The following is a 56,181-nucleotide window of genomic DNA, read 5'->3' as shown; positions in this document are numbered from 1 at the left end:
GGCCCGGGCCACCACGCTGGGCAGCAGCACCACGCCCTGGCCCGCCGCCACCAGCGCCGCGAGGAAGTCCGCCTGGCCGCTGCGCCCACCTTCCCTGGGAGTGAACCCCAGCTGCTGGCAGGCCTGGAGCAGGCGGTCGTTGAGCACGAAGCTGCGCTGGTAAAGCAGGAACGGGGTATCGGCCAGTTCCTCCAGGCGCACCTTGGCATTCATCGCCAGCGGATGATCGGCGGGCAGCAGGGCATCCAGCGGTTCATCGCAGAACGGCTGGTAGGCGAAGGCCGGATCCTTGGGAGTCAGGCTGCCGCCCAGTTCCAGCTCGCCGCTGCGCACCGCCTGCTCGACGTTCAAGCTGCCGCCCTCGAGCAAATGCACCTGGATATTCGGATAGCGCCGCCGGTACTCGGCGAAGCGGCTGGCGAACAGCGTGTCGCTGCCCAGCATTGGCAGGCCCAGGCGCAGCTCGCCCCGGGTCATGTGGCTCAAGTCGTCCAGTTCGCTGAGCAGCTCGTTGCGCAGGCGCAGCATGCCCTCGGCCCGTTGCAGCACCACGTTGCCAGCGGCGGTCAGGTGGATGTGCGAACCCTGGCGCTCCAGCAACGGCGTGCCCAGGCTCTGTTCCAGCTGGGCGACCTGCTTGCTCACCGCCGACTGGCTGATATGCAGGGTCTTGGCGGCCTGGGTGAAGCCGCCCTGGTGGATCACTTCGACGAAGCTGCGCAGTTGCTTGAAATCCATGGTGGTAATTCCAGTTTGGAATGGCTTCCAGTCTAACAATTCGCTTCGGTGATGAAGGGGCTTTTCATAAAATAGGACCCCGAGAGGACCGAACCACCATGAACATTCCCACCTTGAAACGCTTAGGCCGCCTGCTTTGCGAGCTGGCGGTGCTGCTGGCCATCTATTTTCTCGGCTGCCAACTGGCTACCTGGCTGCCCTGGCCGATTCCCGGCGGTGTCATCGGCCTGGCCATGTTGTTGCTGGCCTTCGCCCTGGGCTGGGTCAAGCCGGCAGCCCTGCAACTGGGCGCTGGCCTCTTGATGGCCGAGATGCTGCTGTTCTTCATCCCGGCACTGATGAGCCTGCTGGACTACGGCGGCCTGCTGCGCCAGGACGGCTGGCGGATCCTGCTGGTGATCGGCGTCAGCACCCTGCTGGTGATGCTGGTGACCGCGCTGACCGTGGAACTGGTGTGCCGCTGGAGGATGCGCCATGAAGCTTGAGGCGATGCCGATGTTCTGGCTGGCACTGACCCTCGGCGCCTATCTGTTCAGCCGCTGGATCTACCGGCGCACCGGGCGCTACCTGTTGTCGCCGCTGATCCTGGTGCCGGCGCTGCTGCTGGCGGTCGCGGTGCCGTTGCACACCGCCTACGCCGAATATGCCGCCAATACCCACTGGCTGATGCTTGTGCTGGGCCCGGTGACCGTGGCCTTCGCCATTCCCATCTGGCAGCAGCGCCAGTTGCTGATGCGCCATTGGTCGGCACTGCTACTGGGCATGCTGGCCGGTAGCGCGGCCTCCATCGGCAGCTCCTTCGGCCTGGCCCGGCTCTTGGCCCTGGACAGCTCGGTGACCCTGTCGCTGGTGCCACGCTCGATCACCACTCCGTTCGCCATGCCCCTGGCCCACGACCTTGGGGGCGTGCCCGAGCTGACGGCGGTATTCGTGATGTTCACCGGCGTTTTCGGTGCCATGCTCGGCGGCGTGCTATTGCGTTGGCTGCCCCTGCGCAGCGCCCTGGCCCGGGGTGCGCTGTTCGGGGTCGGCGCCCATGGCGCCGGGGTCAGCCGGGCCCACGAAGTCGGCGGCGAGGAAGGCTCGGTAGCGGGGCTGGTGATGGTGCTCACCGGGCTGTTGAACTTGTTCGCCGCGCCTTTGCTGGCGTCGTTGCTTTGACGTGAAGGCCCGGCGGCGCGGCTCGGCCGCCGGCTGACCCGCTCGGCCATCAAGCTGGCTGCCAAGGCGACTCCGTGGTGCGCCAGGGGTGTCTAGACTCCGAGGGTCCTCCTTCCAATAAAAGCCAACATGAGGTCCCAGCCGTGAGCCTAGCCCCCGTTCAATCCACTGCGAGTGTCAAGGACCAGGTCAGCGCCCAGGAGTGGCAAACCCGCCTGGACCTGGCCGCCTGTTATCGCCTGGTGGCGATGCATGGCTGGGATGACCTGATCTTCACCCACATCTCGGCCAAGGTGCCGGGCACCGACGAGTTCCTGATCAACCCGTTCGGCATGATGTTCCATGAGATCACCGCGTCCAGCCTGGTGAAGGTCGACCAGGCCGGCAACAAGCTGATGGACAGCCCCTACGAGATCAACCCGGCGGGCTACACCATCCACAGCGCGGTCCATGCGGTGCGCCACGATGTGCTTTGCGTGTTGCATACCCACACCGCGGCGGGCGTGGCGGTGTCGGCGCAGCAGCAGGGCGTGTTGCCCATCAGCCAGCAGTCGCTGTTCGTCCTTGCCAGCCTCGGCTACCACCCCTACGAGGGCGTGGCCCTGAACCCCGAGGAGAAGGCCCGGCTGCAGGCCGACCTGGGCGACAACAATTTCCTGATGTTGCACAACCACGGCCTGCTGACCTGTGGTGCGAGCATCGCCGACACTTTCCTGATGATGTTCATCTTCCAGCGTGCCTGTGAAATCCAGGTGCTGGCGCAGAACGGCGGTGCCGAGCTGATCGCCATTCCCGCGCCGGTGCTCAGTGGAGCCAAGGCGATGATCGCCGGGGTCACCCGCAGCGCCCAGGGCATGGGCGGGGTGTTGGCCTGGCCGGCCCTGCTGCGCAAGCTCGAGCAACTCGACCCGGGGTACAAAGCCTGATGCCTCTCGCCGAGATTCCCCTGAGTGTCTGGCGCACCCATGGGCAGGACTTGCAGTTTCGCGGCCAGGCCGTTCGCTACTGGGTGGCCGGGCAGGGCGAGCCGCTGTTGCTGATCCATGGCTTTCCCACCGCCAGCTGGGACTGGCACTACCTATGGCAACCCCTGGCGCGGCGCTACCAGGTGATCGCCTGCGACATGCTCGGTTTCGGTGATTCGGCCAAGCCCCTGGATCACGACTACAGCCTGCTGGAACAGGCGGACCTGCAGCAGGCGCTGTTGGCGCACCTGGGGATCGCGGGGCCGCTGCACGTGCTGGCCCATGACTATGGCGACAGCGTCGCCCAGGAACTGCTGGCCCGGCATTACGAGGAGCGCATCGAGATCGCCAGTTGCGTGTTCCTCAATGGCGGCCTGTTCCCGGAAACCCATCGTCCGGTGCTGAGCCAGAAACTGCTGCTCAGCCCATTGGGCTGGATGCTCGGGCGCGTGTTCAGTCGCGAGGGCCTGGCCAGGAACCTGCAGCAGGTGTTCGGTCCGCAGAGCCAGCCCAGCGAAACGGTGCTGGACGACTTCTGGAGCCTGGTGCAGAGCAACCGGGGGCCGCGCATCCTGCACAAGTTGATCGGCTACATCCCGCAGCGGCGCCAGCAGCGCGAGCGCTGGGTCGCGGCCATGCAGCACGGCGAGGTGCCGCTGCGGGTGATCGATGGCGCCCAGGACCCGATCTCCGGGGCGCACATGGTCGAGCGCTATCGCCAACTGATCCCGCAGCCGGACACCGTGCTGCTGCCGGGCATCGGTCATTACCCGCAGATCGAGGCGCCGCGGGCGGTGCTCAAGCACTACCTGGCCTTTCGCGATGCACTACAGGCTCCGGTCAGCCGCGCCGTAGGCTCCTGAACCCTGCGGGGCGCAGCCTCGCTGCGGCCCCGGCTCGACTATCCCGCTGTCTTATCGCGCACCATTCAGCTGCGGCCCTGTTCGTTGTAGGCCCCGGCCGGCTGCCCGACACTCGGGTTCTTGTCCATTGGCCCTGCTGGAGTTCGGTATGAGTGAGTCTGTGCGCTTGGAAGACAAAGTGGTGATCATCACCGGGGCCGGTGGTGGCCTGGGGCGCGCCCACGCCTTGTTGTTCGCCCGCCACGGCGCCAAGGTGCTGGTCAATGACCTGGGTGGTTCGGCCCAGGGCGAGGGCGCCAGTGCCTCGGCGGCCGATCGGGTGGTCGCGCAGATCCGTGAGGCGGGCGGCATCGCCGAAGCCAACCACGACTCGGTGACCGACGGCGAGAAGATCGTGCAGAACGCCCTGGATGTCTTCGGCCGGGTCGACGTGGTGGTCAACAACGCCGGAATCCTGCGGGACAAGACCTTCCACAAGATGGACGACATCGACTGGGACCTGGTGTACCAGGTGCACGTCGAGGGGGCCTACAAGGTCACCCGCGCCGCCTGGCCGCACCTGCGCGAGCAGGCTTATGGGCGGGTGATCTTCACCGCCTCCACTTCGGGCATCTACGGCAACTTCGGCCAGTCCAACTACGGCATGGCCAAGCTGGGGCTATATGGCCTGACCCGGACCCTGGCGCTGGAAGGACGCAAGAGCAATATCCTGGTCAACGCCATTGCCCCCACCGGCGGTACGCGGATGACCGAGGGCCTGATCCCGCCCCAGGTGTTCGAGCAGCTCAAGCCGGAACTGGTCAGCCCGCTGGTGGTGTACCTGGGCAGCGAGCAGTGCCAGGAAACCTCCGGCTTGTTCGAGGTCGGTGGCGGCTGGATCGGCAAGGTGCGCTGGGAGCGCAGCCTGGGCGCCGGCTTCGATCCGCGCCAGGGTTTCTCGCCGGAGGATGTCGCGGCCCATTGGCGAGAGATCTGCGATTTCGACGGCGCGGTCCATCCCAAGGACAACCTCGAGGCCCTCAAGGAGATGATGCAGAACCTGCAAAAGTACGCGATCTGATTGCGTCCGGCCGCCGCTTCGAACGCTTTCTCCCGGGCCATGTCCGAGCCCTGGAGCGGCGGCCGCAACCACCCTTCACGGGCGTCCTGCCCGGTCATTTTCCCAGGCATAAAAAAGGCCGCTGCAAGAGCAGCGGCCGAAGTAAGACGTTAGATCAAGGAGCTACAAAATCAACGTCAGTGAACCTGGGTGGGCGGCTTGAATCGAGTCGCTTCAAGCCTGCCGGAATCGGTTGCCGAGAAGCCCTGCACAGCACTTGTCTCGGTGGTGGAGCCAGGCTGTTTGCCGTGACTGCGAAAGAAGAATAAGCCCTGGCCGACCCCGGAAAAATAGCGATTCAGGACAAGGACTATTACAGCCAGAGCAATAGTCGGCGCGAATGGCTGCACCGTATCGATGTTCCTGATGAGCCTCTATCCAGGCCATGGATGCACCCTTGGTTGGCCCGACCGGCAAGGGCACTCACTCTTTGGAACGACACGGCGAATACCTCCTTGGTGCGCTTATCGTCCCCGCTATCCCGGCAGTAGGGTGGGGCCTCCTGTCACTCACCGGGGAAGACGCATGACAAGAATAACAATGCGCGCCATCTTCAAACCGCAGGCCCTGGTCGCTGCGCTAGCGCTGGGTTGCAGCGTCCAGGCGCAGGCGGTGTCGTTCACCATCGGGGAAATCGAAGGGCAGTTCGATTCGTCGTTGTCCGTGGGCGCCAGCTGGGGAATGCGCAACGCCGACCGGGACTTCGTCGGCACCGCCAACGGCGGTACCGCGCAGTCATCCACCGGCGATGATGGCCGGCTGAACTTCAAGAAGGGCGAGACCTTCTCGAAGATCTTCAAGGGCCTGCACGACCTGGAGCTCAAGTACCGCGATAGTGGGTTGTTCGTGCGTGGCAAATACTGGTACGACTTCGAACTCAAGGACGAGGGGCGCGAGTTCAAGCCCATCAGCGACCACAATCGCAAGGAAGGCGCCAAGTCCTCGGGGGCGCAGATCCTCGATGCCTTCGTCTATCACAACTATTCCATCGCCGATCTGCCGGGCACCGTGCGGGCCGGCAAGCAGGTCGTCAGCTGGGGCGAAAGCACTTTCATCGGCAACTCCATCAACAGCATCAACCCGGTGGATGTCTCGGCCTTTCGCCGTCCCGGCGCCGAAATCAAGGAAGGCCTGGTGCCGGTGAACATGCTGTTCGCCTCCCAGGGCCTGACCAACCAGCTGACGCTGGAGGGCTTCTACCAGCTGGAGTGGGACCAGACCGTGGTGGACAACTGCGGCACGTTCTTCGGCAGCGACGTGGTGGCGGACGGCTGCACCACCGGCTACACCGTCGGTAACCCGGCGATCGCGCCCCTGCGCCCAGTGGCGGCGGCCTTTGGCCAAGGCTTCCAGGTGACCCGCGAAGGCGTGGTCCTGCCTCGGGGCGGTGACCGCGACGCGCGGGACTCCGGGCAGTGGGGCGCGGCCTTGCGCTGGCTCGGGGACGACACCGAGTATGGCCTGTACTTCATGAACTACCACTCGCGCAGTCCCGTGGTCAGTACCACCACGGCCAACATCAGTGCGGCGACCCTGGGCGCCATCGCTGGCGCCGCCAACGGCATCGCCCCTGGCTCCGGCAGCGGTCTGGTGCAGAGTGTGATGCTCGGTCGTGGCCAGTATTACCTGGAGTACCCCGAGGACATTCGCCTGTATGGCGCCAGCTTTTCCACCACCCTGCCCACCGGCACCGCCTGGACCGGCGAGATCAGCTACCGGCCCAACGCACCGGTGCAACTCAACACCAACGACCTGACCCTGGCCCTGCTCAACCCCATTACCGGGGGCGCGGCGTCGCCGATCAGAACGGCCCTGGGTGCCGACAACACCGGTTACCGGCGCAAGGAAATCACCCAGGTCCAGAGCACCATGACGCAATTTTTCGACCAGGTGCTGGGGGCGGACCGCCTGACCCTGGTGGGTGAGGCGGCGATCGTCCGGGTCGGTGGCCTGGAGGACAAGGGCAAGCTGCGCTACGGCCGCGACTCGGCTTATGGCCAATACGGTTATGGCGGGGACACCGCAGGCTTCGTCACGGCCACTTCCTGGGGCTATCGCGCCCGGGCCATTCTCGACTACAGCAACGTGCTCGCCGGGATCAACTTCAAGCCCAACCTGTCCTGGTCCCATGACGTCAACGGTTATGGTCCCAACGGCTTGTTCAACCAGGGAGCCAAGGCCCTGAGCGTTGGCGTCGATGCCGACTACCGCAACACCTACACCGCCAGCCTCAGCTACACCGACTTCTTTGGCGGACGCTACAACACCCTCACCGATCGCGATTTCCTCGCGTTGAGCTTCGGCGTGAATTTCTGAATCGGCCCAAGAAGGAGTACTGGAATGCGCAAGATGATCCTGCAATGCAGCGCCCTGGCACTGGGACTGTGGGCGGCTAACCTGATGGCCGCGGTCAGTCCGGACGAAGCCGCCAAGCTGGGCACCAGCCTGACCCCGGTGGGTGCGCAAAAGGCCGGTAACGCCGACGGTACTATCCCGGCCTGGACCGGGGGTATCGCGAAGAATGCCGGGGCGGTGGACAGCAAGGGCTTTCTCGCCGACCCGTTCGCCAATGAAAAACCGCTGTTCGTCATCACCGCAGCCACTGTTGACCAGTACAAGGACAAGCTGTCGGCCGGCCAGGTGGCTATGTTCAAGCGTTATCCGGACAGCTACCGGATACCGGTCTACCCCACCCACCGCAGCGTTGGCCTGCCACCCGAGATCTACGAGTCGGCCAAGCGCAGTGCGCTGGGCGTGACTACCACCAACGACGGCAACGGCCTGGCCAACTTCACCGGTAACCGCTACTACGCCTTCCCGCTTCCGAAGAACGGCATCGAAGTGCTGTGGAACCACCTGACCCGCTATCACGGTGGTAACCAGAAACGCATCGTCACCCAGGTCACCCCGCAGACCAATGGCAGCTACACCTCGATTCGCTTCGAGGAAGAAGTGGCTGCCCCGCAGCTGATCCCCGACCTGGACCCGGCCAAGGCTGCCAACGTGCAAAACTTCTTCAAGCAGTCGGTAACTGCTCCGGCACGCCTGGCGGGCAACGTGCTGCTGGTCCACGAGACCCTGGACCAGGTCAAGGAACCGCGCTCGGCCTGGATCTACAACGCCGGTCAGCGCCGGGTGCGACGAGCACCGCAAGTGGCCTATGACGGGCCGGGAACCGCTGCCGACGGCCTGCGTACCTCGGACAACTTCGACATGTTCTCCGGGGCTCCCGATCGCTACGACTGGAAGCTGGTAGGCAAGAAGGAGATGTACATCCCCTACAACAGCTACAAGCTGGATTCGCCGAGTCTCAAGTACGACGACATCGTCAAGGCCGGGCATATCAACCAGGACCTGACCCGCTATGAGTTGCACCGGGTCTGGGAAGTCGTGGGTACGGTCAAGCCGAACCAGCGCCATATCTATGCCACCCGGCATATGTACATCGACGAAGACAGCTGGCAGGTGGCCCTGGTGGACCACTACGACGGTCGCGGCCAGCTGTGGCGGGTTGCCGAAGGCCATGCGCAGTATTACTACGACCATCAGGTGCCGGCTTACACCCTGGAGGCCCTGTATGACCTGAACGCCGGCCGCTACCTGGCCTTGGGCATGAAGAACGAGGAAAAGCACAGCCTCGAGTTCGGCTTCCAGGCCAAGGCCGCCGACTACACTCCCGCGGCCCTGCGTGCTGCCGGGGTGCGCTAGGGCGCGCCTGGATCAGGGTTTGACGCAGCAGGATCGAAGGCGACCAGGCGGTCGCCTTTTTATAGTCGGCGATCAGCGTGCTGAATACTTCTTCAACAGGTCGCAAGGTCAGGGCTAGGGTGGGAGCAAGCTGGCCACAACTATAAAAAGGCACGCCGCAATGACCGTCATGACTCGTTGTCCCGAGCGTTCCGGGTTCATGCCCCGTTTGTCCTCCCATCATGTCTCGCGCCAGCGCCTGAGTGCGCCGCTGCTGGCTTGCGCCGCGCGGGTACGCCTGCTGTGCGCACCGGCCGGTAGTGGCAAGACGGCTCTGCTCGTTGAATGCCTGTTGCAGGCGCCGGTTGGTTGCCGGGTCATCTGGTTGCCGTTGGGTGGAACTGCGCAGGCCCCCCGGCAATTGTGCCGCACCTTGGCCATGGCCCTGGGCCTTGCGGACGACACTGAAGAAGCGGTGCTGCAATGCCTGCTGCACCTGGACACGCCGTTATGGCTGTTCATCGACGACTACTGCCGAGCCAGCGCAACCGACCTCGACCTACTGCTGGATCGCTTGCTGGGCCTGGATAACCCGCAATTGAGCTGGTGGCTGGGTTGTCGCCGGCGTCCTCAGTGCAATTGGCCCCGGCTGTTGCTGGATGACCAGTTGGTCGAGCTTGCTGGGCCTGCCCTGGCCTTCAGCCAGGACGACATCGAACAGCTGCTGCGCCAGTTGCCGCAGCCGCTGTGCGGCCAGGCCGCCGGGCGCATCCTGCAACGCAGCGGTGGCTGGTGTGCCGGGGTACGCATTGCCCTGCTCGAGGGCAGCGAACTGGCCAGCCAGCCTTGCAAGCCTGGACGTCCCAACACTTTGCTGGAATACCTGGAACACGAGTTGTTCAGTGTGCTGCCCGAGGAACTGGCGCAAACCTGGCAAGTGCTGGCACACCTGCCACGGTTCAATACTTCGCTGTGCGAGCATTTGTTCGGTACAGGGGAGGGCGGCCAGTACTTGCGTACCCTTCAAGACCTGGGTTGTTTCATCGAGCCCTGGGTGGGTGGCGGTGGCTGGCTGCAGGTCTTTGCGCCCCTGGCTCGGTTGATGCGCGACGAATCCTGGCCCACTGGACGCTCCTGGCATCGGCGCGCCTGCCAGTGGTTCGTCGCCCGGCAAGATTGGCAATCGGCCTTCGAACATGCATTGCTGGCCGAAGAGTACGAGGTGGCAGTCAGCCTGCTGGAACATTTGAGTTTCGAGTTCCTGTTCCAGCAGCACAACGCGCTCTTGCTGTTGCAGTTGCATGAGCGCCAGGGGGCCGAACTGCTGCTGGGCAGTCCGCAGTCGGTGGCCTTGCTGGTGGGGGCGATGTTGTTCGCCGGGCGCTTCGAGCAGGCCGAGCAATGCATGGCGCAGATGGCCCGGTTCGCCCCCCAGCCTTCGGCCGCCGCCCAGGTCCAGCTGCTGGCCCGCTGGCAGGCCCAACAGGGCTGGCTGCTGCATCTGGAGGGGCGGATGGAGGCGGCGCGCGAGCATTTTCACCAAGCCCTGGCCGAACTGGCCGACAGTGCCTGGGTCACACGCTTGCTGTGCCTGTCGGGACTGACTCAGCAAGCACTGCTGGGAGGCGAGCTGGACGTGGCCCAGGCGCTGAATCGCGACGCCCTGTGCCTGGCCAGGGCTCATGACGCGCTGCTGTTCGAGGCCTTGCTGGAGCTGGATCACGCACAGTTGCTGGAGCAGCGTGGGGCGCCCCATCGGGCCGAAGTCTTGTTGGCGCAGGTGGCCGAGCGCCTGTGTGCTCAAGCCCTGCGAGCTGCACCGCTGCTGGGACGCATTGCCTTGCGTCGTGGTCGCCTGGCGCTGCGCCAGGGGCGGGAACCGCAAGCCGCCGGTTTTTTCCACAACGGCCTCGAGGATTGCCTGCACAGTCATGACAAGCGAGCCTTGTATGGTTTTATCGGCCTGGCCCAGCTGGCGGCCAATCAGCGCGACTATGCCCAGGCCTTCGTGCACTTGCGCGACGCCGAGCGGTTGATGCAGCAACGGCAGATTCCCGACACTGTGTATCGAGGCGTGCTGTTGCAGGTCAGCAGCCAGTTCTGGTTGCAGCAGGGACGCCCGGAACTTGCCCATGCGGCCTTGAGCCGGGTCGTGCGGCACATCCGCGGACCCGGAGCCTTGCAGGCGCCGCCGGCGACCCTGGAGATGATCCCGGGCATCGAGTACCTGCTGGTACTGGCCGAGGTTCACCTGGGATGCGCCCGGGAACCGGTGGCCAGGTTGCAACGGCTACTGGAACCCGCCCGGATCAATGGCATGCAGGGGCTGGAGACCGAGCTGTGGCTGGCCCTGGCCGAGGTGGCCCATCTGCAGGGGCTCCCGGAGTTGGCGGCCGAGGCATTGCTGGCCGGGCAAGCACTGGCGGTGCGCTGCAACTTGCCCCAGGCCATGCACGAATTGGGCTTGCGGCAACCGGCGATGATGCCGATGACCAGTGGGGCGGAGCCGGCCCGGGAGGATCACGACAGCCTGCTCAGCCTGCGTGAATTGCAGGTGCTGCAGTTGATTGCCCAGGGCTGCTCGAACCAGCAGATTGCCGAGCGCCTGTTCATATCCCTGCATACGGTCAAGACCCATGGTCGGCGCATCCACAGCAAACTTGGGGTGGAGCGGCGGACCCAGGCGGTGGCCAGGGCCCAGGCCCTGGGGCTGATGAACTGAGCGGCGGTTATCCCTGGGGCTGATAGCCCATGCGCCAGCTCACCGCACGACAGGCCGCCAGCAGGCGTTGCGCCGCCGGGCCGTTTTCGTCGGCATGGAACATCGAGGCCGGCCCGACCACCGTCAGCACCGCGGCGATCTTGCCAGTGGCATCGAACACCGGCGCGGACAGGGCATCGACCCCGGGCATCAGCAGCCCGTGGATGTGGTGCAGGCCGCGCTGGCGGATCTGCTCGGCCAGGGCATCGTGGACCTGGCTCTCGGCCAGGGGATGGGCGTCGGCCTCGGCCAGTTCCTCCTGGCGCAGGTCGAGGGTTTCCCGCAGCGGCAGGTAGGCGTTGAACACCAGCCCGGTGGACGAGCTGAGCAGCGGCAGCACCGAGCCCAACTGGGTGACCACGGTCATCGCCCGCACCGCGGGTTCGATGTGCACCACGGTGGCGCCCTGGTTGCCCCACACCGCGAGGAAACAGGTTTCGTTCAAGTCATCGCGCAGCTCGGCCAAGGGCAGGGCGGCGACTTTCAGCACATCCATGCTGCCCAGGGCCGCGAGACCCACCCGCAAGGCTTCGCGGCCCAGGCCATAGTGGTTGGTGGCGGTGTTCTGCTCGGCGAAGCCGCTGGCGATCAGTGCCTGCAGGTAGCGATGGACCTTGCTCGCAGGCATTTGCACATGCTCGGCCAGGCGCGAGAGGGACGTGGACGGCGAGAGTTCGGCAAGAGCCTTGAGGATGTCGGTGCCGACCTCGGCCGAGCGGACTTTCTGTTTACCGTTGCTGTCGCTGGTGCTGCGCGGCTTTTCCATGGAGGTGTAGGGGTCCCGTGACAAGTGGCGGTCTTTATAGCTTGACGCTCCTGGGCAATCAAATTACGTTATGCGTAATTGGATTACGATAAAAATAACCCAGGCGTGCCGATAACTCTTGCGAAGGAGTGGTGGGCCCCTGCCTATTCCAACTTCCAGGAGGCTCCATGAACCTCGATTCTTCGGCGTCCGCCCTCAGCTACCAATCCGGCTTCGGTAACGAATTTTCCAGCGAAGCCCTGCCAGGCGCACTGCCCGTCGGCCAGAACTCCCCGCAGAAAGCCCCCTACGGCCTGTACGCCGAATTGTTCTCCGGCACGGCCTTCACCATGACCCGCAGCGAAGCCCGGCGCACTTGGATGTACCGCATCCAGCCTTCGGCCAAGCACCCGTCCTTCACCCGTCTCGAACGCCAGTTGGCGGGCGGCGACCTGGGACAAGTGACGCCCAACCGCCTGCGTTGGAGCCCGTTGTCGATCCCGGCGGAGCCTACGGATTTCATCGATGGCCTGGTGGCCATGGTGGCCAACTCGCCGGCGCAGAAACCGGCCGGCATCAGTGTCTATCACTACCGCGCCAACCGCTCCATGGAGCGAGTGTTCTTCAACGCCGACGGCGAGTTGCTGCTGGTGCCCGAGCTGGGCCGCCTGCGCATCCTCACCGAACTGGGCGTGCTGGAGCTCGAACCGCTGGAGATCGCCGTGCTGCCGCGCGGCCTGAAGTTCCGCGTCGAGCTGTTGGACCCGCAAGCCCGTGGCTATATCGCCGAGAACCATGGCGCGCCGCTGCGCCTGCCCGACCTGGGGCCGATCGGCAGCAACGGCCTGGCCAACCCCCGGGACTTCCTGGCCCCGGTGGCCCATTACGAAGACCTGCGCCAGCCCACCGCCCTGGTCCAGAAGTACCTGGGTGAGCTCTGGGGCTGCGAGCTGGATCACTCGCCGCTGGACGTGGTGGCCTGGCACGGCAACAACGTGCCGTACAAATACGACCTGCGCCGTTTCAACACCATCGGCACCGTCAGCTTCGACCATCCGGACCCGTCGATCTTCACCGTCCTGACCTCGCCCACCAGCGTACCGGGCATGGCCAACCTGGATTTCGTGATCTTCCCGCCGCGCTGGATGGTGGCCGAGAACACCTTCCGTCCACCATGGTTCCACCGCAACCTGATGAACGAGTTCATGGGCCTGATCCAGGGTGCCTACGACGCCAAGGCCGAAGGCTTCCTGCCCGGCGGCGCTTCGCTGCACAGTTGCATGAGTGCCCATGGCCCGGATGGCGAGACCTGCACCAAGGCGATCAACGCCCAATTGCAGCCAGCCAAGATCGACAGCACCATGGCCTTCATGTTCGAGACCAGCCAGGTGCTGCGCCCGAGCCGTTTCGCCCTGGAATGCGCCGAACTGCAGAACGACTACGATGCTTGCTGGGCTTCGCTGCCCGTCACCTTCAACCCGAATCGGAGATAACCCATGACCTTGTCCACCATCACCCGCAGCTGGGTCGAGTCTGCCAACGGTCACCCCGACTTCCCGTTGCAGAACCTGCCCCTGGGCGTCTTCAGCACCCAGGGCTCGGCACCTCGCAGCGGCGTGGCCATCGGCGAGCAGATCCTGGATCTTGCGGCCGCGCTGGATGCCGGCCTATTCGAAGGCCCGGCCAAGGCCGCGGTGGAGGCTACCCGTGGTGGCCAGTTGAACGCCTTCTTCCAGCTCGGTCGCCCGGCCCGCGTGGCCCTGCGTGAGCGCCTGCTGGAACTGCTGGCCGAAGGCAGCAGCCTGCAAGGCAAGATCCAGGCCCTGGGGGCGAAGCTGCTGCCCCAGGCCACCGATTGCCAGATGCATGTGCCGGCCAGGATCAATGACTACACCGACTTCTACGTGGGCATCGAACATGCGCAGAACGTCGGCAAGCTGTTCCGCCCCGATAACCCCTTGCTGCCCAACTACAAGTACGTGCCGATCGGCTACCACGGTCGGGCCTCGACCATCCGCGCCTCCGGTGCCGACGTGCGCCGGCCCAAGGGCCAGACCCTGCCGGCCGGGCAGAGCGAGCCGACCTTCGGTCCTTGCGCGCGCCTGGACTACGAGCTGGAACTGGGGATCTGGATCGGCCAGGGCAACGAGCTGGGCGAGTCGATCGCCATTGGCGACGCCGCCGAGCACATCGCCGGTTTCTGCCTGCTCAACGACTGGTCGGCGCGGGATATCCAGGCTTGGGAATACCAACCGCTGGGGCCGTTCCTGTCCAAGAGCTTCATCACCAGCATCTCGCCCTGGGTGGTGACCGCCGAGGCCCTTGAGCCCTTCCGCAAGGCCCAGCCGGCGCGCCCCGAAGGCGACCCGCAACCACTGCCGTACCTGCTGGACAAGCGTGACCAGGCCAGTGGTGGCTTCGACATCGAGCTGGAAGTGCTGCTGCTGACCAAGACCATGCGCGAGCAGGGCTTGCCAGCCCATCGCCTGACCCTGAGCAACAGCCAGTACATGTACTGGACCGTGGCGCAGATGGTGGCGCACCACAGCGTCAACGGTTGCCAGTTGCAGGCCGGCGACCTGTTCGGTTCGGGCACCCTGTCCGGCCCGCAGAGCGGCCAGTTCGGCAGCCTGCTGGAGATCACCGAGGGCGGCAAGAAACCGGTCGAGCTGGCCACTGGCGAAGTGCGCAAGTTCCTCGAGGACGGCGACGAGATCATCCTGCGCGGGCGTTGCCGCCGCGAAGGCTTCGCTTCCATCGGCTTCGGCGAATGCCGGGGTACCGTCCAGCCAGCCCGCTAGCAGGCCGTTGAAAAACGTAGGCGAGGCAGCCAGCGCAAGGCAAAACAGGCGAAAAAGCGCAGTTTACGAGTGGTAAATGAGCATTTTGAGTCTGTTTTTAACGCAGCGATGACAACGCAGGTAGATTTTCAACGGCCCGCTAAGGGGAGTGCAGTATGGAGCTTTATACCTATTACCGTTCCACCGCGTCCTACCGGGTGCGGATCGCCCTGGGCCTCAAGGGCCTGGACTACCAGGCCATCCCGGTCAACCTGCTGGTGCCCAAGGGCGGCGCCAACCGCCTGCCTGAGTACCTGGAGATCAACCCCCAGGGCCGGGTTCCGGCCCTGCGTACCGACCAGGGCGACCTGCTGATCCAGTCGCTGGCGATCATCGAGTACCTGGAGGAGCGTTATCCACAGGTGCCGCTGTTGCCCGAGGACCTGGTCGGCCGTGCCCGTGCCCGGGCCGTGGCGTCCATCATCGGTTGCGACGTGCATCCCTTGCACAACTCCAGCACGCAGAACCTGCTGCGTGAATGGGGCCATGAGGAGGCGCAGTTGCTGGTGTGGATCGACCACTGGATCAGCCAGGGCCTGGCAGCCCTGGAACAACTGATCGGCGAGGCCGGCTTCTGCTTCGGCGAGCAGCCGGGACTGGCCGATGTGTTCCTGATCCCGCAGCTGTACGCCGCCGAGCGCTTCAAGGTGTCGTTGGAGGCCTACCCGCGGATTCGCCGGGTGGCCGCGCTGGCTGCCGAGCATCCGGCGTTCCAGGCCGCGCACCCGGCCAACCAGCCCGACACTCCGGCCTGACCCTGGGCGCCCTGGTCCAGGGCGCACCCGGCCCCTGCAGCCGCTTTGGAGCGGCTGCAGGATCTTGAGTCCCACCACCAGAGGATCTGCCCAGGCGCCTCTCGCATCACCTTCCATAACCATAAGAAACCGAACAGGGACCTTGCGATGCAAAACCAGATTGCCAGCTTTCGCGCTGCGCTCGACGCCCGCCCGGTGTCCGGCTACCAGTGGTCGTTGTTGTTGCTCCTCGCCTTGCTGCTGGTCACCGATGGCTACGACGCCCAGGTCCTGGGCTACGTGGTACCGGCCCTGGCCCAGGACTGGGGCCTGGAGAAAGCCGCCTTCGGCCCGGTGTTCAGTGCCAACCTGCTGGGCCTGACCCTGGGCTCCCTGGCGGTGACGCCCCTGGCGGATCGTTTCGGCGTGCGCCGGATCCTCCTGGGCTGCGTGCTGATCTACGCCAGCCTGACGGTGTTGATGGTGTTCAGCCAATCCCTGGACAGCCTCATGGCCGCGCGTTTTATCTGCGGTATTGGCATGGGTGGGGCGATGCCCAGCGCCATGGCGCTGATGTCCGAATATTCGCCGCCGCGCCTGCGCACCCTGATGGTGACCCTGGCCGCCTGCGGTTTCTCCTTCGGTGGTGCGGCCGGCGGTTTCGTCGCGGCCGGCTTCATCGATCGCTTCGGCTGGGAGGCGGTGTTCCTGGCGGGCGGCGTGACCCCGTTGCTGCTGTTCCCGTTCCTGCTCTGGCGCTTGCCCGAATCGCTGCCACGCCTGCTGCGCGATGCGCCACCCTATGCGCGCCTGCGCAAGCTCAGCGCGCGCATGCTGCCGGACTGGCAGCCGCCAGTGGCGAGCGGCGATGAGGGCCAGCAACAAACCGGTGGCAAGTTCACGGTGGTGGAACTGTTCCGCCAGGGGGATGCGCGGCCGACGCTGCTGATCTGGTCGACCTTCTTCGTCAGCCTGATCCTGCTGTATTTCATGATCAGCTGGCTGCCGACCCTGCTGCTGGAAAGCGGCCTGGCCTTGAAGCAGGCCAACCTGGTGACTTCGATGTTCCTGTTCGCCGGAACCTTGGGGGCGATCTGCATGGCCTGGGTCGCCGATCGTCTCAAGCGCAAGGTGCGGCTGTTGTCCGCAGTGCTCGCCCTGGCGGCGCTGTGCACCGTGCTGCTGGGGTTGAACCACGACAACCCGCGGTACCTGGTGGTGTTCGTGTTCGCCGCGGGCTTTTGCATCATCGGTGGGCAGCTGACCCTGAATGCCTTTGCCAGCAATTTCTATCCGGCCCAGGTGCGCGCCACCGGTACCGGCTGGGCGCTGGGAGTGGGGCGCTTCGGCTCGATCCTCGGGCCGCTGCTGGGCAGCATGTTGCTGGCGATGCATATCCCGGTGCAGCAGATTTTCTTCTTTTGCGCGGTGCCGGCCCTGCTGGCCGCGTTGCTGATCATCCGGGTGCGTGCACCCTCCGAAGGGAGCGACGACGGCACAGGCGCGGCGCAGCCGTTGCAGGCACCGCTCAAGTCCTGAGGGGAGAGCGGGTCAGCAGGCCAGGTGCTTGATCATCGGCACACAGGCCAGGGTCAGGCCCCGGGGTGACTGATACTGGGCGACGCGCTCGCCGACGAAGCCGCACTGGCGGTAGAAGTCCGCGGCATTCAGGGTCGAGTCCAGGATCAAGTGCGACAAGCCGGCCTGTAGGGCCTGCTGTTCGACGTAGTCCATCATCTGCCGGCCGATTCCACGGCCCATGTAGGCCGGGTCGACGAAGACCGCATCGACCTGGCCTGACTCAAGGTCGAGGATGGCACTGGCGGCGACCTGGCCGTCGATGACCGCCACATGCCCGCTGCTTTCCAGCCATTCGATGAAGGGCTGGCCAAGGTTGCCAGCGGTCCACACTTGCAGGTCGGCAGCCGGGTAGTACCCCGCGCATTGATGGTTGATGGCCTGGTTACGTATGTCGAAGACTCGTTGCGCGTCGCCGCCGTGGGCTTTTCTGATCAGCATGCTCGATCCATTCCTTGGAGTGGGCCGGCCATCATGCCTGGGCGCCAAAGGCGCTGTCATGCCTTGCCGGGCTCAGTGCACCACTTTGTTCGCCGGCGGCAGGTGCCCCAGGCGTTCGGTCAGGCGCAGGCGCTGGATCGGATCCTCGCTGAGCAGCAGGGCGCGTTCCAGGTCGAAGCGTTCGGCATTGGGGCATTCCAGGCGCTGGTAGAGGCTGGCCCGGGCCAGGTAGTCGGCGGCGTTGCCATCGCCCAATTCCAGCACCCGCTCGGCGTCGACCAGGGCGCCGAGCAAGTCGTCATGGGCCAGGTGCAACTGGCGCAGGTTGCGCGACAGGCGCTGGAACATCTGTCGTGGTTCGGCGCTGGCCAGGTGTTCGGCCTTGAGCTTGAGGTGATCGCCGTATTGGCGTTGCAGCAATTCGCGGCAGTCGTTGGGGTACAGGCGGCGCCCGCCGCAAGGGTCCAGCAGGTGGTCGGCGCCGGGCACCCGCAGCAGGAAGTGGCCGGGAAAATTCACCCCCACCAGGGGAATATGCAGCCGCTGCGCCAGTTCAAGGGCGATCAGGGCCAGGGCCAGGGGCTGCCCGCGACGCCGTTCGAGAACCTTGTCCATCAGTGCTGCCTGGGGCCGCAGCGGCAGGTACTCGTCCTGCTGGAATTCCAGGTCGTTCATCCGCCGCAGCAGGGGCTGGCCCAGTTCGCTGGCAGGCAGCGACGGCAGGCTGCCGCCGATCTGCTGCTGGATATGCTTGAACTCCTCCAGCAACTGGCCCGGCACCAGTTGTGGTTCGTGTTCGGCGGCGATCCATAGCGCGGCCTCCAGCAAGGCCGGTGGCGAGCGGTGCAGGCAGGCGAAAAAGGCTTGGCGCGGGTTCATGGCAACCTCCGGCGAATGCCTCGTTTTAGCCCCGTCCCGGCGCTTCGTCCAGTGTTGTGACCATCGCCATTGGTTATTTCTCCAAGGTTGCAAAGCCGGGCGGCTTATTCCTGCGCGGCGCAGCAATTTTCAGGCGCAAGCCTATACTGGCGACTACAAGAAGTGATTCGGGAGCCCGTCGATGTTCGCTCTCATGCACAGCACCCGCCTTGAATCGCTGCATCTGAGTATCGACCCCGCGACCGGGTTGAAAGCAGTGATCGCCATCCACGACAACCGCCTGGGGCCTGCCTTGGGCGGTTGTCGTTATCTGCCCTATCCCGACGATGCCAGTGCCGTGGCCGATGCGGCGCGCCTGGCCCAGGGCATGAGCTACAAGGCGGCGCTGGCCGGCCTGCCCCAGGGCGGCGGCACCGCCGTGATCATTCGCCCGGCCCATGTGGAGAATCGCGCAGCGTTGTTCGAAGCCTTCGGCCGTTGCGTCGAGCAACTGGACGGACGCTACATCACCGCCATCGACAGCGGCACCTCGGTGGCCGACATGGACTGCATCGCCCAGCAGACTCGTTACGTCACCAGTACCAGCGCCGCTGGCGACCCGGCGCCCCATGCGGCCATGGGGGTGTTCGCCGGTATTCGCAGCACTGCCATGGCACGCCTGGGCAGCGATAACCTCGAGGGCTTGCGGGTGGCGATCCAGGGCCTGGGCAATGTCGGTTATGCCCTGGCCGAGCAGTTGCATGCCGCTGGCGCCGAATTGCTGGTCAGCGACATCGACTCCGGCAAGGTCCAGCTGGCCATGGAACAGTTGGGCGCGCATCCGGTGGCCAACGACGCCTTGCTCAGCACCCCTTGCGACATCCTCGCGCCCTGTGGCCTGGGTGCGGTGCTCAATAGCCGCAGCGTGGCGCAGCTGCGCTGTTCGGCAGTGGCCGGTTCTGCCAACAACCAGCTGACCAACCTGCAGGTCGCCGACCAGCTGGAGCGGCGTGGCATCCTCTACGCTCCGGACTACGTGATCAATTCCGGAGGGCTGATCTACGTGTCGCTCAAGCACCATAACGAGGAACTGCCGGTGATCACCGCCCACCTGTCGCAGATCAGCCTGCGCCTTACCGAGATCTTCGCCCATGCCCAGGCGCAAAAGCGCTCGCCGGCACGCATCGCCGACGAATTGGCGGAGCGGGTGCTCTATCGCTAGGCAGCGGTAACCCGATGCTGGCTTTATGTAACATCGGTATCTGCAGCGGTTGGCGGGCAAGGGGCCAACCATCGCTGCGACCGACCACCCGGGGAATGCATTGGACGATGGCTGAAGTGCTCGACGACGGATTGGATCAACAGCTGACCCGGGTGCTGCACAGCGCTCTGGATCTTCAGGCGATCCGCCAGGTCCTGGTGTTGTACAGGGAGCGCGGGTTTTCAGCTCAGGCTGTATACGACCGTCTTGCCCACCTTCGGCTCGAGGCGGTTGGCGCTGAAGAAGAGCGCATCCTCGAGGCCATGGACATCGCGTCCGGGTATTGCCCGGCACGGTGCAGGGTGTGGGAACCTGCTCCGTGAGCGTGGCGAGTACGCAAAGGCGTTACAGGGCGAACGCCATCGGATGGCAACTCCATTCCCAGGCATGAAAAAAAGCCCTGTGTCGTGGACGCAGGGCTTTTTGATCGGGGCAAGCCTATTTCGCGGCCTTGGCCGCTTTCGCCGGCTTGGCTGGCGCCTCCACCTCGACGGGCTGCTCCTTCTCGACCGGCGCCACGGCTGGCGCCGTTTCGCTGAGCAGTTCGTTCAGCGCATCCGGCTGGCTCTTGAAGGCCTTGGCGAATACATCACGATTCTTGGCCATGTAGATGCCGGCTTCTTCCACTTGTTGCTCGGTCAGCGACGGCACCGCTTTTTGCAGCACCTGCGCCAGCACTTCAGCCAGTTCGAGCATCTTGTCATGACGGTCAGCTTCGGCTTTATCCATGAACAAGCGCTCCAGATCTCGGCTGCTGCGGTATACCACTTCGACGGCCATTCACCACCTCACATGCCTTCACGATAATGGGTCGGTACAAATACTGTATCGATATACAGGTTCGAGAGAATAGGCGAAACCTTTTCCCTTGGATAGTGGCTTTTCAATGTAGACGGATTTTTTTCCCCGGCCATCGATCCCAGCAGTAGTTGCTGTCAGGTACGTGCCTCGTCGGCAATGCTCGCCATCTCAATGACGCGCCCCTGGCCTTTTTTCTGCATGCAGGACAACCGTCACGTCCCTTGCGCATCATCCGGTCGAAACGACCTAAGGAATAACCATCGTGAAAATCAATTGGGCCGAAAACCTGCGGCAGAACGTCCATCAGTTGGCCGAGTCCCTGGGCAACCTGTTCGTCGAATCGTTCCACTACCTGGCGCTGTTCGCCATCGGCGCGGTGACCGCCTGGGCGGCGGTGATGGAATTCCTGCAGATGCTCGAGGAAGGCCACATCAAGATCGACGACATCCTGCTGCTGTTCATCTACCTGGAATTGGGCGCGATGGTCGGTATCTACTTCAAGACCAACCACATGCCGGTGCGTTTCCTGATCTACGTGGCGATCACGGCATTGACCCGGCTGCTGATCTCCAACGTCTCCCACCACAATCCGCCGGACCTGGGGATCATCTACCTGTGCGGCGGCATCCTGCTGTTGGCCTTTGCCGTGCTGGTGGTGCGCTACGCGTCCTCGCAATTTCCCTCGGTGAAGATCGAACACCCGCACCGCAAGGTCGGCGAGGGTTCCAGCGAGCACCCGGAAGTGGAGAAAGGCGAGATCTAGTGAGGTCGCGCCTGCGCCTGGGCTGCCTGGTTTGCCGGTGGCGGCAGGGGTAGGCGGTCGCCGTTGGTCATGGCCTGGAGGATCGCCATGGCGCTGTGGCCTTGCTCGATGGCGATACCGAACTGGATGCTCTGTACCAGGCGTTCGATGCGTTGCGGGTCGCTGCGCTGGGCCGAGCTGATCAGGCGCTTGGCCACCACCTGGCCGGCCTGGGACAGGGTCAGCATCATGCTGCCGTCCAGGCCCTGGATGCTCAGGTTGACCTGGTATTGGGGAGCGAAAGTGTCGGTAATCAATTGCAATGGGTTGTCCATGTCGCGTCACCGCCTGCTGGGATCGTGCAGACATTGACCGGCCGGGTGCGAGATTAGTTCGCAATTGCGGACCACTGGCCGGTCGTTCGTCGAGGCTTGCCGGCATCCGTGCGCCTCTCGGGCGATCAAGCAAGGGGCATGCCGCGGTCGGCGCCGGCCAATGAATCCGGGAGCAAAAAAAAGCGGACCGCAAGGTCCGCTTTTTCGTTGTCGCCCCGTTTCAGGGCAGGAAGGAGAAGATGATCGCCGACAGTGCGATCAGCCCGATCAGTACCACGAACAGATTCGACAGCTGGCCCGAGTACTGGCGCAGCGACGGTACGCGCTGGATCGCATACATCGGCATCAGGAACAGCAGGCAGGCGATCACCGGGCCGCCCAGGGTCTCGATCATGCCCAGGATGCTCGGGTTGAAGGTCGCCACTGCCCAGCAGCTGAGCACCATGAACAACGCGGTGAGCTTTTCCAGGTGGCTGGAGGACAGGGCGCGGCCGCGACCGCGCAGGCTTTTCACGATCAGCCCCTGGAAGCCTTCGCTGGCGCCGATGTAGTGGCCCAGGAACGACTTGGTAATGGCTACCAGCGCGATCAGTGGCGCGGCGTAGGCGATGACCGGGGTCTGGAAGTGGTTGGCCAGGTACGACAGGATCGAGATGTTCTGCGCCTTGGCCGCGGCCAGGTCCGCCGGCGACAGGGCCAGCACGCAACTGAAGCAGAAGAACATCACCGTCAGCACCATCATGGCGTGGGCCATGGCCAGGATGCCGCTGCTCTTGCGTTCGGCCTGCTGGCCATAGTGGCGCTTCTGGTCCACGGCGAAGGCCGAGATGATCGGCGAGTGGTTGAACGAAAACACCATCACCGGGATCGCCAGCCACAGGGTCTTGAGGAACAGCGGCATGGGCATGCCGTCGCCGGCCGAGGCGAAGAACGCGCCGTTCCAGTTGGGGATCAGGCTCAGGGCCAGCAACAGCAGGGCGGCGACGAAAGGGTAGACCAGCAGGCTCATGGCCCGCACGATCACGTCCTGGCCGCAGCGCACGATGGCCATCAGGCCCAGGATCAGCAACAGCGACAGCACCGCCCGCGGCGGCGGGGCCATGTGCAACTGGTGTTCCATAAAGCTGCCCAGGGTGTTGGTCAGGGCCACGCTGTACACCAGCAGGATCGGGAAGATGGCGAAGAAGTAGAGCAAGGTGATCAGCTTGCCGGCGCCGACCCCGAAGTGTTCTTCCACCACCTCGGTGATGTCCCCGGAGCGTCCGGACAGGACGAAGCGGGTCAGCCCACGGTGGGCGAAGAAGGTCATGGGGAAGGCCAGCAGTGCCAGCACGATCATCGGCCAGAAGCCGCCGACCCCGGCGTTGATCGGCAGGAACAGGGTGCCGGCGCCGATGGCGGTGCCATACAGGCCGAGCATCCAGGTGGTGTCGTGCTTGCTCCAGCCCCGGGAGGCTGTCGCGCTGTCGCGGGGTGTCGCTACGGCAGGATTTTGAGTAGCAGGTGTGGGTACATCGGTCATCGGTATCGCCTCGTTATTATTCTTGCTCGGGCTCACGTGTTACGGACGGTCAGGGAAGGCTCCTCAGCATTCCACCCAGCTCACCGCCAGGCCGCCCCGTGAAGTCTCTTTGTATTTGTCATGCATGTCGGCGCCGGTATCGCGCATGGTGCGGATCACCCGGTCCAGGGAAATGAAATGCTGGCCATCGCCGCGCAGGGCCATCTGGGTGGCGTTGATCGCCTTCACCGCGGCAATCGCGTTGCGCTCGATGCAGGGCACTTGCACCAGGCCGCCCACCGGATCGCAGGTCAGGCCGAGGTTGTGCTCAAGGCCGATCTCGGCGGCGTTTTCCAGTTGTTCCGGGGTAGCTCCCAGGACTTCCGCCAGGCCGGCTGCGGCCATGGCGCAGGCCGAACCCACTTCGCCCTGGCAGCCGACTTCGGCGCCGGAGATCGAGGCGTTCTTCTTGCACAGGATGCCCACCGCGGCGGCGCCGAGGAAAAAGCTCACGACATCGTCGTCGCAGGCTTGCGGGTTGAATTTCATGTAGTAGTGCAGCACCGCCGGGATGATCCCCGCCGCGCCGTTGGTGGGGGCGGTGACCATGCGTCCGCCGGCGGCGTTCTCTTCGTTCACCGCCAGGGCGTAGAGGTTGACCCACTCCATGGCCGACAGTGTCGAGGTGATGACGTTGGGCTTGCCGATCTCCAGCAGGTTGCGATGCAGCTTGGCGGCGCGGCGTGGCACGTCGAGACCGCCGGGCAGGATGCCTTCGTGGCTCAGGCCCTGTTCCACGCATTCGCGCATCACCGACCAGATGTGCAGCAGGCCGCTGCGGATCTCGGCGTCACTGCGCCAGGCCCGCTCGTTGGCCATCATCAACTCGCCGACCCGCAGGTTGTGGGTCTTGCACAGGGCCAGCAGCTCGGCGGCGCTGTTGAAGTCGTAGGGCAGTTGCACGCTGGCGCCGGCTTCGTTCCCGGCCTCGACCTGCGCAGCCTCGACGATGAAACCACCGCCCACCGAGTAGTAGGTCTGTTCCAGCAGGGCGCCGTGTTCGCCCAGGGCGACCAGGGTCATGGCGTTGGGGTGGTAGGGCAGGCTCTCGTCCAGCAGGAGCAAGTCCTGCCGCCAATCGAAGGCGATGCTCGAGCGACCGCCCAGCAGCAACTGGCCGCTTTCGCGCAGTTGCTGGATGCGTGGACCGATGCTGCGCGGATCGATGCTGTCCGGCCATTCGCCCATCAGGCCCATGACGCTGGCGCGGTCGGTAGCGTGGCCGACACCGGTGGCGGAGAGGGAGCCGTAGAGGCGGATCTGCACTCGCCGCACCTGCTCTTGCAGGCCCTGCTCGAACAGCGCCTGGGCAAAGGTCGCGGCGGCGCGCATCGGGCCGACGGTATGGGAACTGGACGGACCGATGCCAACTTTGAACAGATCGAAAACACTGATAGCCATGCTAAAGCCTTACAAGCAATGGAAGGTAGATCGCTGCCATTTTTTGTAGGCCAAGCGCAATGTCGGCGATACTGCCAACCTCGGTCAGCAGTGACCAACGAAATTTTCTAAGAGATCCTTTAGCAGGACTAAACGATGAGCCGTCAGTTTCATGCCCAGACCTATGTCTGGCTGCATGTGTTTTCCTGTGCCGCGCGGCACCTGTCCTTCACCCGCTGTGCCGAGGAGTTGCACATCACTCCCGGGGCGGTGAGCCAGCAGATCCGCCAGCTCGAAGAGCGCCTGGGGTTTCGCCTGTTCCACCGCCGGGCCCGGGGTGTCGAACTCAGCGCCGAGGGCCAGCGCCTGGCCCTGACAGTGAGCGAGGCCTACGGCAGCATCGACGCCGAATTGCGCCGCCTGGATGCGGGCATGATCGGCGGTACCTTGCGCCTGCGCTCGATCCCCTCGTTCCTCGGCAAGTGGCTGACCCCGCGTTTGCCGCGCCTGCAGCAGCGCTACCCGGAGATCCAGTTGCGGCTGGTGGCGGAGGACAGCAGCGTGGCGCTGCATGAGGGTGACTTCGACCTGGCCATCGACCTGAACGACGGCAGCTATCCGGGCCTGCAATCCACCGCCCTGCTGGACGAGCAGATCTTCCCGGTGTGCGCGCCGAGCCTGCTGCGTGGGCGGCCACCGTTGCACGGGCCGGCGGACCTGGCGCACTTTCCGCTGCTGCACGACATCACTGCCTGGCGTGGCAGCTACGAATATGCCGAATGGGAGTTCTACCTCAATGCCATCGGCTTCGAAGGCGCCGATGTGCGTCGCGGCCATACCTTCAACCGCAACCACCTGACCATCGAAGCGGCGATCGCCGGCATGGGTGTGGCGATCGCCCGGCGCACCCTGCTCAACGACGAGCTGGAGCGCGGCACCCTGATCGTGCCGTTCGGCCTCGCGGTGCCCAATCACAAGCGTTACGTGCTGCTTTATGCGCCAGGCGCACTGAGCCACCCCGGGGTGCGGGCGGTGCATGACTGGCTGGTGGAGGAAGCGGAGATATTTCGCGGCCTGCACCCCCTGGGAGAGGGGCAGGAATGAGCTGTTTCAAGCCGTGACGCAAGCGCGGCTGACTCCCCACACTAACAGCGCCCTGGCGGTTTGTCCGGCTTTATTTGCGTATGAATATTTATATTTTTCCAGGGGTTGAAATGTTCTTCGCCGTGCCTAATTGTGTAATCAAGAGGTCACGAAATGCTGGTCAAAGCCAGGTTCCAGGCCTCTTGCGAGCAAGCTGAAATAAGGGAAGAACTATGCAAATCCAAGTCCATAGCGATAACCATATTCAAAGCAGCCTTCGGATGGAGGAGTGGGTGCGCAGCACCGTTGAAAGCACGCTCGAACGTTACGAGGAAGACCTGACCCGGGTGGTGGTCCATCTGCGTGACGAGAACGGCGGCAAGTCGGGTCCCGATGACCTGCGTTGCCAGCTCGAGGCCCGGCCCAAGGGGCACCAGCCGATTTCCGTGACCCACAAGGCCGATACCCTGGAGCAGGCCATCGACGGCGCCACCGTCAAGCTGGAAAGTGCCCTGGAGCACATGTTCGGCAAGTTGCGCGCCAAGCGCCCGGCAGCAGTGTCCGACAATGACGGCAGCGAGGCGGATGCCCTGCTCGAAGAAGAATTCCTGGAAAACCAGCAAGCTGCGCTCAATAGCTGATAGCTGGATTTTCCCTCGACCCGACGGGCCTGCATTGCAGGCCCGTTTTCTTTTGTGGGGCCTTAGAACGCGACCGACGTCTGCACGTACAGGGTCCGCGGCTCGCCCACGTACTTGCCCTTGTTGTTGTCGTCGAAGGAGCGGGTGAAGTACTGGTGGTTGAAGATGTTCTTCACCCCCACCGCCACGTTCAGGTCCGACAGTTGCGGCCCGAAGTCATAGCCGGCGCGGGTGCTGAACAGCATGTAGCCGGGAATGCGTCCATTGCTGCCGTCGAGGCTTTCGCGGGAGGTGTTGGCGTTGTCGGCGAACTGGCTGCTCTGGTAGCTGCTGTCGAAGTTGAGCTTCCACGGACCTTCGGTGTAGCTCACCCCCAGGGTGCCCTTGTGCTTGGATGAGAAGGGCACGCGATTGCCTTTGTTCGGCCCGTCCTCGCGGATGGTGGCGTCGACGTAGGCATAGGTGGCATAGACATTGAACCCGGCCAATGCCGGATCCAGGCCGTCGAGGGCGTAGTTGATGCTGCTCTCGATGCCCTGGTGCCGCGTTTGCCCGCGGGCGATCACCGTATCGTTGGTCTGGTTGCTGTCGTACTGGTTGTCGAAGTTGATCAGGAAGGCGCCCAGCTCGGCGCGCAGGGTGCCATCGTCGTAGCGAGTGCCGATTTCCCAGGTGCGGGCCTTTTCCGGCTTCACCTCACCGCTGGCCACCCGGTTGGGCATCTGGCTGTACTGCACGCTGCCGAACGAGCCCTCGGTGTTGGCGTAGAGATTCCAGTTTTCGTCGACGTGGTACATCACGTTCAACGCCGGCAGCGCGGTGTTGTAGTTGCCCTTGTACTTGACGTTGCTGAGGTTGTTGCTTTGCTGCGACTCGATCATTTCGTAGCGGATGCCCGGGGTCAGGGTCCACTTGCCGATATCGATGCGGTCATCGACGAACAATGCGTGGGCCTCGGTGCCGCCACGGGTGTCGCGGTCGTTGCGGCTGTTGCGGGTGGGCAGCTGCTGGTTGGCGCTGATGGGCGTGCGGTAGCGCAGCTCGTGCCCGGCTTCGTTGATGTAGCGATAGCCGATCCCGACTTCGTGGCTACTGTTGCCCAGGTCGAAACCCTGGGCGAGGCGCGTCTCCAGGCCGCGCACCCAGTACTCCCGGGGCGACAGGGAGAGGAAGCTGCCCTGATCCAGGTAGCCGCTGCGCAGGGTCTTGGTGAAGAAACTGTTGACGGTGAATTCGCGGCGATCCTCCTGGTAGCGATAGCCGAGGTTGAACATCGTCCGCCGGCCCCAGAACTTGTCGTAGGGGCGGGTCGATTGGTAAGGGTTGGCCTTGTAGTCCGCCACGTTGAGGCCGCCGGGCATGTCGGCCTCGCCTTCATAGTATTGGGCCATGGCGTTGAGGCTGTTGGCTTCGTCGAGCTGGTACTTGCCCTTGAGGATCAGGTCGTCGATCCGCGTGCCGCTATGTTCGCGCCAATCGCCGCCGCGGGTGCCGGAGTACAGCAGCGCGCCGCCCAGGCCATTGTCGGCTGTGCCGCCAGCCAGCAGGTTGGCGCTGGTCTTGAAACCGTCATGGCTGGAGGAGGGGCTGGTCTCGGTCTGGAAGCCGCCCTTGAAGGTCGGCGTCTCGGGAATCGCCCGGGTCACGAAGTTGACGATGCCGCCGACGTTCTGCGGGCCGTAGCGCACGGCACCGCCGCCGCGCACCACGTCCACGGCGTCCATGTTGCCCATGCTGATGGGCGCGAACGAGAGCTGGGGCTGGCCATAAGGGGCGAACGGCACCGGGATGCCATCCATCAGCACCGTGGAGCGCGAAGCCAGGCGTGGGTTGAGCCCGCGGATGCCGAAGTTCAGCGCCATGTCATGGCTGCCGGTGCCGTTGTTGTCCGGTGCGTTGACCCCGGGAATCCGGTTGAGCACGTCCCGCGCCTGGGTGGCGCCCTGGCGCTCGAACTCTTCACGGCGGATCACGTCCCGCGCCCCGGCATGCTCGAAGACATCGACCTGGCGGGCATCGCCCAGCCAATCGCCAACCACGCTGGAGGCGCCCAGTTGCAGGGTGGCCGGTGCTGCCCCGGGTGTTGCCGGTTGCAGGCTGAAGGCATTGCCGCCCTCGGCCCGGGCTTGCAGGCCAGTACCCTGCAGGAGGATCTGCAAGGCCTGTTCGGGGCTGTATTGCCCATCCAGGCCGTGGCTCTGCACACCACTGGTGAGTTGCGAGCCGAAGGAAATCAGCACGCCTGCTTCACGGCCGAACTGGTTCAGCGCGCTTTCCAGGGACATCGGGGCGATGTGGTAGGACTTGCCCGCAACCTCGGCGGCCTGGAGCTGGGACAGGCTGGCCAGGCCCAGGCTGGCCCCCAGCAGCAGGTGACGCAGTGAGCGGGCCAGGGGCGTGGGGCGAGAGGGTTGCTGAGTCATCGATGGCGATCCTGAGAAGGAAGAATCAAGGTGGCTTTCCCTTCTTGTCACCCGAGCCTGGCAAAACGGCTCATGTCTCATCAAAAAAATGTTCCAGTGGTGTACAGACGGGTTGTCTATCGCTTCGTGTAGCCGCTGCCGCAGGCTGCGCACGGTTGGGCACGAGCCGCTGGATCTGGCGGCCGCTGCGCGCCTGTGTGCAACCTCGCCGGGGCTCGACAGCGGCTACAGGGGTCAGGCGCGAGCCTCGACGTTGACCCAGTAACGGGTGAAGCGTCGCACCCGGACTGGCAGGCTGACCTGCAACAGGTCGAGGATCCGTTCGCCGTCATCCAGGGGGTAGCTGCCGGAAATCAGCAGGTCCGCCACTTGGGCATCGCAATGCAAGCGGCCCCGACGATAACGTCCCAGTTCGGCGAGGAAGTCCGCCAGGCGCATGTGGGCCGCCACCAGCATGCCCTCGCTCCAGGCGCCGCTGCCGGCCTCCAGGGCGCGGGGAGCGTCCCAGCCGTCGCGGCGAAAGTCCAGCTGCTGCCCGGCCGCTACCTGGGAAGGCGCGGCGCTGTAGGTCCCGGGCTCCACGCGGGCGGCGCCGGCATACACCGCCAGTTGGCTATGGCCGCTGAACTGGCGCAGGTTCAAGCGTGCGGCGCTGGTCTTCACCAGGCCCTCGGCGCTTTGCACCACCAGTGGCCGTGGGTCCTTGCCGGCGCTGAGCATGATTTCGCCTTCCAGCAGGCGGATCACCCGTTGCTGGCTGTCGAAGCGCACATCCACCGCGCTGCTGGTGTTGAGCTGCAACTGGCTGCCGTCGCTAAGCTGCAGCTTGCGCCGCTGGCCCCGGGCGCTGCTGTAGTCCGCCAGCAACGGCGGTAGCGGGTTGTGCTCGCGCAGGTTCCAGGCCGCCGCGGAACCGACGCCCAGGACCAGCAGCAGCTTGAGAGCCTGGCGCCGGCCGTTGGACCTCGGGGTATTCAAGGCGGCATGGGCCAGGGGCGAGGGCAAGCCGCGCAAACGCTGGTTGACCCGCAGGATATGGGCCCATGCCCGCTGATGTTCGCTGTGGGCGTCGTGCCACTGCTGCCAGGCCTGCTGCTGGCGCGGATCCAACGGGCCGTCCTGCATCTGGATCAACCAGTGCACCGCCTGCTCGGCGACCTGGTTGCTGAACTCAGCTTGGGCATTGAGGTGGGGATTCATCGGCGCTCTCAAAGGGCGAAGTAGCAGCGCATGGCCGCCTTGTTCAGGTGGCGCTTGACCGTGGCGATGGAAATACCCAGTTCGCGGCCGATCTCGGCGTAGCCCAGGCCATCCAGTTGGCACAGCAGGAACGCACGCTTGACCTGGGGTGGCAGGCCATCGAGCAGGCTGTCCAGCTCCTGCAGGGTCTGCAGGATGATCGCCCGTTCTTCTTCCGCAGGCGCGACCTGCTCGGGCAACTGCGCCAGGGCTTCCAGATAGGCGCGCTCCAGGTCCTGGCGCCGGTAGTGATTGCACAGCACGCGCTTGGCGATGGTGGCGAGGAAGGCCCGGGGTTCGACGAGGAGCGGGGTTTCCCGGGCGCCCAGCACCCGGATGAAAGTGTCCTGGGCCAGGTCGGCGGCGCTGTCGGGGCAGCCGAGGCGGCGCCGCAACCAGGTGTTCAACCAACTGTGATGGGCCAGGTAGAGACCTTCGACGGTAGCGGAATGGGACAAGCCGGACGCTCCTGCACTGACAAGACGCATAAGGTAACGAGAATTGTTCGCATTGTAGTGGGGCGATATGAGCCTCGGCAATTGGTGCGGATGGACGGGCAGGGCGATGACTCTCAGCGCTTTTTGCGTATGAGAATATTTATCATTAATATTGTCCGCCTTCTGTGCCCGGGCATGCGCGTCCGGGCTTTCTTTTGCTGCAAGGTCCGAACATGAAAAGCAAGGCCGGCGGAATTCCCGCTTCCTATCGCCTGGCGGTGGCATCGCGGGTTTGCGCCGCGGTCCTGGGCGGCTACCTGCTGGCGGCGCTGGCCTGCGCCTGCCTGAGCTTACTGCTGCCGTTGTCCAAGGTCGACGCGGTGCTCAGCGCGATGATGAGTTCGTTCCTGTTCTACCTGCTGGCGGTGATCTGGTGCTTCGCCTGCCGCAGCGCCTGGCATGCCTGGTTCGGCTTGCTCCTGCCTTGCCTGGTGCTGGCGTTGGTGGCTGGCAGCGCCTATTGGGCGGCCCTGCCATGAAAGAGGGTTTGCGCCAATCCATGGCCTGGTTGCACACCTGGAGCGGATTGCTGTTCGGCTGGCTACTGTTCGCCATCTTCCTCACCGGGACCCTGTCCTATTTCAAGCACGAGATCAGCCACTGGATGCAGCCCGAGATCCCGGCCCGGACCCTGGACGCCGAGGCCAGCCTGGGCCTGGCCCAGCGCTACCTGGAGCAGCATGGCCAGGGCGCGCAACGCTGGTTCATCGGCCTGCCCGACGCCCGCGAGCCGGCCCTGTCGGTGGCCTGGCAGGCACCGGGCAAACCCGGCGAGCGCGGCGCCTTCAGCGAGAAGCTGCTGGACCCGGCCACGGGCAGCGAGCTGCATGCGCGAGATACCCGGGGTGGCGAGTTCTTCTATCGCTTCCACTTCCAATTGCAGATGCCCTATCCATGGGGTCGCTGGCTATCGACCATGGCGGCCATGGTGATGCTGGTGGCGCTGGTCAGCGGGATCATCATCCACAAGAAAATCTTCAAGGACTTCTTCACCTTCCGCCCGCGCAAGGGCCAGCGCACCTGGCTCGACGGGCACAACGCATTGGGCGTGCTGGTGCTGCCGTTCCACCTGATGATCACCTACAGCAGCCTGGTGATCTTCATGTCCATGGTCATGCCGGCGGGCGTCTTGATCGCCTACAAGGGCGACAACAATGCCTTTTTCCAGGACCTGCAACCGGCAGCCCGCAATACCCCGGCTGCCGGTGAGCCAGCGCCGCTGGCGCCCTTGCAACCGATGCTCAGGCAAGCCTTGCAGCACTGGTCGGGTGGGCGTGCGCAGCGGGTGGTAGTGAACAATCCCGGGGATGCGAACGCTTCGGTGCAGGTCATGCGCCATGGGGCCGACCAGGTGGCTCGCAACTTCGGCAGCGCGCTGGCGTTCAACGGCGTCACCGGCCAGCCCTTGTCGGAAAGTCCCGGGCAGTCGCTGCCCAAGGCCATCGGCGGCAGCTTCTATGGGCTGCACATGGGGATGTTCGCCGGGCCGGTGCTGCGCTGGTTGTACTTCATCTGTGGCCTGGCCAGCACCGCGATGATCGGCACCGGGCTGGTGATCTGGCTCGGCAAGCGCCAACTCAAGCACGCCAAGAGCCCGGTCATGCCCTTCGAGCTGCGCCTGGTGGAGGTGCTGAACATCGCCAGCATGTCCGGGCTGGTGCTGGCGGTGGCGGCGTTCTTCTGGGCCAACCGCCTGCTGCCGGCCGGCTTCGCCGAGCGCGCCGGCTGGGAGGTCAACAGCTTCTTCAGTGCCTGGGGCCTGGGCCTGTTGCATGCGGCGTTGCGTCGTGGGCGCCGGGCCTGGATCGAGCAGTTGGCGCTGGCGGCCCTGTTGCTGGCCGGCATTGCGCTGCTCGATGCCTTGACCGCGCCGAACCTGGCCGATGGTTTCCTCAGTCGTGGGGACTGGACCCGGGCCGGCTTCGACCTGGCTTGCCTGGCCAGTGGCCTGTTCCTGGCCTGGGCCGCGTACAAGATGCAACGCGCCGCCCGGGCTCCTGTCGCCAACCCGTCCCGGGCCCGCTCTCGGGCCGCTGAAACCGAGGTGGATTGAATGCTCCTGGCCCTGTTGCTCTGTTATGCCGGCTTCACCGGTTTGTGCCTGTCCCTGGATCGGCACCACGGTGAGGTGCTGGGCAGCAAGCCCAGCGCCCGCCGTCGCCAGGGCCTGCGCCTGGGTGGCTGGCTGCTGCTGGGGCTGTCGCTGGTGGCCGCAGTGCAAGACACCGGCTGGAGCCTGGGGCTGGTGCAGTGGTGCGCGGTGTTGATGTGCAGCGCCTTGCTGCTGGTCTGGCTGCTGCCGTACCGCCCGCGCCTGGTGCTGTCCATGGCGGGCGCGAGCCTGTTGGCCAGTCCGCTGGCGGCCCTGGCCCAATTCTGAGTACCGCGCCTGCGATGAATATCCTGCCGCCGGAACCCACAGAGCTGGATCGCTCCGACCCGCAGGGCACTCGTGCGCATTTTCTCCAGGTGTTCCTGTCCCAGCGGGCGCAGATGGAGGCCCTGGTCAGTCGCCGGGTCGGTTGCCGGGCCACCGCCGCGGACCTGGTGCAAGAGTTGTTCCTGCGCTTCTGGCGCCGGCCCCTGGTCCAGGTCGAGGAACTGAGCACCTACCTGCTGCGCTGCGCCGGCAATATCGCCATCGACCACCTGCGTAGCGAAGGCGCGCGGGTCCGGGTCAGCGCCGGCTGGGTGCCGGAGCAGCAAGACCAGCACGCTCTCGAGCCCCAGGCCGTGCTGGAGGCCGGTAACGATCTGCGCCATGTGGAGGCGGCCTTGCGCGGCCTGCCCCAGCGTACCCGGCAGATCTTCCTGCTCAATCGCATCCATGGGCGCAAGTACGCCGAGATCGCCAAGGCGATGGACCTGTCCCAAAGCGCCGTGGAAAAACATATGATGCGCGCCCTCGAAGCCTGCAAGGCCAGCCTGCGGGAGCCCTCGACCACGCGTACGCCAAGGAATGCCCCGTGAACCAGCGCTCCACCGTCACCCCGACGCCTGCCCAGGAACAGGCCGCCCTGGCCTGGCTGAGCCTGCTCCACGACCAGCCCAGCAGCGGCGACCAGGCGACTTTCAGCCAATGGCTGCAAGCCGACCCGGCCCATGTCGAAGCCTATGCCCAGGTCCAGGTGCTATGGGAGTTGAGCGAGCAGCCGGCGCGGACCCTGGCCGCCGAAGAGGACCAGGCCCTGCAAGGCTTGCTGCGGCAGATGGATGGGGCCAGGGGTCGGGCCCGGCGCCGCTGGTCGGTGGGCCTGGCGCTGGCTGCCAGCTTGTTGCTGGCCGTGACCCTGGGCGCCGGGTGGCAGCCGGGGCGCTGGGTCGACGACCTGGGCGCCGACTATGTATCGGCCCCGGGCCAGGTGCGCACCGTGACCCTGGCCGATGCCAGCCAAGTGACCCTGGACGCCGACAGCGCCATCGCCGTGGACTTCAGCCATGGCCAGCGGCACGTCCAACTGCGCCGTGGCGCCGCGTTCTTCCAGGTCAGTCATACCGGCGAGTCTTTCGTGGTGAGCGCCGAGCAAGGCGAGGCCCGGGTCCTGGGCACCCAGTTCGAAGTGCGCCTGCAATCCCAGGGCGCCCAGGTCACGGTGCTGTCCGGACGGGTCGGGGTCACGCCGGCCGCGGGCGCGCCCCAGCAAGTGCTTGGCGCCGGCCAGCAAGTGGCCTATGGCCAGGGCCAGGCCGCGCCGTTGCATGGGACCGACAGCGAAGCGCAACTGGCCTGGCGCCAGGGTTGGCTGAACTACTACCACGCGCCATTAGCCGAGGTGGTCGCGGACCTGCGGCGTTATTTCCCGGGGCGCATCCTGTTGCTCGACTCGCAATTGGCCCAGCGCCGAGTCAGCGGCAGCTTCTCCAGCAAGGACCCGCAAGCGGTCCTCGACTCCCTGCAGGCAGTGTTGGGTTTTCGCCAGCACAAGATGTTCGGCAGGCTGCTCGTCCTGCGCTGAGAAGCCTGTCCCAGAGCTCCCGAACATTCATCGATATCACTTCGTTCTGTCACTAAACCGTTACACGAGGCGCGGATGATCTGCGCATTCCTGAGCACATGGTCAGGATCGGAGAGGGTTGTGATTCAGCTCTCGTAGGGGAGGGATGGCTGAAGCAGGAGCAAGTCGATGCGCAGCTGGGATGTAGCTAAAAAGAAAAAAGCCCATATCGAAATCATCCCGATGATCGATGTGATGATGTTTCTCTTGGTGTTCTTCGTACTCATCAGTCTCAACGTGATCCCGGCCGTGGGGATCAAGACGCAGTTGCCGGTCGCCAGTACCGCGCAACAGTTGAAACCGCAAAACAAGGCGGTCATCACCCTGGGCCTGCAGGAGCGCCTGCAACTCGATGGCCAGGACCTGGATGAAGGTGCCCTGCTGGCGCAACTCAAGGTGCTCAATACCGGCAGCGAGAAGCTGGTCATCATCATCAACAGCGACCAGGGCGTGGAGGTCAAGCGCCTGGTCGCGGTGATGGACCTGCTCAAGGGCAATGGTTTCTCGTCCGTCTCCATCGCCACGCGCAAGTCCTGACGCCATGTTCAGTCTCTATCGAACCCGCAAGCTGCTGGCATGCCTGCTGCCGGCCGGCCTTCTGTTGCTGGTGATCTACAGCAGCCAGTTGCAGCGATTGCAGATCACGCCGGTGTACGACGAAAGCACCGTGGAAGTGGCCCTGGTGGATGCCAGCGAACTATTGGCCGTGGCCGAGCCGCCACCGCCCGAGCCGGAGCCGTTGCCCCTCGAGCCCGAGCCGCCGGTGGTGGCGCCGGATGAAGAGCCCCTGGTGATCGAGCCGCCCAAGCCCAAGCCGGTGGTCAAGCCCAAGCCCGTGGTACCCAAGCCGCTGGTGGCCAAGCCCGAGCCAGCCAAGCCCGTGGCGCCTAAACCGGCCCCGGCACAAGTGGCCAAGAGCACCCCGGCGCCGCAGCCCATCGTGGCCGAGGCGCCAAGACCCCCGGTGGCGACACCGGCCCCAGCACCGGCCCCAGCGCCAGCCCCCGCGGCGCCGGCCAGTGCCATCAAGGAAAGCCTGTACACCGCCGCTTTGCGCAAGGAACTGGAAAAGCACAAGCAATACCCCAGCGGCCGCGAGGCCTCGTTGCAGCGTCCCCAGGGCGATGTGGTGATCTGGCTGGAAGTCGATCGGGCCGGCAACGTGCTCGACAGTGGCATCGAAAACAAGGCGCCGAACATGTTGCTCAACCGTGCCGCGCAAACCAGTTTGCGCCGCGTGGAAAAGGTCTCGCCGTTCCCGGCGGACGCCTTCTCGGGCAAGAACAAGCAACGGTTCACCGCGACCTTTAGCTACAACGTGGAATAACCCATCACCTATTAACGAAAGTTGTAAGCAAGGGATTGACCCGTGAAGATCAATAAACTTTATGCCCTGCTTCTGGCATCGGGCCTGGGCAGTTTTGCGCCATTGGTTCTGGCCGACGATACCGTGGACGTCGGTGCGGTGAACGTTGTCGGCAAACAGTCCCTGGGCAATGGCCACATGATCAAGGAAGAAAGCGCCAAGGCGCGTTCCACCGTGACCAAGGAAGCCATGGACCAGATGGCGCCCACCGCCAACGCCGTGGACAAGCTCAAGTACACCCCGGGGATCAACGTCTCCAGCACCGATGCCACGGGCCTGAGCGGCACCAGCTTCACCATGCGCGGGATGAACTCCGACCAGGTGGGCCTTTCTTCCGATGGTTTCCCGATCAACGATTCGGGTGACTACTCCATCTATCCGAACCTGATGGGCGATTCGGAAAACTTCAGCGAAGTGTTCGTCACCCAAGGCTCGTCCGAGGCCGACGGTCCGCACATCGGTTCCAGCGGCGGCAACATCGGCCTGGTGAGCATGCGCCCGACCAAGGATTTCGGCGTGTTCGTCAAGCAATCGGTGGGCTCGAACAACCTGCGCAAATCCTTCGCCCGGCTGAACACCGGCGACCTGGGCGGCTTCAAGACCTGGGTCTCGGCTTCTCATACCGAAGGCGACAAGTGGAAGGGCAAGGGCACCTTGCGTGCCGACAAGATCGAGTGGAACACCCTGTTCGAAGACGGCAACGGCAACTCCACCAACGCCATCTTCAAGTACAACAAGCAGGAGAACTACAACTACAACAGCGTCAGCAAGGCCCAGTTCCAAACCCAGGGCCGGCGCGTGGACTACTCGCAAAGCACCGTGTTCAAGAACGGCAGCGTGTCCCAGTCCTACAAGCTCAACCGCAACCCCTTCGAAAGCCTGACGGCTTCGGTGACCCAGCGCTTCCAGCTGCGCGACGACCTGAGCCTGACCTTCAACCCGTACTACGTCTGGTCCAATGGCGGCAGCTTCAGTGGCCAGACCGCCACTACCTTGTCCAGTTCTTCCAGCAGGGCTGGCAACTATGACCTGACGGGCCTGCCCACCGGCAGCTACTACCGGCCCTCCTGGACCGAGACCTGGCGCCCGGGGATGACCACCAAGCTCAAGTGGGACCTCAACGAAGAGCACAGCCTGGACTTCGGCTACTGGTACGAGCGCGCCCGCCAGCGCCAGACCCAGCCCTTCATCGGCATCAAGGCCAATGGCGCGCCGGAGAACGTCTGGGGTGACTACAACGGTTCCGACCAACTGGTGGACCGCAATGGCACCACGGTCCAGGGCCGGCACCAGTACACCGTGACCCCGGCGCAGAAGCTCTGGGTACAAGATACCTGGCAGGCGACTCCGGACCTGACCCTGACCGGGGCCCTGGCGTACCAGCATGTGGAGCGTGATGGCAACAACCTCGGCAGCCTGACCGACAAGGCGGAAAAACGGAACGTGCGTTATCACCAGTTCCTGCCCAGCTTCAACGCCAAGTACCAGGTCGACCCGAACAACCAGGCGTTCTACAACGTCACCCGCAACATGCGCACGCCACCCAACTACGTGCTCTACAACAAAGGCGACTCCATCAGCCTGAAACCCGAGCTGAGCTGGAACCAGGAGTTGGGCTGGCGCTACAGCGAAGAAAAGATGGCGTTGAGCGCGACCTTGTTCTACATCACCTTCAAGGACCGGCAGATCTCCACCACCGACGTCAATGGCGACTACGTGGTGGCCAACGTCGGCGAGGTGAAGAACCGCGGCCTGGAGCTGGAGTGGAGCGGCCTGTTGCCGCACAACTTCAACTACTACGCCTCGTACACCTACACCAAGTCCGAGCAGATGGACGACCTGACCAACAAGAACGTGCTGCTGCCGACCTCCGGCAAGCAACTGGTCAACGTACCGGAGAACATGTTCAACCTGAGCCTGGGCTACGACGATTCGCGCTACTACGGCAACGTCGTCGGCAAGTACGTAGGCGCCTTCTACGGCGACCTGACCAACGACGAGAAGATCTCCGGGCGCACCGTGTTCGACCTCAACGCCGGCATCCACCTGCCGGTGGACAAGAAGGTGTTGAAGTCCGCGACCCTGCGTTTCTCGATGCTCAACGTGTTCGACAAGGAATACCTGGCCTCGACCCGCACCGTGTCGTTCAACTCGGTGAAGACCAATGGCCTGGCGCCGAGCACCGCCTACTACAACGTCGGCGAGGAGCGGACCGCGATGGTCTCCCTGGAAGCCGCGTTCTGATTCGTTTCAGGTACAAGAGGACATGACGATGGACATGAATCTGCTGCACGACATCACCTTCTACACCATGTACGGCGCCGCCGCGATCGCCGCCTTCATCGCGGTGGAGCGGGGCATCTACTTCAGCTTCAGCCTGCGCCAGGCAAAGAAGCTGGAGACCGTGCTCAACCCGAAGATGCACAGCGTCGACGACCTGCCGGCGCAGCTGCGCGAGCGCAACAGCCTGCCCCTGGAAATGGTCGCCGAGCTGTTCGCCCACAAGCAGGGGCTGGCCAGCCACAAGGACCTGGAAGACCTCAGCGAGTCGATCTACATCGCCACCCGCAGCAAGCTGATGCATGGACTGTGGCTGCTGGAAACCGTGGTCACCGCGGCGCCGTTGCTGGGCTTGCTGGGGACCATCCTGGGGATCATCGACACCTTCAAGGCCCTGGCCGAGACCGGTGTCTCCGATCCGGGCGAGGTCTCCAAGGGCATCGGCACCGCGCTGTACGCCACGGCACTGGGGATCGCCATCGCCCTGGGCAGCATGATCTTCCACAACCACTTCCAGGATCGGGTCGAACGCATCACCGACCACCTGAAGATCCTGCTGCTGCGCGCCGGCATGGGCACGGCCCTGAAAACCCCGGTGGCGCAAGCGGTGCATGGCACCCTGCAATCTGCCTGATAAGCTACGCGCCGTAGCCGCTGCCCAAGGCCGCGGGCGATGACCGGGCGGGCGCTCCCAGAGCGTCCGCCAGGCTCGCCGCGCCGCCTGCGCCAGCGGCTTTTTCTTGCCGACAATACAAGGACTTTTCAATGTCGCGTCTTCGTCCCGTACCCCTGTTGCTGGGTGCGCTGACCCTGGCCCTGGCCACCCTGGCCGGTTGCAACTCGGTCTCCCACGAACCGCAACCGGTGGCGGTGAATATCGTCGCCATCAACGACCTGCACGGTAACCTGCAGGCTAACCCCTTCAGCTTCAAGGACCCAACCGCCCCCGGTGGCGTGCGCAAGCTCCAGGCCGGCGGCATCGCCACTCTCGGCGGCATGCTCGGCCAACTACGCCAGGAAGATCCGCAGCTGTTGTTCATCGGCGCCGGTGACCTGGTGGGTGGCAGCCCGCCGCTGTCGGCCATGTGGGCCGACGAGCCGACCCTGGACGCCCTGCGCCAGATGGGCCTGAAGCTCAGCGCCATCGGCAACCACGAACTGGACCAGGGCAAGGCCGAGTTCCTGCGCCAGGTCAACGGTGGCTGCCAATCGCCACGGCCGGACAAGGCCTGCCAGTTCCGCCCGGACTACGCAGGCAGCGGCTTTCCCTACCTGGCCGCCAACCTGATGGACAGCGACACCGGCAAGCCGTTGCTGCCGGCCTATCGCATCGAGGAGGTACGCGGGGTCAAGGTGGCCTTCGTCGGCGCGGTACTGCGCGACGTGGCGGCGATGGTCAGCGCCAAGGGCATGCGTGGCCTGCAAGTGGCGGATGAAGCCGATTCCATCAATAAACTGATTCCCGAGCTCAAGGCCCAGGGCGCCAACGCCATCATCGCCGTGGTGCACCAGGGCGGCGCGACCCCCGAGCCGTTCGACAAGCCCGACTGCTCGCAACTTGGCGGCGACATCATCGACGTGGCCAAGCGCCTCGACCCGGCGGTGGACGTGCTGGTCAGCGCCCATTCGCACCAGGGCTACCTGTGCAAGGTCGGTTCGCTGCTGGTGACCCAGGGCAACTCCTATGGTCACCTGCTGACCCACCTGACCCTGCAAGTGACCCCGGGCCAACACCGGGTCACGGACATCAAGGCAGTCAACCTGCTGGCCGACCCGGCGCGTTATCCACAGGACCCGGCCCTGGCCCGGTTGCAGCGCGACGTCGAGGCGCGCAGCAATGAGGTGCTGCTCAGCCCGGTGGCGGCGATTGGCGCCCCGTCCATCACCCGACGCGCCGATGGCGCCGGGGAAATGCCCCTGGGCGACCTGATCGCCGATGCCCAGCTGGCCGCCGGCCAGGCCAATGGCGCGAAGATCGCCTTCATGAACACCGGCGGCATTCGCAGCGACCTGGCCCTGGAGCCCGGGCAGGCCAAGCTCAACTACGGGCAACTGGCGACCTTGCAACCCTTCAACAACGCCCTGGTTGCCTTCGACCTCACCGGCCGGCAGTTGCAACAGGTGCTCAACCAGCAGTGGAAGGGCACGGACGATGCCAACATCCTCCAGGTCTCCCGGGGCTTCAGCTACCGCTGGGACGCCAAGCGCCCGGTGGGGGATCGCGTGGTGCCGGGCAGCTTGCGCCTGGATGGCCAGCCACTGCGTGCCGATGCCCGTTACCGGGTGGTGATGAACGCCTTCCTGGGCGAGGGGGGTGATCGCTTCAGCCTGTTCAAGGACGGCACCCAGCGCAGCGACCTGGGCATCAGCGACCTGGACGCCATGTTGCAGTACCTCAAGGACATGGAGCACCAGGGCAAGCCGGCCGGCTCCGCCACCAGCGCAGGGCGGATCCAGCGCAGCAACTGAGGTGTCCGGGCGGCCGCTGCGCAGCGGCCGCCGATCGGGCGCCGAAGGTCCTGCGGACCTTGTCGCAGCTTCGCAGGCTCAGCAGCGGCTACAGGTGCGTGCGTTCGCTCGCTTCGTGTAGCCGCTGCCGCAGGCTGCGCCCGGTCGCGCAGCGGCCGTAGATCCGGCTTGCCAGCTCCGCTCGTCGACTCACTCCAACGCGGCTGAAAATATTTTCAAAAAATTGCTGAGGTCTTTGCCCTCGACATCCGTGTAGTGCTTGAAAGTGCGATCAATTCGCATTCAATGTGCTCCTACACACGAGTCTCAAGCATGAAGTCCAGGGCAAATTCGGCGGCAAACGCTTCGGTAAAACGTTGGTTCGGCGCATCCGCGCTGATGGTGTCGGGGTTGGCGCTGCTGCCTCTGGGCGTGGCCCTGGCGGCCGAATCCGGCAGTGCCCAGCACAGCACGCTGTTCAATTTCGCCATCGCGGCCAAGCCACTGCCCCAGGCCCTGAGTGATTTCACCCGGGTCACCGGTATCAGCGTGGTCTACACCTCCGAGGCGCCCTATGGCCTCAAGGCCCCGGCGCTCAATGGCCAATTCAGCGCCGAGCAGGCCGTGCAGCGCCTGCTCGGCAACTCCGGCTTCAGCTACCGGCGCAGCGATGCCCATACCCTGGTCCTCGAGCCATTGCCCCAGGGCGCAGCCTTGAACCTGGGCGCCACCAGTGTCACCGCCGTGGGCGCCGACGACAGCACCAGCTACCAGCCGCCGGCCACCACCTCGGTGGCGCGCAGCCAGGCGCTGAACCAGGAAATCCCGCAGATCATCAACGTGGTCCCGGCCCAGGTCCTGAAGGACCAGACCCCGCGCAACCTGGACGACGCGCTGAAGAACGTCAGCGGCATCACCCAGACCAACACCCTGGGCGGCACCCAGGATGCGGTGCTGCTGCGGGGTTTTGGCGACAACCGCAACGGCTCGATCATGCGCGACAGCATGCCGGTGGTGCAGGGTCGCGCTCTGAACGCCACGGCCGAGCGGGTCGAAGTGCTCAAGGGGCCGTCATCGCTGCTCTACGGCATCCAGGACCCGGGCGGGGTGATCAACGTGGTCAGCAAGAAGCCCGAGCTGCAGCAATCCACCGCGCTGACCGTGCGCGGCTCGACCTACGGCTCGGGCAAGAACGGCAGCGGCGGCACCCTCGACACCACCGGGCCGATCGGCGATTCCGGGTTGGCCTATCGCTTGATCGTCGATCATGAGGACGAAGATTACTGGCGCAACTTCGGCACCCATCGCGAATCCCTGGTGGCGCCGTCCCTGGCCTGGTATGGCGAGCGCACCAAGGTCCTGCTGGCCTACGAGCATCGCGAGTTCCTGACCCCGTTCGACCGTGGCACGGCCATCGATCCCAAGACCAATCATCCACTGGACATCCCGGCCACCCGGCGCCTGGACGAGCCGTTCAACAACATGGAAGGGCGCTCGGACCTGTACCGCTTCGAGGTCGACCACGAACTCGGCGACGACTGGAAGGCCCACTTCGGCTACAGCTGGAACCGCGAGACCTACGACGCCAGCCAGGTGCGCCTGACCGCAGTGAATGCCAACGGCACCCTGACCCGGACCATGGACGGCACCCAGGGCGCCCTGACCACCGACCGCTACGCCACCGCCAGCCTCGAAGGCAAGGTGCAGCTGGCCGGCATGCAGCACGACCTGGTGTTCGGCCTCGACGACGAGTACCGCAAGATCTATCGCGCCGACCTGATTCGCGGCAAGAACACCAGTTTCAACTATCGCAACCCGGTGTATGGCCAGCAGGTGGCGGGCACCAACGTCAGCGCCCCGGACAGCGACCAGACCGATCTGCTGCGCAGCGATTCGCTGTTCTTCCAGGACGCCATCCACCTCACCGACCAGTGGATCCTGGTGGGCGGTGGACGCTTCCAGGAATACGACCAGTACGCCGGCAAGGGCCGGCCGTTCCATGCCAACACCAACAGCAACGGGCAGAAGTTCGTGCCCCGTGCCGGCCTGGTGTATCGCTACACCGACCAGCTGTCGTTCTATGGCAGCTATACCGAATCGTTCAAGCCCAACTCCAGCATCGCCCAGCTGGCCGGTGGCACCGCGGTGCTGGACGGCTCCATCGAGCCTGAAGAAGCCAAGTCCTGGGAGCTGGGGGCCAAGCTCGATATTCCCGGGCGCATCACCGCCAGCGCGGCGCTGTTCGACATCTCCAAGCGCAACGTGCTGGTGTCCACCGCCACGGCGACCGAGACGGTCACCAGCGTGGCCGGCGAGGTGCATTCCAAGGGCCTGGAGCTGGACCTGACCGGCCAGCTCAGCGACCAGTGGAGCCTGATCGGCAGCTATGCCTACACCGATGCCGAAGTGACCAAGGACACTAAGTACAAAGGCAAGCAATTGCAGAACGTGGCCAAGAACAGCGGCTCGCTGTCGGCGGTCTACGACTTCGGCAGCCTGCTGGGCGGCGATCGCCTGCGGGTCGGCGCCGGTGCCCGTTATGTCGGCGAGCGCGCCGGCGATGCGCCCAACAGCTTCGACCTGCCGGGCTACACCGTGGCCGACGCCTTCGCCACCTACGACACCAAGCTCGAGGGGCAGAAGGTCAAGTTCCAGCTCAACGTGAAGAACCTGTTCGACAAGACCTACTACACCTCGTCGGTGAGCAAGTACTTCGTCTCCCTGGGCGATTCACGGCAAGTGTCGCTGTCCAGCACCCTGGAGTTCTGATGAAGATCCGTCACCTGTGGTTCCTGGCCCTGGGGTTTTGCCACCTGGCCCTGGCGGCGCAGCCCGAGGGCGCGGCGGCCGATGCGCGCTTGTATCACCGTGAGCACCAGGCGCTGTTGCCGGGCGCCGGTTCGAGCTGGGGCTTCATCGCCCTGGACCCGGTCCGGCCGTACCTGTTCCTGGCCCGGCGCGACAACGGCCTGAGCGTGTTCGATGTGGACAAGCAGCGCCCGCTGCGGACCCTGGAGCAATCGGCGGGGGCCAATGGCGTGGTGTTCGTGCCCGAACTGGACCGGCTACTGGTGCTCAACACCGATGGCAGCCTGGGGGTGGTGCAGTTGTCCACACTCAAGCCGCTCAAGCGCATCGTCGTGACTCAGAGCAACCTCAACAGCGCGGTGTACGAGCCGAAAACCGGCCAGGTGATCATCGTCAGCGGGCGCCGGGCCGATCGCTCGACGCTGTTCGTCTTCGATCCGCAGCAGGAGCGGATCGTCGCCGCCCATGACCTGGCGGTGAAGAAGATCGACCCGCTGCTGCTCAAGGGCGATGGCAGCTTCTTCTTGCCGATGCGCGACGAAGGCGTGCTGGCGCGGCTGTCGTCCAGCAGCTTCGAGGTCCTGGATCGCTGGCAGTATCCCGATTGCCAGCGGCCCAGTGCCCTGGCCCAGGATGAACAGCGTTCGCGGTTGTTCGTCGCCTGTCGCGGCGAGCGCCCACGGTTGCTGGTGCTCGATCGCGACGACGGCGCGCTCAAGGCCAGCCTGCCGATCACCCGGGACGTCAACGCCCTGGCCTACGACCCGCAGTCCCGCCGGGTGCTGGTGGCCAGCGGGGTGGACGCCAACCTCAGCCTGATCGCCCAGCTCGATGCCGACCACTATCAGGCGCTGGGCAGCGTCAGCACCCAACCCATGGCCTACAACATGGCGTTCGACCCGCGTAGCCGAAAGGTCTACCTGGCGGCGATGGACTTCACCCAACCGGCGCCGGTCCCGGGTGAGCCGAAGGCGGATCCGTTGTTCCACGCCAATACCTTCAGCGTCCTGACCCTGGCGCCCTGAGGCCAGGGTCAGCCGGCGAAGGCCTGGCGGTATTCGCCCGGGGTGCCGCCCAGGGCCTGGCGGAAGCGGTTGGTGAAGTGGCTGGCGCTGGCGAAGCCGCAGGCCAGGGCGATGTCCCCCAGGGGCCGGGCGCTGCTGCGCAACAGCAGGCGCGCCCGTTCCAGGCGCCGAGCCAGTACATATTGGTGCGGCGGCAGGCCGAAGCTTTCACGGAACATCCGCGCGAAGTGGTACTCGGATAGGGCGCACAAGCCGGCCAGTTGGCCCAGGCTCAGGGGCGTGTCGAGCTGGCTGTCGATGTAGTCCGCCAGCAGGCGCCGTTGGTGGGCGGCCAGGCCGCCCTTGAGGCGCAGGCCCTGGCGCAGGCCGGCCTGGTTGAGCAAGGCGTGGCCGAGCATTTCGTGGGCCAGGCTGCTGGTCAGCAGGCGTTCGCCGGGCTCGTCCCAGTTCAAGCGGATCAGGTGCTGGAAGTGCCGGGTCTGCTGCGGGTCGTCGAGGAACACGCTCTCGCGCAGTTGCATCTCCCGGGGTTCGCGGTCCAGCAAGGTGACGCAACCCAGGGCGAACTGCTGTGGGCTGAAGTACACGTGGGCCAGGCGAATGTCGCCATTGATCACCCAGGCCGACTGGTGCTCGGCGGGCAGGATGCACAGCTTGCCCGGGCCGCCCATGGTCCCGGGCCGGTCGCGGCGGAAGGTACCGGTGCCGCCGGCGATGTAGCAGGACAGGGTGTGGTGGCTCGGCGCGGCGTATTCCTGGGCGTCGTGATGGTTGCTCCACATGGCCGCCCACAAGCCGTCGCCCAGTTCGGCGCTGTGCTCCAGGCGCGCGTTGGGCGAGCGGTTCAGGGCTTGGAAGACTTGCAGGCTATCCAGTGCGGACATGATGGTCGAATCGCGAGGTTCGTGTGCCGATGTTGCGCATCCTACTCCGTCGCGTCCGGGCTGCCAGTCGGTTGCCGATAAAAACCGCAAGTTTGTGCAAGCGCAGGCCGGGTTCCGGGCGCGAGACTGTGTTCCTTATACGAGGAGCCGTGCCATGAACCTGTCGTTGTACTTGTTGACCGTGCTGATCTGGGGCACCACCTGGATCGCCCTGAAGCTGCAGTTGGGCGTGGTGGCGATTCCGGTATCCATCGTCTATCGCTTCGCCCTGGCGGCCCTGGTCCTGTTCGTCCTGCTCCTGGTCAGCGGCAAGCTGCAGGCGATGAACCGCCGCGCCCACCTGATCTGCCTGGCCCAGGGCCTGTGCCTGTTCTGCCTCAACTTCATGTGTTTCCTGCATGCCAGCCAGTGGGTGCCCACTGGCCTGGTGGCGGTGGTGTTCTCCACCGCGACCTTGTGGAACGCCCTCAATGCGCGGGTGTTCTTCGGCCAGAAGATCGCCCGCAACGTGCTGCTCGGTGGCGGCCTGGGCCTGCTGGGGCTGGGGCTGCTGTTCTGGCCGGAGCTGGCAGGGCATAGCGCCAGCCCGCAAACCCTGCTCGGCCTGGGGCTGGGCCTGTTGGGCACCCTGTGTTTCTCCGCCGGCAACATGCTCTCCAGCCTGCAGCAGAAGGCCGGGCTCAAGCCCATGACCACCAATGCCTGGGGCATGGCCTACGGGGCGACGATGCTGGCGCTGTACTGCCTGGCCCAGGGCATCGCCTTCGATGTGGAGTGGAGCACGCGCTATATCGGCTCGCTGCTGTACCTGGTGATTCCCGGCTCGGTGATCGGCTTCACCGCCTACCTGACCCTGGTGGGGCGCATGGGCCCTGAGCGGGCGGCCTATTGCACGGTGTTGTTCCCGGTGGTGGCGCTGAACGTCTCGGCGGTGGTGGAAGGCTACCAGTGGACCGCCCCGGCCCTGGCCGGCCTGGTGCTGGTGATGCTGGGCAACGTGCTGGTGTTTCGCAAACCCAGGGCCTTGGCGACAATTCCCGGGAAGCTGGCCTGATTCTCCACGCCGGCCTGTCGCTGCCGGCGGAGGGCGATCACGTCGGTGGGAGCGTTACTGGCAAGGATCGGACCCATAGTCCTGATGGCCCCGGCCCGGGTAGCATTTCACCTGGGTCGTCTTGTCGGTCACGGTCCAGCGCTCGTTCTCGATGGACAGGTTGAATATTGTCTTTTGCGCGAACACCGAGTCATCCAGCAACCCTGACTCCTCGATCTCGACCACCGCCTCGGTCGGGGACTCGCCGGTGACTTTCTGATTCACCATCACGTTGCTGGGTTCTTGCTGGAAGTGGCTGCCCATGGACTCCAGGGCCACTATCAGCGGCGACTTGGCCGTGGGGCTGGTCGCCTGTGCTGGCGATTGCTGATCGCAGGCCGCGAGGAAGAACGCCGGGGCCAGGAGTAGATATTTCAACTTCATGCAGGATCTCTCTGAGACAGTGGCCAGCCTGCGGGCATTGCCTTGGCAGGGCAGGTTGGCCAAGCGGGCTTGGCCATCTGACTGGTGGCGCAGGTTTTCGTTCATCGCCCGCCGGCTGTGCCTGGCTATGCGGTTGTGGGCGCGAAGTGGGCCGGGGGTATCGTTTGCCGGCTGTTACTGGGCCTTCCACACCTGCGGGTTGACCAGGTCCTGGGGGCGCTGGCCCAGCAGGGCGCTGCGCAGGTTGCTCATGGCGCGCTCGGCCATGGCGTCGCGGGTCTCGGTGGTGGCCGAGCCGACATGGGGCAGGGTCAGGGCGTTGGACAATTGGAACAGCGGCGATTGCGTCAGCGGTTCCTTCTCGTACACGTCCAGGCCGGCACCGCGGATCTGGCCGTTCTGCAGGGCTTGGACCAACGCCGGCTCGTCCACTACCGGGCCACGGGAAATGTTCACCAGGATCGCGCTGGGCTTCATCAGCGCCAGTTCGCGCTGGCCGATCAGGTGCCGGGTCTGCTCGCTCAGCGGCACCACCAGGCAGACGAAGTCGGCCTCGGCCAGCAACTGCTCGAGGCTGCGGTACTGCGCCCCCAGCTCCTGTTCCAGGGCGCTCTTGCGGCTGTTGCCGCTATAGAGGATCGGCATGCCGAAGCCCAGGCGACCGCGGCGGGCGATGGCCGCGCCGATATTGCCCATGCCGACTATCCCCAGGGTCTTGCCATGCACATCGCAGCCGAACAACGCCGGGCCGACGCTGGCCTGCCACTGCCCGGCCTTGGTCCAGGCGTCCAGCTCGGCGACCCGGCGCGCACTGCCTATGAGCAGGGCGAAGGCCAGGTCGGCGGTGCTTTCGGTGAGCACATCGGGGGTGTTGGTGAGCATCAGCCCGCGTTCATTGAAGTAGTCCAGGTCGTAGTTGTCGTAGCCCACCGAGATGCTCGACACCACTTCCAGCTGCGTCGCGTGCTCCAGCTGCGCGCGCCCCAGCTTGCGGCCGACGCCGATCAGGCCGTGGGCCCGGGGCAGGGCTTCGTTGAATTGGGCGGCGATATCCCCCTGCTTGGGATTGGGCACTATGACTTCGAAGTCCTGTTGCAGGCGTTCGGTCATCTGGGCAGTGATGCGGCTGAAGGCTAGTACGGTCTTTTTCATCGCGAAGCGGCTCGTCAGGCGGGGGAAAATGCTTGGCACGCTAACATCAAACAGCCCGTTCCATGGGCTTTTTCTGGCCTGGCCTCCGCGCCAGGGACCGGTTGTTCAATGCCCGGAGCGGGCGCTGGCCAGGGTGCCGCTCAGCTCATAGGACGCCAGCTCGGTCTGGTTCGCGGCGAGGATCTCGGGCAACGAACCGCGCAGGTACTCGACCCAGGTCTTGATCTTGGCGTCCAGGTACTGGCGCGAGGGGTAGATGGCGTAGAGGTTCAGCTCCTGGGAGCGGTACTTGGGCATGACCCGCACCAGGGTGCCGTTGCGCAAGGCCTCGATGGCGGCGTACACCGGCAGCACGCCGATGCCCATGCCGCTGATGATCGCGGCCTTCATGGCGTCGGCCGAGTTCACCAGGAACGGCGAGCTGTTGATGGTGACCATCTCCTGGCCTTCCGGACCGTCGAAGGCCCACTTCTCCAGGGGAATCACCGGGCTCACCAGGCGCAGGCAGGCATGGTGCAGCAGGTCGCTGGGCTTCTGCGGGCAGCCGTGGGCCTTCACGTAGGCTGGCGAGGCGCAGACGATGCTGTAGGTGATCCCCAGGCGCTGGGACACGAACCCCGAATCGGGCAGCTCGCTGGCCAGGACGATGGACACGTCGTAGCCCTCGTCCAGCAGGTCCGGCACGCGGTTGGCCATGGTCAGGTCGAAGGTCACGTCCGGGTGCGACTTGCGATAGCGGGCGATGGCGTCGATCACGAAGTGCTGGCCGATGCCGGTCATGGTGTGGACTTTCAACTGGCCGGCGGGACGGGCATGGGCATCGCTGGCCTCGGCCTCGGCTTCCTCGACGTAGGCCAGGATCTGCTCGCAGCGCAGCAGGTAGCGCTTGCCGGCCTCGGTCAGGGCGATACGTCGGGTGGTGCGGTTGAGCAAGCGGGTTTGCAGGTGCGCCTCGAGATTGGAGACGGCACGCGAGACGTTGGCCGTGGTGGTGTCCAGTTGCACGGCCGCGGCGGTGAAGCTGCCGGCTTCGGCGACACAACTGAAGGCACGCATGTTTTGCAAGGTGTCCATGGGGTGCTCTCAAAGGAGATTGCAAATTGTGACACGAAGTTTCTGTTTTTACAGGCGTCTGGGGATACGACCAAGGGATTATCGCGTTTACGGTAACAAAGATTCACAGGAATCCCAGCTTATCGCCGAACCGACCGCCCCCTAGAATTGCGCCGATCCGCAGGAGCCTTGCCGACGAAGCGCCGTCCGACCCGATATCCGGGCCTGGACCGTTGGCCTGCCGGCACCTGCGAGAGATTTGCCTTCCCCCTCGATCTCAGGAATTCGCAGCAGTGCCGCGTCGCATCAGCAGAGGGTTCAAGACCCTCAGTGTTTGGGCTTTATCGTTAGCAATCAGCGGCTGCATCGGAACCGGAGGCATTGCCCCACAAGGCAAGACACTTCCCGCTAATACATTGGCCACCGACGAGGCGATCCAGAGCGCCGCGCGGGATGCCCACTGGCCCAGTGCCCAGTGGTGGCAGGCCTATGGCGACCCGCAGCTCAACCGTTGGATCGACCTGGCCATACAAGGCAGCCCGAGCATGGCCATGGCCGCCGCCCGGGTGCGCCAGGCCAAGGCCATGGCCGGTATCGCCGAGTCGGCCGAGTCGCTGCAGGTCAAGGGCGACGCCACCCTCAAGCGCCACAACTGGCCCACCGACCCTTTCTACGGCCCCGGGGCGCTATCCAACAGCACCACCTGGGACAACAACGCCGCCCTGGGCTTCAGCTATGCGCTGGACCTGTGGGGCCGGGAAAGCAACGCCACCGAGCGCGCCGTGGACCTGGCCCACATGAGCGTGGCCGAGGCCCGCCTGGCCCAGCTGGAGCTGGTGAATAACGTGGTGCGCAGCTATATCCAGCTGTCCCTGCACTTCGCCCAGCGCGATATCGCCCTGGCTACCCTAAAGCAGCAGCAACAGATCCTCGAGCTGGCGCAACGGCGCCTGGACGCTGGCATCGGCACGCATTTCGAGGTGAGCCAGGCCGAGGCGCCACTGCCGGAGACCCATCGCCAGATCGACGCCCTGGATGAAGAAATCGCCCTGGCCCGCAACCAGCTGGCGGCCCTGGCCGGCAAGGGGCCGGGGGAGGGCGCGCAATTGCAACGGCCGAGCCTGGCCCTGGGCGCGGCGCTGAAACTGCCCTCGGCCCTGCCCGCCGAGCTCCTGGGCCAGCGCCCGGACGTGGTGGCCAGCCGTTGGCAGGTGGCGGCCCAGGCCCGGGGCATCGATGTGGCCCATGCCGGGTTCTATCCCAACGTCGACCTGGTGGGCAGCATCGGCTTCATGGCCACCGGCGGCGGGGCCCTGGAGTTCCTCACCGGCAAGAAGCTCAACTACAACGTCGGCCCGGCCATCAGCCTGCCGATCTTCGACGGCGGCCGCCTGCGTTCGCAGTTGGGTGAAGCCTCGGCCGGCTACGACCTGGCCGTGGCCAAGTACAACCAGACCCTGGTGGATGCGCTCAAGGGCATTTCCGACCAGTTGATCCGTCGCGAGTCCATGGACAAGCAGCAGTCGTTCGCCGCCGAGTCGGTGGCCGCCGCACAGAAGACCTACGACCTGGCCACCGTGGCGTTCCAGCGCGGCCTGACCGACTACCTCAATGTGCTCAATGCCCAGACTCTGCTGTTCCATCAGCAACAAGTGCAGCAGCAAGTCCAGGCCGCGCGCCTGAGCGCCCAGGCCGACCTGGTGACCGCCCTGGGCGGTGGCCTGCAAGCCGGTCGCGACGCGCCCTTTGACAAACAGATCCAAGCGCCCAAGACCCCGGCGGCCCTGGCCGTCTTTGATCACTGAAGCAGGTTTCGATGACTTCCTTGCCCGCACCCTTGCGCTGGTTGTATTCCCTTGAGTGGCGCCGGGGTTTCTTCGACTGGGCACGCAGCGATGGCGTGACCTGGGTCTATATCTTCAAGGTGCTGGCGGCGGCGTTCCTGACCCTGTGGCTGGCCATGCGCCTGGAGTTGCCGCAGCCGCGCACGGCGATGATCACCGTGTTCATCGTCATGCAGCCGCAGAGCGGCCAAGTGTTCGCCAAGAGCTTCTATCGCTTCCTCGGCACCCTGGCCGGCTCGGCGGTGATGGTGGCGCTGATCGCCTTGTTCGCCCAGAACACCGAGCTGTTCCTGGGCTCGCTGGCGATCTGGGTCGGCATCTGCTCGGCTGGCGCTGCGCGCTATCGCAACTTCCGCGCCTATGGTTTCGTCCTCGCCGGCTACACCGCGGCCATGGTCGGCCTGCCGGCCCTGGCCCACCCGGAAGGGGCCTTCATGGCGGCGGTCTGGCGGGTGCTGGAGATCTCCCTGGGGATTCTCTGCTCGACCCTGGTCAGCGCCGCGATCCTGCCGCAGACCGCCAGTGCCGCCATGCGCAACGCCCTGTACCAGCGCTTCGGGGTGTTTGCGATGTTCGTCACCGATGGCCTGCGCGGGCGCAGCCAGCGCGACATTTTTGAAAGCAGCAACGTGCGCTTCATCGCCGAGGCGGTGGGCCTGGAAGGGCTGCGCAGCGTCACCGTGTTCGAAGACCCGCACATGCGTCGGCGCAACGGTCGCCTGAGCCGTTTGAACAGCGAGTTCATGGGCATCACCACGCGCTTCAACGCCCTGCACCAGTTGCTCGAGCGCCTGCGCAGCAGCGGTGCCGATCACGTCGTGGCGGCGATCAAGCCCGGGCTCTACGACCTGGCTGAGCTGCTGGACGGGTTCTCCGGCCGGGCCCTGACCAGCCCCGACGCGGCCCGCCTGGCCACGGCGCTGGCGGCCTATAAAGGCGAGCTGCCGGCACGGGTGCGCAGCCTGCGCGCGGCGTTCCAGGAAACCGCCCCAAGCGATGCCGAGCAGCTGGATTTCCATACCGCCTACGAACTGCTGTACCGCTTCGTCGACGAACTGCACAGCTACGCCCAGACCCACGCCTCCCTGGCCGAGCACAGCCATGAGCGCGAGCGCTGGGACGAACCCTACACCCCGCAGACCAACTGGCTGGCCTCGGCCGCCTCGGGGATTCGCGCCGCCTTCGTCCTGGTGGTGCTGGGCAGCTACTGGGTCGCCACCGCCTGGCCCAGTGGCGCCACCATGACCCTGATCGCCGCCGCCACCATCGGCCTGTCGGCCGCCACCCCAAACCCCAAGCGCATGGCATTCCAGATGGCCTGCGGCACCTTCATCGGCGCCCTGGTGGGGTTCGTCGAGATGTTCTTCGTGTTCCCCTGGCTCGACGGCTTCCCGCTGCTGTGCCTGACCTTGGCGCCAGTGATCGTGCTGGGCTCGTTCCTGGCCTCGCGGCCCAAGTACGCCGGGGTCGGCCTGGGCTTGCTGATCTTCTTCAGCACCGGCTCGGTGCCGGACAACCTGACGATCTACAACCCCTACACCTTCATCAACGACTACATCGCCATGGTCATGGGCATGCTGGTCTGCGCCGCGGCCGGGGCGATCATCCTGCCGCCCAACAGCCGCTGGTTGTGGCGCCGTCTGGAGCAGGACCTGCGCGGCCAGGTGGTGTATGCCATCAGCGGCAAGCTCAAGGGCCTGGCGTCGAGCTTCGAGAGCCGCACCCGCGACCTGCTGCACCAGGCCTATGGCCTGGCGGTGGGCCAGCCCAAGGTGCAGAGCGAGCTGCTGCGCTGGATGTTCGTGGTGCTGGAGGTCGGCCACGCCATCATCGAGCTGCGCAAGGAGCAGGCGATCCTCCCGGTGCACCCGGCCTATGCCGAATCCCAGCCCTGGCGCCAGGCGATCCGGGTCATGGGCCGTTCCCTGGTGCGGCTGTTCCTGCAGCCTAGCCAGAGCAACCTGGAGCGCGGGCTGATCGCCGTGGACCATGCCATCAGCCGGGTCCAGGCCACCGACGAACCCTTCGCCCCGCACTTCGACACCTCGGCCCTGCGCCGGGTGAAGAGCTACCTGCATTTCATCCGTACTTCGTTGCTCGACCCGCAATCGCCGCTGGCGGCCTATGCCGTGGCCAAGCCGGCGGTGCCTGCACCCCAAGGACCTGCACATGCCTCGTGAAATCGCCTTCCACGGCGTTTACATGCCGACCATGACCCTGATGTTCTTCATCGCCGCGGCCCTGGCCTGGGCCCTGGACCGGTTCATCTCCGGTTATGACCTGTATCGCTTCTTCTGGCACCCGGCGCTGCTGCGCCTGAGCCTGTTCTGCTGTCTGTTCGGCGCCATGGCGCTCACTGTCTACCGTTGAGACCCCCGCAATGAAAAAGTTCTTCAGCCTGCTCGCCACCCTGCTCGTGCTGGCCCTGGCCCTGTGGATCGGCCGTACCCTGTGGGAGCACTACATGTACACCCCCTGGACCCGCGATGGGCGAGTGCGCGCTGACGTCATCAATGTCGCCGCCGACGTCACCGGCGAGGTGGTGGACGTACCGGTCAAGGACAACCAGCTGGTGCACAAGGGCGACTTGCTGATGCAGATCGACCCCGAGCACTACCAGATCGCGGTCAAGCAGGCGCAATCGCTGGTGGCCTCGAAAAAGGCCACCTGGGAGATGCGCAAGGTCAACGCCCGGCGCCGCGCCGACCTGGACAGCCTGGTGATCTCCAAGGAAAACCGCGACGACGCCGGCAACATCGCCGACTCGGCCCTGGCCGACTACCAGCACGCCCAGGCCCAGCTGGAAGCCGCCGAGCTCAACCTGGCGCGCACCCAGGTACGGGCGGCGGTGGACGGCTACGTCACCAACCTCAACGTGCACCGTGGCGACTACGCGCGCATCGGCGAGGCGAAGATGGCGGTGGTGGACATGAATTCGTTCTGGGTCTACGGCTTCTTCGAGGAAACCAAGCTGCCCCACGTGCGCGTGGGCGATAAAGCCGACATGCAGTTGATGAGCGGCCAGGTGCTCAAGGGCCATGTGGAAAGCATTTCCCGGGGGATCTACGACCGTGACAACCCCGAGAGCCGCGAGCTGATCGCCGACGTCAACCCGACCTTCAACTGGGTGCGCCTGGCCCAGCGGGTGCCGGTACGCATCCATATCGACGAGGTGCCCGAGGGCGTGCTGCTGGCGGCGGGCATCACCTGCACCGTGGTGGTCCGCCAAGACCCGCAAGACTGAGCCGCCAGCCGCCGGCAAAACAGCGGCTGGCGCGGGAGTGCGCTACTTGTAGTGCTTGTCGAGGATGACCTGGGCCTTGTCCAGGATCTGCGCCACCGTCAGGTCGTCGTTGCCCAGGAGGGCGACGATCTGCTTGTTCTGCAGCACGTCGGCGTTGGCTTGCTTGAGCTGCGCCCGACGGCTGATGACCATGTAGCTGGTGATCTGGCGGCGGTTGTGGATGTACGGCAGGTCGATGCCCTTGAGCATGGCCTGGCGGACGAAATCCCGACGTTCCTGGCTGGCCATGCCACGGAAAGTGTCCGGGTAGGCCTGCTGGATGGTGGCCGAGTAGCGGCCGATATCTTCTTCCCGGGCTTGGGCGTACATCGCCTCCTTGCTGGTGACCTGGCCCAACAACTGGTTGTAGTGCTGCTCGGCGGCCAGCAGTTGCTCGGGGCTCAGGCGTGCCTTGAGTGCTTCGCGCTCACCGCTGGCATTGCGGTCGTCGATGATCTTCGACCAGGCATAGGCGCTTGCCAGGTCACCTTGTTCCTCGTGGATCTGGACCAGGGCCTGTTGCGACACCGGGTAGCCGTGCTGGGCCGAGCGTTCCAGCCAGCGCTGGGCCAGGGCCCGGTCCGCGGTCATGCCCTTGCGGCCGAAACGGTACACCTGGTACAGCCCGTATTCGGCGCACCAATCGTTCTGGCTGGCGGCGTAGGCCAGGTAGTCGAACGACTGGCGGTTGGGCGTGGCATCGCTGGCGTCGCTTTCCTGTTCGGCGATCATCGACAAATAGCAGAACGCCCGGTGCTGCTCGGGGGCGGCCAGTACCAGGCAGCTCTTGGCCGCCGGATAGTCGTTGTCGTTGAAGTGCGCCATGCCGATGCCGTAGAGCACATCGCTGTCCATCTGGCGGTTGCAGTCCTGGGTGTCGGGTACCTGCGGCAGCAGGGTCTGCAAGCTCAGCTTGGGCAGGCTGTCATTCAGGTCCGGGACCTTGGTCGCGGCAGGTTGCGGGGTTTCGGGAGAGCATGCGGCCAGTACGGCGAGCAAGATCAGTGGCAATGCCTTGAGCAATTTCAAAGGATGTTCCCTGGTCGGTGATGGAGAAAAGACAATGGCGCCGTGCAGCCTATGAGCCGCTTGGCGCAAGGACCGCCAGGGCCTGGGTCACGGTCGGTTCCAGGTCCAGGTCGGGGTTCTGCAACAGGGCCAGGACCTGGGGGTTTTGCAGGATGTCCAGTTGCGGGTCCCGCAGCTGCGCCTGGCGGGCGATGATCGCGTAGGTATAGAGCTGCAGCCGGTTGGTGAACGCAGGGAGCGCGCTGACCCGGCTCAGGGCCCGGTCCATGAAGGCATGGCGCTCGGCTGCCGGCATGCCCTCGAAGGCCGTGGGGCGCAGTTGATAGACGCCCGCCGTATACAGCGCGATGTTCTGTTCGCGGTTTTGCTGGCGCACGCTGTCCTGGCTGGTCAGCTGTGGGCTCAGCCGCTGGTACTCCTGCTCGCCTTCGCCCAGTTGCTGCGCGCTCATCTTCTGCTTCAGGCCCTGGATCTTCTGCTGGTCGTCCAGGGCCCTGGCCCAGCTGTAGGCCAGGGCCAGGTTGCCCTTGTTGGTATGCAGGCGCACCAGGGTCTGCTGGGCGTCGGTGTCGCCATGGCGCGCCGAGCGCTCCAGCCAGCGCAAGCCCAAGGCGGTGTCCGGGGTTTGCCCGCGCATCCCGAAGGTGAAGTTCTGGAACATGCCGAATTCGGCGCAGGAGTCGTTCTTGCGTGCCGAGTAGGCCATGTAGCCAAAGGCCTCGCGATCACGCTCGGCACTGTCCTTGCTGCTGTCTTGCTCCGCGATCTTCGCCAGGTAGCACAGCGCCCGGTCGTAGCTGGGCGCGGCCATGATCAGGCAACTGCGCGCCAGCTCGGGTTGGTCGTGGTCGTACAGCTGGTAGCCGAGGCCGAACAGCAGCTCGCTGTCCAGCTGGGTGGTGCAGTACTGGTTGGGCGTGGCTTGGGGCAGCAACTGGTCGAGGCCGACCTTGGGCAGGGTCGCGTTCAGCGCTTCGTCCGGCGACGGTTCGCCACAGCCGATGAGCAAGGTGGCCAGGGCCAGTGGCAGCAAGTGTTGGGGCTTCAATGACGGATTCCTGGTGTGCTTTGGGCGAAGTAGCGCATGGGCGGGCAGGAAAGGGC

Annotated in this window: 50 protein-coding genes and 1 pseudogene (1 of these 51 only partly in view); 34 read left to right on the top strand and 17 right to left on the bottom strand. The window is 65.1% G+C overall.

All coding sequences use genetic code 11. The annotated features are described in order from the left end of the window. A protein-coding gene (locus tag AC3WK8_RS15085) for a LysR family transcriptional regulator (RefSeq protein ID WP_022642364.1) crosses the window boundary here: on the bottom strand, positions 1–738 show its 5' portion. The gene continues 159 nt to the left of window position 1, outside the view; the window shows 738 of its 897 coding nt (coding positions 1–738); its start codon is at positions 736–738; its stop codon lies beyond the left edge, outside the window. Positions 739–836: 98 nt separating this feature from the next. Here AC3WK8_RS15085 and AC3WK8_RS15080 point away from each other — a divergent pair, with 98 nt between their 5' ends. The 8 genes from AC3WK8_RS15080 (at position 837) to AC3WK8_RS15045 (ending at position 11,235) form a co-directional block, all read left to right on the top strand. Next, on the top strand, positions 837–1,223 hold the full coding sequence (locus tag AC3WK8_RS15080) for a CidA/LrgA family protein (protein WP_022642365.1): 387 nt from the start codon (positions 837–839) through the stop codon (positions 1,221–1,223). Beyond that, entirely contained in the window at positions 1,213–1,899 is a 687-nt protein-coding gene (locus AC3WK8_RS15075; protein WP_053134186.1) for an LrgB family protein, read from the top strand. The genes AC3WK8_RS15080 and AC3WK8_RS15075 overlap by 11 nt, the downstream gene beginning before the upstream one ends. 143 nt (positions 1,900–2,042) lie before the next feature. Then, positions 2,043–2,825 carry a class II aldolase/adducin family protein gene (locus AC3WK8_RS15070; protein WP_103325002.1) on the top strand — a complete coding sequence of 261 codons (783 nt, stop codon included), beginning with the start codon at positions 2,043–2,045 and terminating at the stop codon, positions 2,823–2,825. Continuing rightward, positions 2,825–3,727: an alpha/beta fold hydrolase gene (locus tag AC3WK8_RS15065; RefSeq protein ID WP_022642368.1), complete on the top strand. Its 903-nt coding sequence runs from the start codon at positions 2,825–2,827 to the stop codon at positions 3,725–3,727. Before AC3WK8_RS15070 ends, AC3WK8_RS15065 begins: the two co-directional genes overlap by 1 nt. A gap of 148 nt (positions 3,728–3,875) precedes the next feature. Next, positions 3,876–4,787, top strand: coding sequence for an SDR family oxidoreductase (locus tag AC3WK8_RS15060; protein WP_103325001.1), 912 nt, complete (start codon positions 3,876–3,878; stop codon positions 4,785–4,787). Between the two features lie 564 nt (positions 4,788–5,351). Beyond that, positions 5,352–7,142, top strand: a complete 1,791-nt coding sequence (locus AC3WK8_RS15055; protein WP_103325000.1) for a DUF1302 domain-containing protein — start codon at positions 5,352–5,354, stop codon at positions 7,140–7,142. A gap of 24 nt (positions 7,143–7,166) precedes the next feature. Next, positions 7,167–8,534: a DUF1329 domain-containing protein gene (locus AC3WK8_RS15050; RefSeq protein WP_085596282.1), complete on the top strand. Its 1,368-nt coding sequence runs from the start codon at positions 7,167–7,169 to the stop codon at positions 8,532–8,534. Positions 8,535–8,694: 160 nt separating this feature from the next. Next, the gene (locus tag AC3WK8_RS15045) at positions 8,695–11,235 is read left to right on the top strand and encodes a helix-turn-helix transcriptional regulator (protein WP_085596281.1); all 2,541 of its coding nucleotides are present in this window, start codon (positions 8,695–8,697) and stop codon (positions 11,233–11,235) included. A 7-nt stretch (positions 11,236–11,242) separates the two neighbouring features. On the opposite strand, the gene AC3WK8_RS15040 is transcribed toward AC3WK8_RS15045, so the two are convergent. Next, positions 11,243–12,040: an IclR family transcriptional regulator gene (locus tag AC3WK8_RS15040; RefSeq protein ID WP_103324999.1), complete on the bottom strand. Its 798-nt coding sequence runs from the start codon at positions 12,038–12,040 to the stop codon at positions 11,243–11,245. A gap of 167 nt (positions 12,041–12,207) precedes the next feature. Between AC3WK8_RS15040 and hmgA the strand changes: the two genes are divergently transcribed. The 4 genes from hmgA (at position 12,208) to AC3WK8_RS15020 (ending at position 17,132) form a co-directional block, all read left to right on the top strand. Continuing rightward, complete coding sequence (gene hmgA, locus AC3WK8_RS15035) at positions 12,208–13,512, top strand: homogentisate 1,2-dioxygenase (RefSeq protein ID WP_103324998.1); 1,305 nt, start codon at positions 12,208–12,210, stop codon at positions 13,510–13,512. A gap of 3 nt (positions 13,513–13,515) precedes the next feature. Next, positions 13,516–14,820 (top strand): fumarylacetoacetase, encoded by a 1,305-nt coding sequence (gene fahA, locus AC3WK8_RS15030; protein WP_103324997.1) that lies wholly within the window; start codon positions 13,516–13,518, stop codon positions 14,818–14,820. 155 nt (positions 14,821–14,975) lie between these two features. Continuing rightward, entirely contained in the window at positions 14,976–15,614 is a 639-nt protein-coding gene (maiA, locus tag AC3WK8_RS15025; protein ID WP_103324996.1) for a maleylacetoacetate isomerase, read from the top strand. A 147-nt stretch (positions 15,615–15,761) separates the two neighbouring features. Then, entirely contained in the window at positions 15,762–17,132 is a 1,371-nt protein-coding gene (locus AC3WK8_RS15020) for an MFS transporter (protein WP_103324995.1), read from the top strand. Positions 17,133–17,144: 12 nt separating this feature from the next. Here AC3WK8_RS15020 and AC3WK8_RS15015 read toward each other — a convergent pair whose 3' ends face one another. Both AC3WK8_RS15015 and AC3WK8_RS15010 read right to left on the bottom strand, forming a co-directional pair. After that, positions 17,145–17,612: a GNAT family N-acetyltransferase gene (locus AC3WK8_RS15015; RefSeq protein WP_103324994.1), complete on the bottom strand. Its 468-nt coding sequence runs from the start codon at positions 17,610–17,612 to the stop codon at positions 17,145–17,147. Between the two features lie 72 nt (positions 17,613–17,684). Next, on the bottom strand, positions 17,685–18,491 hold the full coding sequence (locus tag AC3WK8_RS15010; protein ID WP_022642376.1) for a SirB1 family protein: 807 nt from the start codon (positions 18,489–18,491) through the stop codon (positions 17,685–17,687). A 181-nt stretch (positions 18,492–18,672) separates the two neighbouring features. Between AC3WK8_RS15010 and AC3WK8_RS15005 the strand changes: the two genes are divergently transcribed. Next, positions 18,673–19,692 carry a Glu/Leu/Phe/Val dehydrogenase family protein gene (locus AC3WK8_RS15005; protein WP_085596276.1) on the top strand — a complete coding sequence of 340 codons (1,020 nt, stop codon included), beginning with the start codon at positions 18,673–18,675 and terminating at the stop codon, positions 19,690–19,692. A 107-nt stretch (positions 19,693–19,799) separates the two neighbouring features. Further along, positions 19,800–20,054: a hypothetical protein gene (locus tag AC3WK8_RS15000; RefSeq protein ID WP_022642378.1), complete on the top strand. Its 255-nt coding sequence runs from the start codon at positions 19,800–19,802 to the stop codon at positions 20,052–20,054. A gap of 202 nt (positions 20,055–20,256) precedes the next feature. Here the strand turns inward: AC3WK8_RS15000 and AC3WK8_RS14995 are convergent. Next, positions 20,257–20,511: pseudogene (locus tag AC3WK8_RS14995) on the bottom strand (YebG family protein); the annotation flags it as partial. A 283-nt stretch (positions 20,512–20,794) separates the two neighbouring features. Here AC3WK8_RS14995 and AC3WK8_RS14990 point away from each other — a divergent pair. Beyond that, positions 20,795–21,295 (top strand): phosphate-starvation-inducible protein PsiE, encoded by a 501-nt coding sequence (locus AC3WK8_RS14990; RefSeq protein WP_103324993.1) that lies wholly within the window; start codon positions 20,795–20,797, stop codon positions 21,293–21,295. On the opposite strand, the gene AC3WK8_RS14985 is transcribed toward AC3WK8_RS14990, so the two are convergent. The 3 genes from AC3WK8_RS14985 to AC3WK8_RS14975 form a co-directional block, all read right to left on the bottom strand. Next, complete coding sequence (locus tag AC3WK8_RS14985; protein ID WP_085596274.1) at positions 21,292–21,609, bottom strand: DUF3509 domain-containing protein; 318 nt, start codon at positions 21,607–21,609, stop codon at positions 21,292–21,294. The genes AC3WK8_RS14990 and AC3WK8_RS14985 overlap by 4 nt on opposite strands. A gap of 220 nt (positions 21,610–21,829) precedes the next feature. Continuing rightward, positions 21,830–23,131 (bottom strand): serine/threonine transporter, encoded by a 1,302-nt coding sequence (locus AC3WK8_RS14980; protein ID WP_103324992.1) that lies wholly within the window; start codon positions 23,129–23,131, stop codon positions 21,830–21,832. Between the two features lie 63 nt (positions 23,132–23,194). After that, on the bottom strand, positions 23,195–24,571 hold the full coding sequence (locus AC3WK8_RS14975; protein ID WP_103324991.1) for an L-serine ammonia-lyase: 1,377 nt from the start codon (positions 24,569–24,571) through the stop codon (positions 23,195–23,197). A 135-nt stretch (positions 24,572–24,706) separates the two neighbouring features. Here AC3WK8_RS14975 and AC3WK8_RS14970 point away from each other — a divergent pair, with 135 nt between their 5' ends. Together AC3WK8_RS14970 and AC3WK8_RS14965 are read left to right on the top strand one after the other, a co-directional pair. After that, complete coding sequence (locus AC3WK8_RS14970; protein ID WP_053134202.1) at positions 24,707–25,654, top strand: LysR substrate-binding domain-containing protein; 948 nt, start codon at positions 24,707–24,709, stop codon at positions 25,652–25,654. A gap of 212 nt (positions 25,655–25,866) precedes the next feature. Next, a complete protein-coding gene (locus tag AC3WK8_RS14965; RefSeq protein ID WP_031320917.1) occupies positions 25,867–26,274 on the top strand; it encodes an HPF/RaiA family ribosome-associated protein in 408 nt (135 codons plus the stop codon). A gap of 62 nt (positions 26,275–26,336) precedes the next feature. Here the strand turns inward: AC3WK8_RS14965 and fecA are convergent, their stop codons facing one another. The 3 genes from fecA to AC3WK8_RS14950 all read right to left on the bottom strand — a co-directional run bounded on the left by fecA (position 26,337) and on the right by AC3WK8_RS14950 (position 30,394). After that, complete coding sequence (gene fecA, locus AC3WK8_RS14960) at positions 26,337–28,697, bottom strand: TonB-dependent Fe(3+) dicitrate receptor FecA (RefSeq protein WP_103324990.1); 2,361 nt, start codon at positions 28,695–28,697, stop codon at positions 26,337–26,339. 234 nt (positions 28,698–28,931) lie between these two features. Further along, a complete protein-coding gene (locus tag AC3WK8_RS14955) occupies positions 28,932–29,897 on the bottom strand; it encodes a FecR domain-containing protein (protein WP_103324989.1) in 966 nt (321 codons plus the stop codon). 8 nt (positions 29,898–29,905) lie between these two features. Continuing rightward, positions 29,906–30,394, bottom strand: coding sequence for a sigma-70 family RNA polymerase sigma factor (locus tag AC3WK8_RS14950; RefSeq protein WP_085596270.1), 489 nt, complete (start codon positions 30,392–30,394; stop codon positions 29,906–29,908). 212 nt (positions 30,395–30,606) lie between these two features. On the opposite strand from AC3WK8_RS14950, the gene AC3WK8_RS14945 reads away from it, so the two are divergent. The 12 genes from AC3WK8_RS14945 to AC3WK8_RS14890 all read left to right on the top strand — a co-directional run bounded on the left by AC3WK8_RS14945 (position 30,607) and on the right by AC3WK8_RS14890 (position 44,355). Continuing rightward, positions 30,607–30,912 (top strand): DUF3649 domain-containing protein, encoded by a 306-nt coding sequence (locus AC3WK8_RS14945; RefSeq protein WP_085596269.1) that lies wholly within the window; start codon positions 30,607–30,609, stop codon positions 30,910–30,912. Then, positions 30,909–32,486 carry a PepSY-associated TM helix domain-containing protein gene (locus tag AC3WK8_RS14940; RefSeq protein ID WP_103325047.1) on the top strand — a complete coding sequence of 526 codons (1,578 nt, stop codon included), beginning with the start codon at positions 30,909–30,911 and terminating at the stop codon, positions 32,484–32,486. Before AC3WK8_RS14945 ends, AC3WK8_RS14940 begins: the two co-directional genes overlap by 4 nt. Continuing rightward, positions 32,487–32,813, top strand: a complete 327-nt coding sequence (locus AC3WK8_RS14935) for a DUF3325 domain-containing protein (protein WP_022642391.1) — start codon at positions 32,487–32,489, stop codon at positions 32,811–32,813. It begins immediately after the preceding gene. Positions 32,814–32,827: 14 nt separating this feature from the next. Then, positions 32,828–33,403 carry an RNA polymerase sigma factor gene (locus AC3WK8_RS14930; RefSeq protein ID WP_022642392.1) on the top strand — a complete coding sequence of 192 codons (576 nt, stop codon included), beginning with the start codon at positions 32,828–32,830 and terminating at the stop codon, positions 33,401–33,403. Beyond that, the gene (locus tag AC3WK8_RS14925; protein WP_085596268.1) at positions 33,400–34,389 is read left to right on the top strand and encodes a FecR family protein; all 990 of its coding nucleotides are present in this window, start codon (positions 33,400–33,402) and stop codon (positions 34,387–34,389) included. Before AC3WK8_RS14930 ends, AC3WK8_RS14925 begins: the two co-directional genes overlap by 4 nt. Before the next feature lie 168 nt (positions 34,390–34,557). After that, a complete protein-coding gene (locus AC3WK8_RS14920) occupies positions 34,558–34,965 on the top strand; it encodes an ExbD/TolR family protein (protein ID WP_022642394.1) in 408 nt (135 codons plus the stop codon). A gap of 4 nt (positions 34,966–34,969) precedes the next feature. After that, complete coding sequence (locus AC3WK8_RS14915; protein ID WP_103324988.1) at positions 34,970–35,755, top strand: energy transducer TonB family protein; 786 nt, start codon at positions 34,970–34,972, stop codon at positions 35,753–35,755. A gap of 42 nt (positions 35,756–35,797) precedes the next feature. Continuing rightward, a complete protein-coding gene (locus AC3WK8_RS14910) occupies positions 35,798–38,038 on the top strand; it encodes a TonB-dependent receptor family protein (protein ID WP_103324987.1) in 2,241 nt (746 codons plus the stop codon). 28 nt (positions 38,039–38,066) lie between these two features. After that, positions 38,067–38,708, top strand: coding sequence for a MotA/TolQ/ExbB proton channel family protein (locus AC3WK8_RS14905; RefSeq protein ID WP_103324986.1), 642 nt, complete (start codon positions 38,067–38,069; stop codon positions 38,706–38,708). Positions 38,709–38,839: 131 nt separating this feature from the next. Then, on the top strand, positions 38,840–40,543 hold the full coding sequence (locus tag AC3WK8_RS14900; protein WP_103324985.1) for a bifunctional metallophosphatase/5'-nucleotidase: 1,704 nt from the start codon (positions 38,840–38,842) through the stop codon (positions 40,541–40,543). Between the two features lie 312 nt (positions 40,544–40,855). Then, complete coding sequence (locus AC3WK8_RS14895; protein ID WP_103324984.1) at positions 40,856–43,291, top strand: TonB-dependent siderophore receptor; 2,436 nt, start codon at positions 40,856–40,858, stop codon at positions 43,289–43,291. Then, positions 43,291–44,355, top strand: coding sequence for a WD40 repeat domain-containing protein (locus AC3WK8_RS14890; protein WP_103324983.1), 1,065 nt, complete (start codon positions 43,291–43,293; stop codon positions 44,353–44,355). The genes AC3WK8_RS14895 and AC3WK8_RS14890 overlap by 1 nt, the downstream gene beginning before the upstream one ends. An 8-nt stretch (positions 44,356–44,363) precedes the next feature. Here the strand turns inward: AC3WK8_RS14890 and AC3WK8_RS14885 are convergent, their stop codons facing one another. Continuing rightward, complete coding sequence (locus tag AC3WK8_RS14885; protein WP_085596261.1) at positions 44,364–45,239, bottom strand: helix-turn-helix domain-containing protein; 876 nt, start codon at positions 45,237–45,239, stop codon at positions 44,364–44,366. 154 nt (positions 45,240–45,393) lie between these two features. Here AC3WK8_RS14885 and AC3WK8_RS14880 point away from each other — a divergent pair, with 154 nt between their 5' ends. Continuing rightward, positions 45,394–46,293 (top strand): DMT family transporter, encoded by a 900-nt coding sequence (locus AC3WK8_RS14880; RefSeq protein WP_103324982.1) that lies wholly within the window; start codon positions 45,394–45,396, stop codon positions 46,291–46,293. A gap of 54 nt (positions 46,294–46,347) precedes the next feature. On the opposite strand, the gene AC3WK8_RS14875 is transcribed toward AC3WK8_RS14880, so the two are convergent. From AC3WK8_RS14875 to AC3WK8_RS14865, 3 genes are all read right to left on the bottom strand, one after another. Next, complete coding sequence (locus AC3WK8_RS14875) at positions 46,348–46,716, bottom strand: hypothetical protein (RefSeq protein WP_143494538.1); 369 nt, start codon at positions 46,714–46,716, stop codon at positions 46,348–46,350. A gap of 174 nt (positions 46,717–46,890) precedes the next feature. Beyond that, a complete protein-coding gene (locus tag AC3WK8_RS14870; RefSeq protein WP_103324981.1) occupies positions 46,891–47,868 on the bottom strand; it encodes a 2-hydroxyacid dehydrogenase in 978 nt (325 codons plus the stop codon). 105 nt (positions 47,869–47,973) lie between these two features. After that, positions 47,974–48,942, bottom strand: coding sequence for a LysR family transcriptional regulator (locus tag AC3WK8_RS14865; RefSeq protein WP_022642418.1), 969 nt, complete (start codon positions 48,940–48,942; stop codon positions 47,974–47,976). Between the two features lie 272 nt (positions 48,943–49,214). Between AC3WK8_RS14865 and AC3WK8_RS14860 the strand changes: the two genes are divergently transcribed. Genes AC3WK8_RS14860 through AC3WK8_RS14845 form a run of 4 tightly spaced genes read left to right on the top strand, consistent with a single transcriptional unit; the run spans position 49,215 to position 54,009 of the window. Beyond that, on the top strand, positions 49,215–50,726 hold the full coding sequence (locus AC3WK8_RS14860) for an efflux transporter outer membrane subunit (protein ID WP_103324980.1): 1,512 nt from the start codon (positions 49,215–49,217) through the stop codon (positions 50,724–50,726). A gap of 11 nt (positions 50,727–50,737) precedes the next feature. Further along, complete coding sequence (locus AC3WK8_RS14855) at positions 50,738–52,945, top strand: FUSC family protein (RefSeq protein ID WP_103324979.1); 2,208 nt, start codon at positions 50,738–50,740, stop codon at positions 52,943–52,945. Further along, positions 52,935–53,135: a DUF1656 domain-containing protein gene (locus AC3WK8_RS14850; RefSeq protein ID WP_007930063.1), complete on the top strand. Its 201-nt coding sequence runs from the start codon at positions 52,935–52,937 to the stop codon at positions 53,133–53,135. Before AC3WK8_RS14855 ends, AC3WK8_RS14850 begins: the two co-directional genes overlap by 11 nt. Before the next feature lie 10 nt (positions 53,136–53,145). Continuing rightward, positions 53,146–54,009, top strand: a complete 864-nt coding sequence (locus tag AC3WK8_RS14845) for an efflux RND transporter periplasmic adaptor subunit (protein WP_103324978.1) — start codon at positions 53,146–53,148, stop codon at positions 54,007–54,009. Between the two features lie 42 nt (positions 54,010–54,051). Here AC3WK8_RS14845 and AC3WK8_RS14840 read toward each other — a convergent pair whose 3' ends face one another. Beyond that, positions 54,052–55,077, bottom strand: a complete 1,026-nt coding sequence (locus AC3WK8_RS14840) for an SEL1-like repeat protein (protein ID WP_103324977.1) — start codon at positions 55,075–55,077, stop codon at positions 54,052–54,054. A 49-nt stretch (positions 55,078–55,126) separates the two neighbouring features. Continuing rightward, entirely contained in the window at positions 55,127–56,125 is a 999-nt protein-coding gene (locus AC3WK8_RS14835) for a hypothetical protein (RefSeq protein ID WP_103324976.1), read from the bottom strand. Positions 56,126–56,181: the final 56 nt, after the last annotated feature.

It is taken from the genome of Pseudomonas sp. FW507-12TSA, from assembly GCF_058781435.1.
This window is presented reverse-complemented; position numbering and strand designations above follow the sequence as displayed.

Bases quoted from the DNA above. Each gene is read 5' to 3' on its own strand.
- hmgA (WP_103324998.1), top strand. From the start codon at position 12,208: ATGAACCTCGATTCTTCGGCGTCCGCCCTCAGCTACCAATCCGGCTTC.
- AC3WK8_RS15005 (WP_085596276.1), top strand. From the start codon at position 18,673: ATGTTCGCTCTCATGCACAGCACCCGCCTTGAATCGCTGCATCTGAGT.
- fecA (WP_103324990.1), bottom strand. From the start codon at position 28,697: ATGACTCAGCAACCCTCTCGCCCCACGCCCCTGGCCCGCTCACTGCGT.
- AC3WK8_RS14855 (WP_103324979.1), top strand. From the start codon at position 50,738: ATGACTTCCTTGCCCGCACCCTTGCGCTGGTTGTATTCCCTTGAGTGG.
- AC3WK8_RS15010 (WP_022642376.1), bottom strand. From the start codon at position 18,491: ATGAACCCGCGCCAAGCCTTTTTCGCCTGCCTGCACCGCTCGCCACCG.
- AC3WK8_RS14880 (WP_103324982.1), top strand. From the start codon at position 45,394: ATGAACCTGTCGTTGTACTTGTTGACCGTGCTGATCTGGGGCACCACC.
- AC3WK8_RS14955 (WP_103324989.1), bottom strand. From the start codon at position 29,897: ATGAATCCCCACCTCAATGCCCAAGCTGAGTTCAGCAACCAGGTCGCC.
- AC3WK8_RS15080 (WP_022642365.1), top strand. From the start codon at position 837: ATGAACATTCCCACCTTGAAACGCTTAGGCCGCCTGCTTTGCGAGCTG.
- AC3WK8_RS14905 (WP_103324986.1), top strand. From the start codon at position 38,067: ATGGACATGAATCTGCTGCACGACATCACCTTCTACACCATGTACGGC.
- AC3WK8_RS14900 (WP_103324985.1), top strand. From the start codon at position 38,840: ATGTCGCGTCTTCGTCCCGTACCCCTGTTGCTGGGTGCGCTGACCCTG.
- AC3WK8_RS15065 (WP_022642368.1), top strand. From the start codon at position 2,825: ATGCCTCTCGCCGAGATTCCCCTGAGTGTCTGGCGCACCCATGGGCAG.
- AC3WK8_RS14890 (WP_103324983.1), top strand. From the start codon at position 43,291: ATGAAGATCCGTCACCTGTGGTTCCTGGCCCTGGGGTTTTGCCACCTG.
- AC3WK8_RS14865 (WP_022642418.1), bottom strand. From the start codon at position 48,942: ATGGACACCTTGCAAAACATGCGTGCCTTCAGTTGTGTCGCCGAAGCC.
- AC3WK8_RS15075 (WP_053134186.1), top strand. From the start codon at position 1,213: ATGAAGCTTGAGGCGATGCCGATGTTCTGGCTGGCACTGACCCTCGGC.
- AC3WK8_RS14895 (WP_103324984.1), top strand. From the start codon at position 40,856: ATGAAGTCCAGGGCAAATTCGGCGGCAAACGCTTCGGTAAAACGTTGG.
- AC3WK8_RS15055 (WP_103325000.1), top strand. From the start codon at position 5,352: ATGACAAGAATAACAATGCGCGCCATCTTCAAACCGCAGGCCCTGGTC.
- AC3WK8_RS14975 (WP_103324991.1), bottom strand. From the start codon at position 24,571: ATGGCTATCAGTGTTTTCGATCTGTTCAAAGTTGGCATCGGTCCGTCC.
- AC3WK8_RS14980 (WP_103324992.1), bottom strand. From the start codon at position 23,131: ATGACCGATGTACCCACACCTGCTACTCAAAATCCTGCCGTAGCGACA.
- AC3WK8_RS14850 (WP_007930063.1), top strand. From the start codon at position 52,935: ATGCCTCGTGAAATCGCCTTCCACGGCGTTTACATGCCGACCATGACC.
- AC3WK8_RS15050 (WP_085596282.1), top strand. From the start codon at position 7,167: ATGCGCAAGATGATCCTGCAATGCAGCGCCCTGGCACTGGGACTGTGG.
- AC3WK8_RS14875 (WP_143494538.1), bottom strand. From the start codon at position 46,716: ATGAAGTTGAAATATCTACTCCTGGCCCCGGCGTTCTTCCTCGCGGCC.
- AC3WK8_RS15040 (WP_103324999.1), bottom strand. From the start codon at position 12,040: ATGGAAAAGCCGCGCAGCACCAGCGACAGCAACGGTAAACAGAAAGTC.
- fahA (WP_103324997.1), top strand. From the start codon at position 13,516: ATGACCTTGTCCACCATCACCCGCAGCTGGGTCGAGTCTGCCAACGGT.
- AC3WK8_RS14970 (WP_053134202.1), top strand. From the start codon at position 24,707: ATGAGCCGTCAGTTTCATGCCCAGACCTATGTCTGGCTGCATGTGTTT.
- AC3WK8_RS14930 (WP_022642392.1), top strand. From the start codon at position 32,828: ATGAATATCCTGCCGCCGGAACCCACAGAGCTGGATCGCTCCGACCCG.
- AC3WK8_RS14935 (WP_022642391.1), top strand. From the start codon at position 32,487: ATGCTCCTGGCCCTGTTGCTCTGTTATGCCGGCTTCACCGGTTTGTGC.
- AC3WK8_RS15060 (WP_103325001.1), top strand. From the start codon at position 3,876: ATGAGTGAGTCTGTGCGCTTGGAAGACAAAGTGGTGATCATCACCGGG.
- AC3WK8_RS14885 (WP_085596261.1), bottom strand. From the start codon at position 45,239: ATGTCCGCACTGGATAGCCTGCAAGTCTTCCAAGCCCTGAACCGCTCG.
- AC3WK8_RS14945 (WP_085596269.1), top strand. From the start codon at position 30,607: ATGAAAAGCAAGGCCGGCGGAATTCCCGCTTCCTATCGCCTGGCGGTG.
- AC3WK8_RS14920 (WP_022642394.1), top strand. From the start codon at position 34,558: ATGCGCAGCTGGGATGTAGCTAAAAAGAAAAAAGCCCATATCGAAATC.
- AC3WK8_RS15000 (WP_022642378.1), top strand. From the start codon at position 19,800: ATGGCTGAAGTGCTCGACGACGGATTGGATCAACAGCTGACCCGGGTG.
- AC3WK8_RS15015 (WP_103324994.1), bottom strand. From the start codon at position 17,612: ATGCTGATCAGAAAAGCCCACGGCGGCGACGCGCAACGAGTCTTCGAC.
- AC3WK8_RS14845 (WP_103324978.1), top strand. From the start codon at position 53,146: ATGAAAAAGTTCTTCAGCCTGCTCGCCACCCTGCTCGTGCTGGCCCTG.
- AC3WK8_RS14870 (WP_103324981.1), bottom strand. From the start codon at position 47,868: ATGAAAAAGACCGTACTAGCCTTCAGCCGCATCACTGCCCAGATGACC.
- AC3WK8_RS14965 (WP_031320917.1), top strand. From the start codon at position 25,867: ATGCAAATCCAAGTCCATAGCGATAACCATATTCAAAGCAGCCTTCGG.
- AC3WK8_RS15020 (WP_103324995.1), top strand. From the start codon at position 15,762: ATGCAAAACCAGATTGCCAGCTTTCGCGCTGCGCTCGACGCCCGCCCG.
- AC3WK8_RS14985 (WP_085596274.1), bottom strand. From the start codon at position 21,609: ATGGACAACCCATTGCAATTGATTACCGACACTTTCGCTCCCCAATAC.
- AC3WK8_RS14940 (WP_103325047.1), top strand. From the start codon at position 30,909: ATGAAAGAGGGTTTGCGCCAATCCATGGCCTGGTTGCACACCTGGAGC.
- maiA (WP_103324996.1), top strand. From the start codon at position 14,976: ATGGAGCTTTATACCTATTACCGTTCCACCGCGTCCTACCGGGTGCGG.
- AC3WK8_RS14915 (WP_103324988.1), top strand. From the start codon at position 34,970: ATGTTCAGTCTCTATCGAACCCGCAAGCTGCTGGCATGCCTGCTGCCG.
- AC3WK8_RS15045 (WP_085596281.1), top strand. From the start codon at position 8,695: ATGACCGTCATGACTCGTTGTCCCGAGCGTTCCGGGTTCATGCCCCGT.